The 57,671-nt window shown below is 41.5% G+C and carries 58 protein-coding genes and 1 pseudogene (2 of these 59 cut by a window edge); 28 read left to right on the top strand and 31 right to left on the bottom strand.

The genetic code is table 11. From position 1 onward, the window contains the following. Together C7B70_RS03865 and C7B70_RS03860 are read right to left on the bottom strand one after the other, a co-directional pair. A protein-coding gene (locus C7B70_RS03865) for an SDR family oxidoreductase (protein WP_106367753.1) crosses the window boundary here: on the bottom strand, window positions 1-80 show its start. It extends 658 nt beyond the left edge of the window; the window shows 80 of its 738 coding nt (coding positions 1-80); it begins with the start codon at window positions 78-80; the stop codon falls past the left edge of the window. Window positions 81-304: 224 nt separating this feature from the next. Beyond that, entirely contained in the window at window positions 305-1,294 is a 990-nt protein-coding gene (locus tag C7B70_RS03860; protein ID WP_106367752.1) for a hypothetical protein, read from the bottom strand. A 62-nt stretch (window positions 1,295-1,356) separates the two neighbouring features. On the opposite strand from C7B70_RS03860, the gene C7B70_RS03855 reads away from it, so the two are divergent. The 6 genes from C7B70_RS03855 to larB all read left to right on the top strand — a co-directional run bounded on the left by C7B70_RS03855 (window position 1,357) and on the right by larB (window position 7,895). Next, entirely contained in the window at window positions 1,357-1,911 is a 555-nt protein-coding gene (locus C7B70_RS03855) for a YIP1 family protein (protein ID WP_106367751.1), read from the top strand. A gap of 345 nt (window positions 1,912-2,256) precedes the next feature. Beyond that, window positions 2,257-2,739: a 2-C-methyl-D-erythritol 2,4-cyclodiphosphate synthase gene (ispF, locus tag C7B70_RS03845; RefSeq protein WP_106367750.1), complete on the top strand. Its 483-nt coding sequence runs from the start codon at window positions 2,257-2,259 to the stop codon at window positions 2,737-2,739. Window positions 2,740-2,745: 6 nt separating this feature from the next. After that, a complete protein-coding gene (locus C7B70_RS03840) occupies window positions 2,746-3,177 on the top strand; it encodes a peptide chain release factor 1 (RefSeq protein ID WP_106367749.1) in 432 nt (143 codons plus the stop codon). Between the two features lie 285 nt (window positions 3,178-3,462). Then, window positions 3,463-5,235 (top strand): ABC transporter substrate-binding protein, encoded by a 1,773-nt coding sequence (locus C7B70_RS03835; RefSeq protein WP_106367748.1) that lies wholly within the window; start codon window positions 3,463-3,465, stop codon window positions 5,233-5,235. Window position 5,236: 1 nt separating this feature from the next. Then, the gene (locus C7B70_RS03830) at window positions 5,237-7,021 is read left to right on the top strand and encodes an ABC transporter substrate-binding protein (protein ID WP_106367747.1); all 1,785 of its coding nucleotides are present in this window, start codon (window positions 5,237-5,239) and stop codon (window positions 7,019-7,021) included. Between the two features lie 97 nt (window positions 7,022-7,118). After that, window positions 7,119-7,895, top strand: coding sequence for a nickel pincer cofactor biosynthesis protein LarB (larB, locus tag C7B70_RS03825; protein ID WP_106367798.1), 777 nt, complete (start codon window positions 7,119-7,121; stop codon window positions 7,893-7,895). Here the strand turns inward: larB and C7B70_RS03820 are convergent. Beyond that, entirely contained in the window at window positions 7,892-8,185 is a 294-nt protein-coding gene (locus C7B70_RS03820) for a hypothetical protein (protein ID WP_106367746.1), read from the bottom strand. The two genes, larB and C7B70_RS03820, sit on opposite strands and share 4 nt — an antisense overlap. Before the next feature lie 311 nt (window positions 8,186-8,496). On the opposite strand from C7B70_RS03820, the gene C7B70_RS03815 reads away from it, so the two are divergent. Further along, complete coding sequence (locus C7B70_RS03815) at window positions 8,497-9,141, top strand: Uma2 family endonuclease (protein ID WP_106367745.1); 645 nt, start codon at window positions 8,497-8,499, stop codon at window positions 9,139-9,141. 172 nt (window positions 9,142-9,313) lie between these two features. Here the strand turns inward: C7B70_RS03815 and C7B70_RS03810 are convergent, their stop codons facing one another. Further along, window positions 9,314-10,903: a glycoside hydrolase family 57 protein gene (locus C7B70_RS03810; protein ID WP_106367744.1), complete on the bottom strand. Its 1,590-nt coding sequence runs from the start codon at window positions 10,901-10,903 to the stop codon at window positions 9,314-9,316. 199 nt (window positions 10,904-11,102) lie between these two features. On the opposite strand from C7B70_RS03810, the gene C7B70_RS03805 reads away from it, so the two are divergent. The 6 genes from C7B70_RS03805 (at window position 11,103) to C7B70_RS03785 (ending at window position 18,309) form a co-directional block, all read left to right on the top strand. Continuing rightward, on the top strand, window positions 11,103-12,242 hold the full coding sequence (locus tag C7B70_RS03805; RefSeq protein ID WP_106367743.1) for an EcsC family protein: 1,140 nt from the start codon (window positions 11,103-11,105) through the stop codon (window positions 12,240-12,242). Between the two features lie 347 nt (window positions 12,243-12,589). Continuing rightward, window positions 12,590-14,191, top strand: a complete 1,602-nt coding sequence (locus C7B70_RS03800; RefSeq protein WP_106367742.1) for an alkaline phosphatase — start codon at window positions 12,590-12,592, stop codon at window positions 14,189-14,191. 174 nt (window positions 14,192-14,365) lie between these two features. After that, the gene (locus tag C7B70_RS27545) at window positions 14,366-14,548 is read left to right on the top strand and encodes a winged helix-turn-helix domain-containing protein (protein ID WP_233220818.1); all 183 of its coding nucleotides are present in this window, start codon (window positions 14,366-14,368) and stop codon (window positions 14,546-14,548) included. A gap of 12 nt (window positions 14,549-14,560) precedes the next feature. Beyond that, window positions 14,561-15,280, top strand: coding sequence for a restriction endonuclease (locus tag C7B70_RS28670; RefSeq protein ID WP_339376738.1), 720 nt, complete (start codon window positions 14,561-14,563; stop codon window positions 15,278-15,280). A 351-nt stretch (window positions 15,281-15,631) separates the two neighbouring features. Then, complete coding sequence (locus tag C7B70_RS03790; RefSeq protein WP_106367741.1) at window positions 15,632-17,806, top strand: cation:proton antiporter; 2,175 nt, start codon at window positions 15,632-15,634, stop codon at window positions 17,804-17,806. Then, on the top strand, window positions 17,803-18,309 hold the full coding sequence (locus C7B70_RS03785; RefSeq protein WP_106367740.1) for a hypothetical protein: 507 nt from the start codon (window positions 17,803-17,805) through the stop codon (window positions 18,307-18,309). The genes C7B70_RS03790 and C7B70_RS03785 overlap by 4 nt, the downstream gene beginning before the upstream one ends. Here C7B70_RS03785 and C7B70_RS03780 read toward each other — a convergent pair. Further along, window positions 18,306-18,842 carry a DUF3172 domain-containing protein gene (locus C7B70_RS03780; protein ID WP_106367739.1) on the bottom strand — a complete coding sequence of 179 codons (537 nt, stop codon included), beginning with the start codon at window positions 18,840-18,842 and terminating at the stop codon, window positions 18,306-18,308. The genes C7B70_RS03785 and C7B70_RS03780 overlap by 4 nt on opposite strands. 121 nt (window positions 18,843-18,963) lie before the next feature. Here C7B70_RS03780 and C7B70_RS03775 point away from each other — a divergent pair, with 121 nt between their 5' ends. Further along, window positions 18,964-19,773: an ABC transporter permease gene (locus C7B70_RS03775; RefSeq protein WP_106367738.1), complete on the top strand. Its 810-nt coding sequence runs from the start codon at window positions 18,964-18,966 to the stop codon at window positions 19,771-19,773. 3 nt (window positions 19,774-19,776) lie between these two features. On the opposite strand, the gene C7B70_RS03770 is transcribed toward C7B70_RS03775, so the two are convergent. From C7B70_RS03770 to ffh, 3 genes are all read right to left on the bottom strand, one after another. Then, complete coding sequence (locus C7B70_RS03770; RefSeq protein ID WP_106367737.1) at window positions 19,777-20,562, bottom strand: Uma2 family endonuclease; 786 nt, start codon at window positions 20,560-20,562, stop codon at window positions 19,777-19,779. A gap of 91 nt (window positions 20,563-20,653) precedes the next feature. Beyond that, entirely contained in the window at window positions 20,654-20,827 is a 174-nt protein-coding gene (locus C7B70_RS27535) for a hypothetical protein (RefSeq protein ID WP_233220817.1), read from the bottom strand. A gap of 125 nt (window positions 20,828-20,952) precedes the next feature. Continuing rightward, entirely contained in the window at window positions 20,953-22,392 is a 1,440-nt protein-coding gene (ffh, locus tag C7B70_RS03760; RefSeq protein ID WP_106367736.1) for a signal recognition particle protein, read from the bottom strand. A 232-nt stretch (window positions 22,393-22,624) separates the two neighbouring features. Here ffh and C7B70_RS03755 point away from each other — a divergent pair, with 232 nt between their 5' ends. The 3 genes from C7B70_RS03755 to C7B70_RS03745 all read left to right on the top strand — a co-directional run bounded on the left by C7B70_RS03755 (window position 22,625) and on the right by C7B70_RS03745 (window position 24,802). Further along, entirely contained in the window at window positions 22,625-22,810 is a 186-nt protein-coding gene (locus tag C7B70_RS03755; RefSeq protein WP_106367735.1) for a hypothetical protein, read from the top strand. A gap of 594 nt (window positions 22,811-23,404) precedes the next feature. Then, on the top strand, window positions 23,405-23,716 hold the full coding sequence (locus C7B70_RS03750) for a hypothetical protein (RefSeq protein WP_106367734.1): 312 nt from the start codon (window positions 23,405-23,407) through the stop codon (window positions 23,714-23,716). A gap of 561 nt (window positions 23,717-24,277) precedes the next feature. After that, entirely contained in the window at window positions 24,278-24,802 is a 525-nt protein-coding gene (locus C7B70_RS03745; protein WP_106367733.1) for a universal stress protein, read from the top strand. 91 nt (window positions 24,803-24,893) lie between these two features. On the opposite strand, the gene C7B70_RS03740 is transcribed toward C7B70_RS03745, so the two are convergent. From C7B70_RS03740 to C7B70_RS03705, 8 genes are all read right to left on the bottom strand, one after another. Then, window positions 24,894-25,340, bottom strand: coding sequence for a PIN domain-containing protein (locus tag C7B70_RS03740; RefSeq protein WP_106367732.1), 447 nt, complete (start codon window positions 25,338-25,340; stop codon window positions 24,894-24,896). Continuing rightward, window positions 25,328-25,561 carry an AbrB/MazE/SpoVT family DNA-binding domain-containing protein gene (locus C7B70_RS03735; protein ID WP_106367731.1) on the bottom strand — a complete coding sequence of 78 codons (234 nt, stop codon included), beginning with the start codon at window positions 25,559-25,561 and terminating at the stop codon, window positions 25,328-25,330. The genes C7B70_RS03740 and C7B70_RS03735 overlap by 13 nt, the downstream gene beginning before the upstream one ends. A 132-nt stretch (window positions 25,562-25,693) precedes the next feature. Then, window positions 25,694-26,680, bottom strand: coding sequence for a diacylglycerol kinase family protein (locus tag C7B70_RS03730; protein ID WP_106367730.1), 987 nt, complete (start codon window positions 26,678-26,680; stop codon window positions 25,694-25,696). Between the two features lie 68 nt (window positions 26,681-26,748). Further along, window positions 26,749-27,477, bottom strand: a complete 729-nt coding sequence (locus C7B70_RS03725) for a TIGR04283 family arsenosugar biosynthesis glycosyltransferase (RefSeq protein ID WP_106367729.1) — start codon at window positions 27,475-27,477, stop codon at window positions 26,749-26,751. Window positions 27,478-27,569: 92 nt separating this feature from the next. Beyond that, window positions 27,570-27,917 carry a carbon dioxide-concentrating mechanism protein CcmK gene (locus tag C7B70_RS03720; protein WP_106367728.1) on the bottom strand — a complete coding sequence of 116 codons (348 nt, stop codon included), beginning with the start codon at window positions 27,915-27,917 and terminating at the stop codon, window positions 27,570-27,572. A 91-nt stretch (window positions 27,918-28,008) separates the two neighbouring features. Beyond that, window positions 28,009-28,317: a carbon dioxide-concentrating mechanism protein CcmK gene (locus tag C7B70_RS03715; protein ID WP_106367727.1), complete on the bottom strand. Its 309-nt coding sequence runs from the start codon at window positions 28,315-28,317 to the stop codon at window positions 28,009-28,011. A 76-nt stretch (window positions 28,318-28,393) separates the two neighbouring features. Continuing rightward, window positions 28,394-29,296 (bottom strand): sulfurtransferase, encoded by a 903-nt coding sequence (locus tag C7B70_RS03710; RefSeq protein WP_199192032.1) that lies wholly within the window; start codon window positions 29,294-29,296, stop codon window positions 28,394-28,396. Between the two features lie 13 nt (window positions 29,297-29,309). Further along, on the bottom strand, window positions 29,310-29,933 hold the full coding sequence (locus C7B70_RS03705) for an FMN-dependent NADH-azoreductase (protein WP_106367725.1): 624 nt from the start codon (window positions 29,931-29,933) through the stop codon (window positions 29,310-29,312). Window positions 29,934-30,090: 157 nt separating this feature from the next. On the opposite strand from C7B70_RS03705, the gene C7B70_RS03700 reads away from it, so the two are divergent. Beyond that, window positions 30,091-31,020, top strand: coding sequence for a ParA family protein (locus C7B70_RS03700; protein WP_106367724.1), 930 nt, complete (start codon window positions 30,091-30,093; stop codon window positions 31,018-31,020). A 34-nt stretch (window positions 31,021-31,054) separates the two neighbouring features. On the opposite strand, the gene C7B70_RS03695 is transcribed toward C7B70_RS03700, so the two are convergent. Genes C7B70_RS03695 through ileS form a run of 3 tightly spaced genes read right to left on the bottom strand, consistent with a single transcriptional unit; the run spans window position 31,055 to window position 35,713 of the window. Next, a complete protein-coding gene (locus C7B70_RS03695) occupies window positions 31,055-31,474 on the bottom strand; it encodes a hypothetical protein (RefSeq protein ID WP_106367723.1) in 420 nt (139 codons plus the stop codon). A gap of 43 nt (window positions 31,475-31,517) precedes the next feature. Beyond that, on the bottom strand, window positions 31,518-32,804 hold the full coding sequence (locus tag C7B70_RS03690; protein ID WP_106367722.1) for a M28 family metallopeptidase: 1,287 nt from the start codon (window positions 32,802-32,804) through the stop codon (window positions 31,518-31,520). A 44-nt stretch (window positions 32,805-32,848) separates the two neighbouring features. Continuing rightward, complete coding sequence (gene ileS, locus C7B70_RS03685; RefSeq protein WP_106367721.1) at window positions 32,849-35,713, bottom strand: isoleucine--tRNA ligase; 2,865 nt, start codon at window positions 35,711-35,713, stop codon at window positions 32,849-32,851. Window positions 35,714-35,980: 267 nt separating this feature from the next. Here ileS and C7B70_RS03680 point away from each other — a divergent pair, with 267 nt between their 5' ends. Together C7B70_RS03680 and C7B70_RS03675 are read left to right on the top strand one after the other, a co-directional pair. Continuing rightward, window positions 35,981-36,895 carry a Shedu anti-phage system protein SduA domain-containing protein gene (locus C7B70_RS03680; RefSeq protein WP_199192031.1) on the top strand — a complete coding sequence of 305 codons (915 nt, stop codon included), beginning with the start codon at window positions 35,981-35,983 and terminating at the stop codon, window positions 36,893-36,895. Further along, window positions 36,895-37,092 carry a hypothetical protein gene (locus C7B70_RS03675; protein ID WP_106367719.1) on the top strand — a complete coding sequence of 66 codons (198 nt, stop codon included), beginning with the start codon at window positions 36,895-36,897 and terminating at the stop codon, window positions 37,090-37,092. Before C7B70_RS03680 ends, C7B70_RS03675 begins: the two co-directional genes overlap by 1 nt. 152 nt (window positions 37,093-37,244) lie before the next feature. On the opposite strand, the gene C7B70_RS03670 is transcribed toward C7B70_RS03675, so the two are convergent. From C7B70_RS03670 to nagA, 4 genes are all read right to left on the bottom strand, one after another. Further along, window positions 37,245-37,880, bottom strand: a complete 636-nt coding sequence (locus tag C7B70_RS03670; RefSeq protein WP_339376737.1) for a type I restriction enzyme HsdR N-terminal domain-containing protein — start codon at window positions 37,878-37,880, stop codon at window positions 37,245-37,247. Window positions 37,881-38,051: 171 nt separating this feature from the next. Continuing rightward, on the bottom strand, window positions 38,052-38,687 hold the full coding sequence (locus C7B70_RS03665) for a Vat family streptogramin A O-acetyltransferase (protein WP_369831805.1): 636 nt from the start codon (window positions 38,685-38,687) through the stop codon (window positions 38,052-38,054). A gap of 219 nt (window positions 38,688-38,906) precedes the next feature. Continuing rightward, window positions 38,907-39,590 (bottom strand): magnesium protoporphyrin IX methyltransferase, encoded by a 684-nt coding sequence (gene bchM / locus C7B70_RS03660; RefSeq protein ID WP_106367716.1) that lies wholly within the window; start codon window positions 39,588-39,590, stop codon window positions 38,907-38,909. Window positions 39,591-39,600: 10 nt separating this feature from the next. Continuing rightward, a complete protein-coding gene (gene nagA, locus C7B70_RS03655; RefSeq protein WP_106367715.1) occupies window positions 39,601-40,872 on the bottom strand; it encodes an N-acetylglucosamine-6-phosphate deacetylase in 1,272 nt (423 codons plus the stop codon). 33 nt (window positions 40,873-40,905) lie between these two features. Here nagA and purE point away from each other — a divergent pair, with 33 nt between their 5' ends. Further along, window positions 40,906-41,427 (top strand): 5-(carboxyamino)imidazole ribonucleotide mutase, encoded by a 522-nt coding sequence (gene purE, locus C7B70_RS03650; protein ID WP_106367714.1) that lies wholly within the window; start codon window positions 40,906-40,908, stop codon window positions 41,425-41,427. On the opposite strand, the gene C7B70_RS03645 is transcribed toward purE, so the two are convergent. Both C7B70_RS03645 and C7B70_RS03640 read right to left on the bottom strand, forming a co-directional pair. Further along, window positions 41,417-43,690: a DUF3769 domain-containing protein gene (locus tag C7B70_RS03645; RefSeq protein ID WP_106367713.1), complete on the bottom strand. Its 2,274-nt coding sequence runs from the start codon at window positions 43,688-43,690 to the stop codon at window positions 41,417-41,419. The genes purE and C7B70_RS03645 overlap by 11 nt on opposite strands. Window positions 43,691-43,797: 107 nt before the next feature. Continuing rightward, the gene (locus tag C7B70_RS03640; RefSeq protein ID WP_106367712.1) at window positions 43,798-43,914 is read right to left on the bottom strand and encodes a photosystem II reaction center protein I; all 117 of its coding nucleotides are present in this window, start codon (window positions 43,912-43,914) and stop codon (window positions 43,798-43,800) included. A 233-nt stretch (window positions 43,915-44,147) separates the two neighbouring features. On the opposite strand from C7B70_RS03640, the gene glgP reads away from it, so the two are divergent. From glgP to C7B70_RS03630, 3 genes are all read left to right on the top strand, one after another. Then, window positions 44,148-46,733, top strand: a complete 2,586-nt coding sequence (gene glgP, locus C7B70_RS03635) for an alpha-glucan family phosphorylase (RefSeq protein WP_106367711.1) — start codon at window positions 44,148-44,150, stop codon at window positions 46,731-46,733. Window positions 46,734-46,761: 28 nt separating this feature from the next. Then, window positions 46,762-46,893 (top strand): hypothetical protein, encoded by a 132-nt coding sequence (locus tag C7B70_RS28235; RefSeq protein WP_255409305.1) that lies wholly within the window; start codon window positions 46,762-46,764, stop codon window positions 46,891-46,893. Window positions 46,894-46,976: 83 nt separating this feature from the next. Continuing rightward, the gene (locus C7B70_RS03630) at window positions 46,977-47,807 is read left to right on the top strand and encodes a TlyA family RNA methyltransferase (protein WP_106367710.1); all 831 of its coding nucleotides are present in this window, start codon (window positions 46,977-46,979) and stop codon (window positions 47,805-47,807) included. Window positions 47,808-47,818: 11 nt separating this feature from the next. On the opposite strand, the gene rlmD is transcribed toward C7B70_RS03630, so the two are convergent. Continuing rightward, window positions 47,819-49,222: a 23S rRNA (uracil(1939)-C(5))-methyltransferase RlmD gene (rlmD, locus tag C7B70_RS03625; protein ID WP_106367709.1), complete on the bottom strand. Its 1,404-nt coding sequence runs from the start codon at window positions 49,220-49,222 to the stop codon at window positions 47,819-47,821. 74 nt (window positions 49,223-49,296) lie between these two features. Here rlmD and C7B70_RS03620 point away from each other — a divergent pair, with 74 nt between their 5' ends. Further along, complete coding sequence (locus tag C7B70_RS03620) at window positions 49,297-49,782, top strand: allophycocyanin subunit alpha-B (protein ID WP_106367708.1); 486 nt, start codon at window positions 49,297-49,299, stop codon at window positions 49,780-49,782. Between the two features lie 136 nt (window positions 49,783-49,918). Here C7B70_RS03620 and C7B70_RS03615 read toward each other — a convergent pair whose 3' ends face one another. Together C7B70_RS03615 and C7B70_RS03610 are read right to left on the bottom strand one after the other, a co-directional pair. After that, a complete protein-coding gene (locus tag C7B70_RS03615) occupies window positions 49,919-50,995 on the bottom strand; it encodes a glycosyltransferase family 4 protein (protein ID WP_106367707.1) in 1,077 nt (358 codons plus the stop codon). Between the two features lie 7 nt (window positions 50,996-51,002). Then, window positions 51,003-52,040: a DMT family transporter gene (locus C7B70_RS03610; RefSeq protein ID WP_106367706.1), complete on the bottom strand. Its 1,038-nt coding sequence runs from the start codon at window positions 52,038-52,040 to the stop codon at window positions 51,003-51,005. Between the two features lie 250 nt (window positions 52,041-52,290). On the opposite strand from C7B70_RS03610, the gene C7B70_RS03605 reads away from it, so the two are divergent. After that, on the top strand, window positions 52,291-52,962 hold the full coding sequence (locus C7B70_RS03605) for an HAD family hydrolase (RefSeq protein ID WP_106367705.1): 672 nt from the start codon (window positions 52,291-52,293) through the stop codon (window positions 52,960-52,962). Between the two features lie 40 nt (window positions 52,963-53,002). Here C7B70_RS03605 and C7B70_RS28665 read toward each other — a convergent pair. Then, window positions 53,003-53,282, bottom strand: a pseudogene (locus tag C7B70_RS28665) (IS1 family transposase); the annotation flags it as partial. A 301-nt stretch (window positions 53,283-53,583) separates the two neighbouring features. Here C7B70_RS28665 and C7B70_RS03600 point away from each other — a divergent pair. Beyond that, the gene (locus C7B70_RS03600) at window positions 53,584-54,153 is read left to right on the top strand and encodes an ester cyclase (protein ID WP_106367704.1); all 570 of its coding nucleotides are present in this window, start codon (window positions 53,584-53,586) and stop codon (window positions 54,151-54,153) included. Between the two features lie 355 nt (window positions 54,154-54,508). On the opposite strand, the gene C7B70_RS03595 is transcribed toward C7B70_RS03600, so the two are convergent. Further along, entirely contained in the window at window positions 54,509-55,678 is a 1,170-nt protein-coding gene (locus C7B70_RS03595) for a PP2C family protein-serine/threonine phosphatase (protein WP_106367703.1), read from the bottom strand. Window positions 55,679-55,712: 34 nt separating this feature from the next. Continuing rightward, the gene (locus C7B70_RS03590; RefSeq protein WP_106367702.1) at window positions 55,713-56,480 is read right to left on the bottom strand and encodes a DUF1350 family protein; all 768 of its coding nucleotides are present in this window, start codon (window positions 56,478-56,480) and stop codon (window positions 55,713-55,715) included. A 170-nt stretch (window positions 56,481-56,650) separates the two neighbouring features. Here C7B70_RS03590 and C7B70_RS03585 point away from each other — a divergent pair, with 170 nt between their 5' ends. Then, on the top strand, window positions 56,651-57,671 hold the 5' portion of the coding sequence (locus C7B70_RS03585; protein ID WP_106367701.1) for a HAMP domain-containing sensor histidine kinase. Its footprint extends 167 nt past the window's final position; the window shows 1,021 of its 1,188 coding nt (coding positions 1-1,021); its start codon is at window positions 56,651-56,653; the stop codon falls past the right edge of the window.

The following is a 57,671-nucleotide window of genomic DNA, read 5'->3' as shown; positions in this document are numbered from 1 at the left end:
GCTAACATTTTAGCTGTAGCCTCTCCAATACCACTACTTGCACCCGTGATAATGATGCTTTTTCCTGAAATTTGACTCATGCTATTTTCCTATACTTGTCTCTTTAGTTTGATAGCATTTTTTGATTTGCTGTTACGTCTTCCAAAGGCTATGAAGAAAGATTTTTTAGGCGATCGCTAATTAGGAGGCAAAACCGCCAGTATTCTTCCAGCCTAGGTTTGAGATATTTAAGTTATTATGCTACTTAAAAAAATATATTGTACTAAGTTTAAGTGTAAATATTTATACAAAAATAATCCTACTCTTACTTTTTTGCTAACCAGATCGGTAATTGATTTACTTGTTGCAAGGTCAAATCTACATAAGTAACGCCTTTGTTATGCAAATTTTCACCAAAATAACCTTCCGCTCCGTCGTGAGCGTGAGCGCCGGAACTTGCTACCGTATAACGATTTTGCAACCGAGCTTGATTAAAAGGCGATGCTACACTCCAACGCCACCTAGAAGGAAATACAACCGCGCCAATATTTTCTACCCAATCAAATTTGCCGTGCAGATGATAAACGCGATCGCTTACTTTAAACCCATTGGTTCCCGCAAATACACCGCCTAAAGAAACTACAACAATGTTAGCCTCTAATCTGCGCTTAAGATAATCTGCCGCACCTAGAGCCACCTGTACGCCGCCGCTAGTCCCTAAAAGAATAATTTGCGGTTTTTCTGGTATAGGCTGCTGGGCAGTCATGCGCTCAATAATAGCTGTAGCAATACCTTGATTGTAAATTGGGCCGTAACGGGGATCGGCAGAAATTGCAAATCGCCACAAATTACGAATTTTAATGACTACATTTGATATTGCCAACCATCCTTGAGCGCGATCAGCAAAATTCCATAATGGAGCAAGTACCCGCTTTCCGCCCAAGCTTTCATTGGCGGCAGAGTAAGGAAAAACATCGCTGACGGCGATACAATTAGGATGAGCAGCAACTAAACTATCTAAAAATAATTCTTCGCCGGACGTGAGTTGATTTGCGGAAAAATCTCCTACTCCTGGGAGAAAGACAATATAACAATTTAACTGAGAAGATTTAGAAATTGAAGTATTAGGGCTTATAGGCATAACTTTAGGATTGGTTTTTAATCCCAGCAGTTGTACGCCTTCATCAGCCCACCAAATTAAGGTTCCAACTGGCGAAAGTGTTCCCCAAACCAATAAAATTATTAGGGCTATAGTTAAGAGTTTTAAACTTCCACCCCGCAACCAAAAAATTAATTTAACTAATAGTCGCCACATTTAATTATAGTTAATCAATTAAATAGTATTTTACACTTAGCTATTAATATTAGGAACCAATAGTGAGGAACAAAGAGACAAGAAAGGGTTTAGGAAAAACTTTAGCTAGTGCTTTGTCCCTAGACGCTAATTTCTACGAAAATGCCCCGAATGATGCTATAACTCATCGCGTCGCTCAAACCATCGTAATTTTAGCCGCAATTTCCCATGCTATAGGTACTTGGGTTGTTTTTATCATTAATTGGACAGCAATCTCTATTTTGCCTTTAGCACTTTTGGTTGATGCGCTGAGTATTGTTGCTGGCTATTACTTTTGGACGTTGACTATTTGGCTAATTGGTAGACGGTTAAGGAGAAATTCGCCAAGTTTTAGAGAATTGTTAATTCCTATTGGTTTTGCTTATGCTCCTCAAGTATTAAACTTTTTAACGCTGATTCCACTACTCGGACAACCAATTGAGCTTGTTTTGTCTGTTTGGAGTTTACTTGCTGTAATTGTTGCTGTCCGTCAAGGGTTAGATATTAATACTACTTGGGCATCATTAATTTGTTTGCTGGGATGGCCATTAATTCAAATCGCTATCAGTTTTATCCAAGAGTCGTGGAGTAGAGTTTAATTTAATAAATAAATCAGTAAATCTCTTTTTTAATCATCCAAAAAACAAAAACAATACTACTCATATAGTGGCTACATTGTCCAATGCTATTTTATAAGTTAGCGTCTTATGGCTATAATTAGAACCAAAAAAGGCGAATAAGCGATCGCGCTCCTTGCAAGTTAAACTTAAATTTTCCAAACCTCCTTATGCAGCTTATCCAATTTTGAACCGATTAGGATTAATGGTATTGGTGGTAACAGGGATAAGTATGTCAGGGGTGTTTGGTCAAAAAAGCGAGAAGGACAGTAGTAAGTTACTTAGATCAAAAAGTTTAATAAAAATATATATTTTCAAATTTCAACTATGGTTAATATTCGGATTGGTAATGGCTACGATATCCACCAACTAAGCACTAATCGCCGCTTAATTTTGGGCGGGGTAGAAATTCCTCATGAGTTGGGTTTGCTAGGACACAGCGATGCGGACGTACTCACTCATGCAATTATGGATGCAATGTTGGGCGCTTTGTCGTTGGGAGATATTGGGCTATATTTTCCCCCTAGCGACTCTCAGTGGGCGGGGGCAGATAGTTTAGTATTACTAAGTAAGGTAAATCAATTAATTAGCGATCGCGGTTGGAAAATTGGCAATATTGATTCAGTAGTTGTCGCCGAACGTCCGAAATTAAAACCATATATTTCTAGTATGCGCGATCGCCTAGCAAAAGTTTTGCAAATACCCGCCGATTGTATCGGTGTTAAAGCCACCACAAACGAACAATTAGATGCTGTAGGGAGAGAAGAAGGAATCGCCGCTTATGCAGTAGTTTTATTAGTATCTAGTTAATTAATTATGGCTAACCCCTTACGTCAACTTAAATATTTACCCTGGACTTCGCTAATAATCGTCAGTAGTATGACGCTGATAATCGTCACTACTCTAGAGTTGGTACTGGGATTAACTTATGACCAATTAAATGAAGTGACGCAGTTTATAATCGTCAGAATATTAGCTGCGACGTTATACTCACCTTTATTATCTTTATTTACCATTAGTGCGATCGGTGTTGGTATTGGTGCATTAGCTGTATTTTTACTAGAAACCTTAAAAAAACAAGTTTTTATTAATGCTGGGGTGCTTTGGTCTTTAATTTTATGTTTAATTGTTGGCTTAATAATTAGAAGTTACATCCCTATACCAGCCTTTTTAACGGACGTTAATCAACTACAGTTAGTGGGGGTGATTTTAGGCGTTTTTTGGAAAGGTAAGCGTTACTGGCGATAAAGATTTCTAATAGAAAACTGATAATCTCGCTATAGTTGAAAATAAATTTGCAAGTGCGATCGCCAAAATCCGCAAATCAATATAAATATGTTAAATAAGTTATGACTTTTTACAATTGGGGCGTAAATCGATAGCTTTTATACTAACGTTAGTAGTTGCGATCGCATTCAAAACTTCAAATTCTCCGCTTTAGGCGCATTTTAGAATATCTACGAACTTAAGGTAGACAATTAGATGCTGTTTGGGGAAACCTTGTAAACTATAGAGATTTAGTAACTTTGCCAGATGTTTGCGATTTTTCCCTCGATGCGGCGGTGGTTGGTAGGACTATTAACGGTTGTAATTGCGATCGCTCTTAGTAGCTGTAATCCTAATGATTTTAAATCTCAAGCGGCGCAAGTAACGCAGCTAGTAGATACTATAGTCGGCGAACCAAAAACCTTTAACTATGCTCTCAGTAGTGAGTCTCCTAACGTTTTTTCTCTAATCTACGAAGGTTTGATTACTGAAAATGGCGTAACAGCCGAAATTGAGCCAGCCTTAGCCGAGACTTGGCAAATCTCCGACGACAAAAAGCAAATAGTTTTTACCTTGCGTCAAGGGTTGAAATGGTCAGACGGCATACCTTTAACGGCTGATGACGTAGTTTTTAGCTTTAATGATATTTATTTAAACCCAGATATCCCCACATCTACAAGAGACGGCTTGCAAATTGGCGAAAGCAAGGCTTTACCTAAAGTGCGTAAAATTAGCGATCGCCAAGTAGAATTTATAGTACCCGAACCTTTTGCACCTTTACTCCGCAGTGCGGGAGGAACGCCAATTCTTCCCAAACACATTTTAGCTAAAACGATTACTACCAAAGACGGGGAAGGGAAGCCGCAATTTTTATCTACTTGGGGAACAGATACTGATCCCAAAAAAGTTATTAGCAATGGCCCCTACAAGCTAGACGCTTACAATACCAGCCAACGAGTAATATTTGGTCGCAACCCCTATTACTGGCGCAAAGACAAGCAAGGAAACCCTCAACCTTATATTGAGCGGATAGTTTGGCAATTAGTAGAAAACGTTGATACTGCTGTATTACAGTTTCGTTCGGGAGGGTTAGATATTCTCGAAATTGGGCCGAGAACTTTTAGATTACTCAAGCGTGAAGAAAAGCGGGGAAGTTTCACTATTTATAATGGTGGCCCTTCATCAAGTACGATGTTTATTACTTTTAATCAAAATAAAGGCAAAAGAAACGGTAAACCTTTAATCGATCCTATTAAATCGCGCTGGTTCAACACTGTAGAATTTAGACAAGCGGTAGCCTACGGTATCAATCGCCAAGCGATGATTAATAATATCTTTCAAGGAGTAGGGGAGCCGCAAAACTCTCCAATTGCCGTCCAAAGCCCTTATTATCTTTCGCGCGATGAAGGTTTAAAATCCTACGATTACAATCCTCAAAAAGCAAAGGAACTGTTACAGCAAGCAGGTTTTAAATACAACGATAAGGGCGAGTTATCCGACGCACAAGGTAACAGAGTCCGTTTTACTCTGACAGCTAATACTGGTGGTACAGGCTTTATTCAGGCACAAATCAAGCAAGATTTAAGCAAAATTGGGATGCGCGTTGATATCCAAAATATTGCTTTCAATTCTTTAGTAGAAAAGCTAGACAATACCCTTGATTGGGATTGTGTGTATCTTGGTTTTACAGGTGGTGTAGAGCCAAATAATGCCGCAAACCTTTGGCTACCTGATGGTTCATCTCATATGTTCAACCAAAAACCTCAAACTGGGCAAACGCCGATTGCAGGTCGAGAAATTGCCTCCTGGGAAGCCGAAATTGGTCGCTTATATGTTCAAGGCGCAAAAGAAGTTGATGAAGCTAAACGTAAAGCAATCTACGCTGAGACTCAACGTCTCACTCAAGAATACTTACCTTTTATTTACTTAGTTAATCCTATTGGTTTATTGGCAGTACGCGATCGCATTCAAAATATCAAATATTCAGCTTATGGCGGCCCAATTTGGAATATTTACGAATTGAAAGCTGTAGAAAAATAAAATGATCCTCTTATTCTGGCGATTTTGGCTGACAGTTTTACTCATTTTTAGCCTGACTAGCTGCAACCCAACAGAGTTAAAAACCGAAGCGGCGCAAGTATCGCAGTTAGTTACTAGCACTATTGGCGACCCAAAAACTTTTAACTACGCTTTTAACCAAGAGTTTCCCCATATTTTTTTGTTTACCAGCGAAGGATTAACCACGCTTAACGGGATTACAGCAAAAATTGAGCCAGCGTTAGCCGAATCTTGGCAAGTTTCAGACGATAAAAAACGCATAACTTTTACTTTAAGAGCGGGTTTGCAATGGTCAGATGGCGAACCGCTAACCGCCGATGACGTTGTTTTTACTTATCAAGACATCATTTTCAATCCAGCGATACCGACCGATTGGAAAGACTTTTTAAAAGTAGGTGCGGGGGGGGTTTTTCCCGAAATTAGGAAAAAGAGCGATCGCCAAGTCGAATTTATCTTTCCCGAACCTTTTGCACCTTTTCTTAGCACAACTACCGGAGCATCAACAAATTCTGTCGGTATTTTGCCAAAACACATTTTAGCAAAGTCGATTACAACTAAGGATGCTAAAGGAAAACCTCAATTTCTCTCTACTTGGGGAACAGATACAGATCCGCGCAAAGTTATTGTTAATGGTGCTTATAAAATAGCAAGTTACGCCCCCGGTCAGCGAGTCATATTTGAACGTAACCCTTACTACTGGCGTAAAGATGCTCAAGGAAATCGACAGCCTTATATTGAGCGGATTGTCTGGCAAATCATTGAATCTACCGATACAATCGTCTTGCAATTTCGCTCTAAAGGTTTGGATGTTGTAGAAATTTCTCCCGAAAACTTTTCGTTGCTCAAACGGGAAGAAAAACGAGGTAAATTTACGGTTTATAACGGTGGTGCTAAGTTTCAAAAGGTTTTTATCGCCTTTAACTTAAATAAAGGGAAAAGAAATAATCGTCCCCTAATCGATCCAATTAAATCCCGTTGGTTTAATACCTTAGAATTTAGACAGGCGGTAGCCTACGCCATTGATCGCCAAACCATGCTAAATAACGTCTTTCGCGGTCTGGGTGCTGTGCAAGATTCGCCGATAGACATTCAAAGCCCTTTTTACATTTCCCCCGCACAAGGCTTGAGAACGTATAACTATAACCCCCAAAAAGCAAAGGAATTATTGTTGCAAGCAGGTTTTAAATACAACAATAAAAAGCAATTATTAGACGCAGAGGGCAATAGAGTCAGGTTTTCATTAATTACTAATAGCGAAAATAAAACTCGCGTTGCAATGGGAGCGCAAGTTAAACAAGATTTGAGTAAAATTGGCATTCAAGTAGATTACAACCCCATTGCCTTTAATACACTTACAGATAAGCTGTCAAATTCTTTAGATTGGGAATGCTACTTACTCGGTTTTACAGGTGGTATAGAACCTCACGATGGCGCTAATGTATGGTTGACTAATGGTGGTTTGCACAGCTTCAACCAAAAAGAACCACCAGGAGAAAAACCGCTTATAGGAAGGGAAATAGCCCCATGGGAAGCAGAAATTGGACGTTTGTACATTAAAGGTTCTCAAGAATTAGATGAAGCAAAGCGTAAAGCTATTTATGCCGAAACTCAAAAATTGACTCAGGAATATTTACCCTTTATTCACCTAGTAAGCCCGTTGTCTTTAGTTGCAGTACGCGATCGCATCCAAGGATTAGAATACTCTGCTCTCGGCTCTCAAGGCGGAACAATGTGGGATAAATATAAACTCAAGGTAGTACCAGAGTAACTAAAAGGGTAATCGGGAATTGGTCATTGGGAATTTGAACTATTACCCATTACCCATTACCCATTACTCATTACCCATCACCCCTAAAAAATTAACTGTGACTCAAGCTAACAATCTGCAAAGTCTGCTCGAATCTGTAGCTACAGGCGAAGTAAATCCCACCGTTGCTTTAGAAAAGCTCAAACACCTTGGTTATGAAAATGTCGGCGATTTTGCTCGGATAGATAGCGATCGCACTCGTAGAACTGGCTTCCCAGAAGTGATATGGGGTCAAGACAAGACTCCTGACCAAATTGCTCAAATTATCGAAGCAATGCGTCTGCGTAACCCTGTAGTGATGGCTACGCGCATTGAAAGCAGTGTCTATGCTCAGTTAGAAACTCTAGTTACAGGATTGCAATATTACCCCGCCGCGAGAATTTGCGCCCTTACTCCTGAAGTAGTCGCCCCTCAATATCCTGGGATTATCAGTATTTTATCGGCGGGAACAGCAGATTTACCTGTCGCCGAAGAAGCGGCGGTTACAGCGACTCTTTGCGGCTTCCAAGTACAGCGTTTGTGGGATGTAGGTGTCGCTGGGATTCATCGCTTACTCAATAATCGTCATGTTATAGATTCCGCTTCCGTGCTAATCGTGGTGGCTGGAATGGAAGGGGCTTTACCGAGTGTAGTTGCAGGTTTAGCCGATTGTCCGGTGATTGCTGTGCCTACTAGCATTGGCTACGGAGCTAGTTTTGGTGGGCTTGCACCTTTATTAACAATGCTCAATTCTTGTGCGGCGGGTGTGGGCGTTGTCAATATTGATAATGGCTTTGGCGCGGCAATTTTAGCAGGGCAGATTTTACGAACGGCAGCGAAGTTGAATAAACTTTAACTTGCCGATCCTACACCAGTAACCAAGGCATTGATTAAGGGAGAAATTGCACTTAAAGCTGATGGTAGTACCGCCACTGTCGCCGCCGCTACAATTATCGTAGTTGCCAGCCGTACCATTGAGTCGGACGCTTTTTGATAAGTGTCAAACTTGTAATCGACTTTTTCTAACTTGAGTTGAAGATTACTCACGTTAGTCTCTAAATGGTCTAACCTCTGGTTAATTTGACGCAATTCAGATAAAACTGTTGTCTCAAAGTCATTCGGTACATTTGGTTGATTTATTGTCATTTTTTTTGCTGCAAAGCCTGTACTTTTATTGTGACAAAGTGATTTTAAATTGAGAGAGTGTAAATACTTTTGGCAATTGTATTACTTTAAATTACAATGATTTTCAATAATTAGCGATCGCTCTTTTGCCTAATTCCGTTATGCGATCACACTTATCACAACTTAAATTTTTGGGATTGGCGGCAATAAATAGGTATCGCGCATTAAAAAACGTTGGCTTTTGAATTGAGATGATTTTAGAGCGACTTCTCAACTTGAAATAAGCAGCTTATACTTGTATTTAATAGTTAGACAAATTTGTAAGTAAATTTATGCTATTAGAATTAAATCAGTTAGTTGTCCAACCTGGGCAACAGTTTTTACTAAAAAATGTTTCTTGGCAAATGTATGAAAACATTTTAGAAGAACTGGGAGAAAGGCGTGCAGCTAAAATTAATTATAGTCAGGGGCTATTGGAAATAATGACCCCACTGCCAGAACATGAAGATGATAAAGTAATAATTGGCGATTTAGTAAAAGCGCTGCTTGAAGAACTAGAGATTGAAGCTAGAAGCCTTGCTTCTACAACCTTTAAAAGTGAAAGCATGAAAACTGGAGTAGAAGCAGATGACTGTTTTTACATTCAAAATGAAGCAGCAATTAGAGGCAAAAAACGCATAGACCTTAGCACCGATCCTCCGCCAGACCTGGCACTTGAAATTGATATCACTTCTCGCACCCGTCTTAGTAATTACGAAGCTTTGGGAGTGCCAGAATTATGGCGATACGACGGTCAAAGTTTAGAAATAAATGTGTTAGAAAGTGGCAAGTATATCAAATCAAATATTAGCCGCAACTTTCCCAACTTGCCTTTATTTGATGTTATTCCTCAATATGTTGAGCAAAGTAAGATTAAAGGTAGAAATGCAACCATTAAAGCTTTTAGAAGTTGGGTAAAATCCCAAACACAAAATTAAGTTTTCAGTTGAAAAGGCGTCATCCTAGGTTAAAAAATCCGCCGAGATCGCCCCTAGCGCTACCCCTTGGGTAATCGCACTTTATTACCCTGTAAAATTATCCAAGGTGCGATAGCGCAAGCGCGCCCGGTAACGGGCTTCGCATTAGTTTTGTGCTAATTAACTCTAAAACCTACACCGGACGATAAACGCGGTAATTAATTTGGGGGAAAATGTTATCTATTTCCTCAACTTTTTCGAGCCAACCGCTATCGATTTTGCCGATTTTGATGTCTTCGTAGAGCTTATTAAAACGCATCAGGTGCGATCGCGTTCTTCGTACCGCGTAAGGAACCATTGTCCCTGTACGCATAATAAACGCCCAATCCGATGATTGCGCTAATAGCACTTCTCTAGCAGCCTGATTTAAAGCTTTCCACTCCAACTCATCGGCGGGTTCTCTGCTTCCTAATTCAATCATTCTTTCGGCGGCTTTGTGCAAATGAGGATAAACCCAAGCATTAGTCTCATTTAACCAATACTCATGAAAGCCTTTAAAGCCCCAGCTAGACTGTGAAGGACGGCAAACTTGTTGATTGGGATTTTCTCGCAAGTAGTCCGCTAAGTGGGTCATTTTATAAGTTCCTTGATCGTACCAAGACTTGCGGTACAAATAATCGATAAACCAAGGGCCTTCATACCACCAATGACCAAATAGTTCCGCATCGTATGGAGAAACAATTATGGGGGGGCGCTGCATAATCCCATGCAAATTACTAACTTGCTGCTCCCGATTGTACATATAATTCGCGGCGTGTTCGGCAGCTTTTTGTTTTGCCCAGTAGGGATCGTAAAGAGCCTTATCTGATAATCCCAAACCGCGCCCAGTGATTTTATGGTATTTGACCCCAGTATTTTTGCGCTGACCGTTGGGCATGATAAAAGGCTTGATATACTCGTATTCTGCCTCCCAGCCTAAATCTTTGTAAAATTCGCGGTATTCTGCCGCGCCTGGATAGCCGACTTCTGAAGACCATACTTGTTGAGACGATTCGTGGTCGCGCCCAAAAACTGCTACTCCAGTTTCGGTAAAAATCGGTGCGTAGCTACCAAAACGCGGACGGGGACGGGCGTAGAGAATGCCATGCCCATCGGTGAGGAAATATCGTAAGCCTGCATCGGCTAACATCCTTTCTAGCCCTTCGTAGTAGGCGCATTCGGGCAACCAAATACCTTTAGGTGGGCGACCAAAAGTTTGCTCGTAGTGTTCGCAAGCCACTTGAATTTGCGCCCAAACTGCTTCGGGGTACATTTTCATCAGTGGCAAATAGCCGTGAGTAGCGCCGCAGGTAATAATTTCTAGGTTATTAGAGTCTTGAAATTGCTTAAAAGCAGTGACCAGATCGCCCTTGTAGTGTTCCCAGAGTTTGCGCGCGTTGGCAAATTCTTTAACGTAATATTCAGCTAAGTAGCGGAGGTGACCGTTATTGTTGTTGCGATCGCTTTCTAAAGCAACTAATTTTTCTAATTGGGCTAAATGCAGGTCGTAGCGCTCTTGTAGCAGATTGTCGCGGAGCATTGAAACCAAGGGCGGTGTCATGCTCATCGTAATTTTGAAATCGATGCCGTCTTGCTTTAATCCTTCAAATACTTGCAGCAATGGAATGTAAGTTTCGGTAATAGCTTCATAAAGCCATTCTTCTTCTAAAACATAATCGCTTCCAGGGTGACGGACGAAAGGTAAATGAGCGTGGAGGACAAGAGCGACATAGCCAATAGTCATAGTAATTTCAATGATTGGGTGTAATAGTCCGGTGCAATCGCGTTTTAGAAACTAGATATTTTATGAATTTTATGCCGAAAGAGGTAGCAGGAGAAACCGTAAGTTGCGATCGTCTCAATTTATTACTTTTGACGTGGAGTAATTAGGCAAAGTACAAGCATTAGATAGATGTTTTTCAGCTTACTTTTTTATTACAACTATGGCTAGAGACATATTTAAAGGCGATCGCCCCATCATGAGCAATTTGCAAAAACAACCCAAGAACCCGCCCTCTACAGTAGATTACGTAACTAAAAGCGTTGCAGAAATTGCACGCATTGCTCTCGATGCTGGACAAGAGGCGGCGGATCGAACCCATGATTTGCTCTCCCAAGTAACTAAAGGTGCGGGAGAAACTATCGATAATGTGGGTAGTAATTGGCTTGTGCGGCGGCTGACTCGCTTTCTCAATCTTGATTGGCTACTAGGTGCTGCCGATAGTGTAGATGTTGCCAAAGCTCAAAGCGCTGTTAAAAAGCTCCAGCAAGATTATCCTCACGAATCACCTAGCCAACTTGCTCATCGGATCATGGTAGAAAAAGCTACCCAAGCAGGGGGTATTGGGCTTGCCAGCAGTCTTTTACCAGGAATAGCTATAGCTCTATTGGCGGTAGATTTGGCGGCGACAACGCGCTTACAAGCAGAGATGATTTATCAAATTGCGGCGGTGTACGGACTTGACTTGAAAGATCCAGAGCGTCGCGGCGAAGTTTTAGGAATTTTTGGTTTAGGTCTGGGTGGTAGTCGCGTACTAAAAGCTGTAGGTTTAGGTTTGCTACGAAATGTACCTTTTGCGGGGGCAACAATTGGGGCAAGCACTAACGCTGCAATGTTGTACTCTTTGGGTTATGCTGCCTGTAGATTTTATGAAACAAAACTAAGGTCGCCGGAAGATGTGAAATCGAAAGCAATGGACGATTTGCAGCAACAAAGCGCGAAATATTTAGAAACTGCGATCGCTCAACAAGTTGTAATGGATCGAATTTTAGTCCATACAATTTTAGCTAGTCATCCCGCGAAGTCTTGGGATGAAATTTTACCCCAACTGCAAGCAATAAATATTAGTCCAGCTTCACTTAAAGTCATTGCTGAGGATTTTAAGTCGCCGCAGCCTTTAAATACATTACTTGTGCAACTTAATAGAGACTTTGCAATTCCTCTATTAGCTCAATGCTACCGAATTGTTGAAGCCGATGGCGTGCAAACTCCCGCCGAAACTGAAGTTATAGATGCGATCGCGCGTCAATTTAATCTTGACTTAAATTCTATTAAATCAATGGTTGATAATCCAGCAAGTTAATTATGAATTTTTGGTGCAGAGACGTTGCAATGCAACGTCTCTGCATTGGTTTTAAAATTCAACGCTAGGTAGTTTACACATATAACTATTTGTAGATTAAGTTAATGTTAACAATACGTTGACCGTTAGTTAATTTTGGGTTGGTAATTTTAGGTTAGGCTTCGCAATTAAATCGAGTAATACTAACGATCTTTTTGGTTAAAAATAAGTCAGCCACTTATTAGAAAAACTACTGAAAAGTAGTCTCGTTCACTCCAAAACTATCCCAAGAAAATAAAGTAAGTGTTGGCTTGGTTTGATTTGAGTTGCCCACAGTTAAATAAGTTAACCCCAAAAAGCCACCCAAGATGGATAACTTTAATTTTGAGCGCCTGCTATCAAGTAAGGTAAAACGTCGTAGTTTGCTAATAGGAGCCGGAGCCTTAACAGGAATTGCGATAGCGCAAGCGCGCCCGGTAACGGGCTTCGCAAGTCAGCATTCAACTAAAGTAGTTGCCCGACCAATATTATCAGGATATCCCTTTAGTCTAGGTGTAGCTTCAGGCGATCCACTGCCAAATAGTGTAATACTATGGACGCGCTTGGCTCCTAGTCCCCTTGACGGTGGTGGAATGCCTCCTGATCAAGTGCCTGTACAGTGGCAAGTATCAGCTAACGAACGCATGAGCCAAATTGTCAAAAGTGGGACGGTAATTGCCAAACCAGAATTGGCACATTCAGTCCGGGTAGATGTACGCGGACTTAGACCTGGACGATGGTATTGGTATCAATTTAAAGTAGGTAATGAATTAAGCCGAGTTGGGCGTACTCGCACTGCTCCTGCTAGAGGAGATTTCCCCAATCAGTTACGCTTTGCCTTTGCTTCTTGTCAAGACTGGCAAAATGGTTACTTCACCGCCTACAAACATATGGCAGAGGAAGACCTAGACTTGGTTGTGCATCTGGGCGATTATATTTATGAGTACGGGCCTCAACCCGGCGGGCCGCGCCAGCATAATAGTGACGAAATTGTTACCCTCCAAGACTATCGCGATCGCTATGCTTTGTACAAAACTGACCCAGATTTACAAGCAGTTCATGCGGCTTTTCCTTGGATAGTTACTTGGGATGACCACGAAGTTGAGAACAACTACGCTGGTGCAATCTCAGAAGATAACCAAAGCCAGCAAGAGTTTTTGGCGCGACGGGCTAATGCTTATCAGGCATACTACGAACATATGCCCCTACGTCGCTCATCGTCGCCTGAAGGGGCAGATATGCAGTTGTATCGACGTTTTACCTTTGGTAATTTAGCCGAGTTCAACGTACTTGATACTCGCCAATACCGCAGCGATCAGCCTTGCGGCGATGGCATCAAACCCCGTTGTGAAGACGCTTTTGACCCAAATGCTACGATGACAGGACTTCAGCAAGAGCGCTGGTTGTTTCGAGGTTTGGATCGTTCCCCAGCCCGTTGGAATGTGATTGCGCAACAAACTATGTTAGGGGAGTATGACTTTGATGCTCGCCCTCAAGTAGACGTATTCAACATGGATCAATGGGATGGTTATGTTGCCGCCCGGAGTCGATTACTAGACTTTTTGGACAAGCAAAAACCATCAAATCCAATTGTGATTACTGGGGATATTCACTCTAGTTGGGTACATGACTTGAAAACAGACTTTAGCAAGACGGATTCGCCAATTGTAGGTACAGAGTTTGTCGGAACTTCTATTAGTTCGGACTTTCCTAGTGTATTTATTGCTCCAGTCACCGCAGCTTTAACTGATAATCCCCATACTAAGTTTTTTGATGGTGCTTTTCGGGGGTATGTCCGTTGTAATCTAACCCGCAAAAATTGGCAGAGCGATTACCGTGCAGTGTCTACAATCCTCGACCAAAATTCTACTATCAGCACCCTAGCATCCTTTGTTGTTGAAGATGGGCAACCAGGCGCTCAACGTGCTTAATCGCCAGCTTTCGCAAAATTCTGGTAAAAGCTAGTAAAGGGTGTAGCCCTCTTGTATGAATAAAAGATTTATCCTTATCCAGTTAGGCTAAGAAAAATCTAATTTCAATCGTCCCTCTCCCAAAGTTGGGAGAGGATTTGTGCAAGAGTAGGCTAGGTTAACAAGAGTTATTAAATGCCTATCCCCGATTTCCAAAGCATCATGTTACCTCTACTTAAATATCTAGCTGACCAGCAAGAACATTCTTTACGTGATCTGATAGATGGTTTAACTATAAATTTTGAGCTTTGTGAGGTGGAGAGACAAAAACTTTTACCTAGTGGTAAACAAGCAATTTTTGATAATAGAGTTGGTTGAGCTAGAACATACCTGAAGAAAGCAGTTCTTCTTGAATTTACAAAAAGAGGCTTTTTTCAAATAACTGTTAGAGGAAGTGAAGTTTTAGAACAAAATCCTCAATTAATTGATATTAAATACTTAAATCAGTTTCCTGAATTTATTGCCTTTAAAAATAAAACAACTCTTGAAATTACTCCTGGAATAATTGATAACGGGATAGAAGTTAAACAAAAAACCCCTCAAGAGTATTTAGAAGCTGCTTATTTAGAGATTAAGCAAGGTGTAGCTGAGGAAGTTATTACTCGCATTAAAGCTTGTTCTCCTAGCTTTTTTGAAAGATTAGTAGTAAAACTCCTTGTGAAAATGGGCTATGGCGGTTCTATCAAGGATGCTGGACAAGCTGTTGGTAGAAGGGGCGACGGTGGTATTGATGGAATTATTAAGGAGGATAAGCTTGGTTTAGATGTTATTTATATCCAAGCTAAAAGATGGGAAGGAACTGTAGGTCGTCCTGATATTCAAAGATTTGTGGGAGCATTACATGGCTTCCAATCTAGAAAAGGAGTTTTTATTACAACTTCAAACTTTTCTACTGAAGCCATAGATTATATATCAAAAATTGATAACAAAATTGCATTAATTGATGGCGATCGCCTAGCTCAACTAATGCTAGAGTACGGCGTTGGTGTATCCACTGTTGAAGTATATGAAGTCAAGAAAATTGATGAAGATTTTTTTATTGATGAATAAGACAATACCTTGTTTCGCAAATAATTATTTTGCATTTTATAGGTTTAAGTTGTACCTAAGTGTAGAGCATAAATATTAATGAAAGTCAAAAATTAACAACCAAAATACTTAGGGGAATTTTCAGTAAATACTTAAATCATAACCGGAATCTACTACCTAAGCTTTGAAGTAAGTATATAACGTTATTTGAATATATTGATTACTTGTAGGGCTGAAAGCTTGTTGACGGCTATTGTGATTTTAGACGTTAAAATTACTAAGTTTCTCCCCAAAATCTGCAACTACCTTGACAGATTGAAGTTATTGAAGGAATCATCATAGGACACATCAGATTATCCCATTGAGGAAACTATGAACGCAGTTGCTATTGTTCTAGTTGAGGTGCTAATTGTAATTGGACTTTCGCGGCTAGTGGGGCTAGGATGTCGATCAATCAAGCAGCCGCTAGTAATTGGCGAAATTATCGCCGGGATTATGCTAGGCCCTTCTTTATTAGGCTTAGTTGCGCCTAATTTGGCTACAACTTTATTTCCTGCCGAAACAATCCCTTATTTATTTGTCCTCTCTCAAATTGGACTGATATTTTTCATGTTTCTCATTGGGTTAGAACTAAATCCCAAATATTTGAGCGGTCAGCTTGAAATTGCAATTTTAGTATCTCACGTCAGTATTTTAGCCCCTTTTTCTTTGGGAACTCTGCTGGCTGTATTACTTTATCCACAGCTTTCTAACGGAGATGTATCTTTCACCGCCTTTGCTTTATTTTTGGGGGCGGCGATGTCAATTACCGCTTTTCCGGTACTCGCTAGGATTATTACTGAAAATAACTTGCAGGGTACGCGCCTAGGAACATTGGCGTTGACTTGTGCGGCGGTAGATGATGTAACGGCATGGTGCGTACTGGCTTTAGCGATCGCTGTAGCTAGAACTGGGACAATTAACGGAGCTATCCCCACAATTATCTATTCGTTGATTTATATCGGCTTGATGGTGACGGTAGGGCGGTGGTTTTTAAAGCGCGTTGCTAGGTATTATCAGCGCGTTGGTAAAATGAATCAATTACTTTTAGCAGGTATTTATGCTGGGGTAGTTGCGAGTGCTTTAATTACAGAATTAATCGGTATTCACTTCATTTTCGGGGCGTTTTTGTTAGGCGCAGTTATGCCTAAAGATGAAGGTTTGGTAAGAGAAATAGCCGAAAAAACCGAAGACTTTGTATTAATTTTTCTGTTACCAATATTTTTCGCTTATAGCGGTCTGCGGACGCAAATAGGATTGCTTAATCGTCCCGAATTGTGGTGGCTGTGCGCCGCCGTCATCGGAGTAGCAATTAGTGGTAAATATTTTGGTACTTACATAGCTGCAAGAGTGAGTGGAATTGAAAATCGTGAAGCTTCAGCCCTCGGTTGGTTGATGAATACACGCGGCTTGACAGAACTTATCGTTCTAAATATTGGCTTGAACTTGGGGGTAATATCGCCGCTTTTGTTCACGATGTTAGTAATTATGGCGTTAGTTACTACCTTTATGACTTCGCCCTTATTAGAGTGGACTTATCCTAAACGGCTAATTAGATTAGATACCGTTGAACCAGAAACCGAATTAGGAGCAGTACCGAAAGCCGAAGTTACTTACCGGATTCTCGTCCCTGTAGCTAACGTAGATACCCAAAAAGGACTAATTCAATTAGCAACGGCGATCGCTCTTAACAATTTCCAAAGCGCTGTAGTTCATCCCCTGAGCTTAGTAGAACTTGAGGAAGATTACGCTTTTCAAAGTATGCCTGCTGAAGCTGACAGGTTGATGGATAAACGCCGCCAACAGTTAGAGCAATTGATTGGAACTTTAGAACCTCCAGATATCCGCGCCCTTGTGCAGCCTTTAGTTCGCGTTACTAATGATGTCGCCCGATCTACAGAAGAAATTACCAGCCAAAATAAAATTGACTTAATGTTAGTAGGTTGGCATCGTCCGGCTTTTAGTACCAACCGTTTAGGTGGGCGTGTCGGGCAAATTTTGAGTATGGCTCCGGTGGATGTGGGAGTTTACATTGATCGCGGGCAAACAGCAATGGAAAAATTGTTAGTGGCTTATTCGGGCAATATTCACGACGATTTGGCGCTAGAACTGGCGTTAAGAATGCTCGCCAGTTCCCAAACCCGCACTTTATCAATTTTGCGAGTAGTGCAAGCGGGAGAAACTAATAGCGAATTGAGCTATGAATTGAGCGGAGTAATGGAGAACTTGTCTCGGACAGTGCGCGATCGCATTGATATTCAAGTTCAGCAATCCGCCGAACCTATCATTGTAGCCGTTGAAGCTTCTGAGCGCGTCGATCTAACTATTGCTGGAACTAGCCGCGCTTGGGGAATTGAGCGGCAAACTTTGGGGCGATATACCGACCAATTGGCAATTCAATGCAAATCTTCATTGCTCATAACTCGTCGCTACAGCCAAGTTACATCTCATTTAGCGGCGATAGTTGCCCCCAGCCTGGATACAGATAAATTAGGAGGAGAAGTATGAGCAGCCACTTTAATACTAAATCTTTGACTTTTTACGCGATCGCTATTGGCTCTGTACTATTACTATTTAATGTCGTTACAGCCTATGGAGAAAGCAATCTCAAAGCGCCTAAAACTATTGGTGGTAGGTATCAACTGGCTTTGACCAATAGCTTGCCTGGTTGCTCCCAAGTAGCGCCTCTAATGCTCCAACTCGATCAGTCTGGAACCTATGTTAATGCCGCCATTTTAAAAAAAGAAGTGCAAAACTCAATGTCCGCCGAAGAAAAACTAACGTTGACGGGGTTATTTAAAGAGCAGCAGTTAAGTCTTACTGGTAATGTTGATAAGTCCGTTTTGTGCGGATTCCCCCAAGAATCAGGCGAAAGGGTGATCGCCATTAATAGTAAAATTGACGGCGATAAGTTAGTAGGGGAAATTGCAATTAATGGGGAAGCAACAAAAACCCCTTTTACTGCCCAAAAAGCCGCGATTCCCAGCGCCTCCCCATCCTCAAGTCACTAGAATTGATCGGTATTAGTGGGGGCGTTAACCGCTCCTGGTTGATTAATAAAGAAGTTCTGCGCGTCTTCACTTTGGTAGATACAGCTAATTGCTGGAGAACTACCCAAATCCCCGGTATACCCAAAAGTATTTAACTTTTGCCTGCAATCGCGTACTTGATCGCCTGTGACTAAGTTACGTTGCTCCAAAATTACCCAGTTCGCTTGGCGCAGTACGCAGCCTGGACGCATAGTTGGTTGGGAGACATAAACTTTAAATGGTCGCAAGGTGACAAATAACCGCGCATCCATCACCATAGCACTAGCACCGTTATTGATACACACCTCAGGGTTGGGAGCCGCTTGGTCGATCTGAATACTGGAACTAACGTTATTTGGTGTTGCTCCCGTATCTGAAGTAAAAACTGTCCCGATACCGATTCCTAAGATTAACACCGCCGCCAAAATTGCGATGGTGGCGTAGTTAACGCTTGCGGGTAGAAATGCGAAAGGTTTTTTGTCTGTCACTGTAGACCTACCAGATTTACGTCTCATCTTGCTTAATCAATTTCACCTAGTTTTTTAGGGAGGGTTAGTGACTCTCCTTATTTTATTATTGCTCGATGTCGCAACAGCAATGGTTATTATGTAGTCAAGTAAACTATTTTTCAATTAAATGCGATCGCCTTCTCTAACCAAAACCAACAATTCTTCCCAATGGCGAACGCTGTTTGCTGATAGTTTGACGATATTTTGGGGTGATTGGCTAGATTTGCGCGTCCGTATTACTCAAGTAGCGGCTTCGGGGTTAATTTCTCCGCTCATATACATTTTTGCTTTTGGTTTGGGTTTGGGTAGTTCTTTGCCTAAACCCGCCGTTGGTGATAGCTATTTAGAATTTATTTTGCCGGGAATGGTAGCGCTGTCGTCGATGACAATTAGTTTTGGGGGGACAACATTTTCTATTTGTGGCGATCGCTTGTTTACTAAAAGTTTTGAAGAATTACTCTTAGTCCCCATTCATCCCTTGGCGTTGCAAGTGGGTAAAATGCTGGCAGGAATTGTTAGAGGATTAATGACATCGGGGTCTGTAATTTTAGTTGCGGTACTATTTACAGGGAAAATTTGGAGCTTTATTAACCCGTTGTTTTTGCTGCTATTGGTGCTAAATTGTGCGGTGTTTTCAGCTTTAGGGGTCATTGTCGGGTTAAACGTGCAAAGTCTTGAAAGTGTAGGTTTGTACAACAACTTTGTCATTGTCCCGATGTCATTTTTGGGAGCTACATTTTTCGATCCAGCTACCTTACCGATTGCGTTAAAAGCCATAGTGTATCTATTACCGCTAACTTATACCGCAATTGGACTCCGAGCGGCGGCTTACTTACCTATATCTGAGTTTCCTTGGTATAGTATCCCGATATTGCTTGTAAGTGCGATCGCTCTTTCGGTTATAGGTGCGCGTCAGTTTGCAAGTCAACAAGACTAATCGTTATTCTTCTGGTTCTATCCCCAACGCTCTTAATTGCGCGGCTAGTTTTTCCGCCCTTTGAGCTTCAGCATTTGCTCTATTAGTTTCAGTATTTGCTCTATTAGTTTCAGTATTTGCCCTTTGTAACTCTATTTCTGCTCGTTCTGCGCCAGTTAGCAATAAATTACCTTGAGCGTCCCACCATCGCAGCCAGGGCAATTCGGTGTTGGAATAATGTCCTTGCCAAATGCCTAATTCTGCGCCTAACTGAGGGATAAAGTAATGTCCGCGATCATTTGCTTCTAAGCGGTGGTAGGAATTTTCAATCAAATGATAGACTTCCACCGCAGCCTTTGCAACTTCATAAATGCCGTAAAAAGGTACTCTAATCCCTTGCTCGTATACCCAAAACTTGCCTGTACCTGGGGTGCGATCGCGTTCTGCTGCACCATTACCACTCACAAACTCTAAAACAATTAAGGGTGCAACGTATTCTTGCCACAATACATAAGAGCGCCGCAGTTGACCTTTAAGGGTTGGGGGTACAAAAGGTACATAAAACCAGTCTGGGGCTAAAACACCTCTTTCTAAGGGCTGCGTCAAACGCCAGTAGATGCCAGAATCTTGACCGATACAATATTGGTCATCGGGATGGATTTGTTTCAGTATTGGCTCGATTGAATCTGTCAGCAGTACACTTTGAGGATGTTCTTGAAAGTTCTTCACAAATGTACCGTCAGATTCTGGTAGCTGCGTATGGTCAGGTAAAGTAGCTGGAAAGGTTTGTGATTGGAAGAGTCCTGTCATAATTGGCATCCTCAAGCAGTGAACTTAAGTTTATTTTAGCGATCGCGATCGCTTGAGTGCTAATTAAGGAAAATTAATACCTAGGTTTTTACTATTTGTCTAAACAAAGGTTGATATTTGTGTATTTGAGCGGATTCAGGGTGAGATAGCCTTTGTCTTTAACAGAAGTATCACCACCCCAATAGGCAACTATGGCATGGTCAAATTCATGCAGACATACTGATAAAATCCAGCCAACACAAACAAATATTGAAACCTGCAACACTTTTTTACCCTAAAACGAGCTTGTTCAACTGTGTTGCCGCAGTTTGGGAATGACTAGGTAGAATTTACTTAGATATTTTTTAGGAATAGGCGATCGCATCTAGTAATGCGATCGCCGACTCTACCCTACAAAGTACCAAAGCCTTTTTTCTTTTTCTCTTTTTTCTTCTTTTTGCCCCCAGGATCGTTATAGCCACGCCAACCTGCTTGAGCCGGACGATTGCCTGCGGCGGCTGGATTGCCCATCCCCCCAAACATTCCTGGAAAGCCGCCCTGAGTCATTTGCTGCATCATCGTCCGCATTTTTTGAAAATCACTGACTAACTTCGCTACATCGCTTTCTTTATAACCCGACCCGCCAGCAATTCGCCGCCGCCGACTTGGTGAACTTGCTAAAATATCTGGATCTTTGCGCTCTTGAGTTGTCATTGATTTAATCATCGCTTCACAGCGTTTTAGCTGGGTTTCGCCCTGCTTTAGCTGGTCAGAGTTGAGCTTATTCATACCGGGAATCATTTTCATAATCCCCCCCAGCGAACCCATATTTTTCAACAACCGCATTTGCTTCAGAAAATCGGTAAAGTCAAACTTTGCCGAGAGCATTTTCTGCTGCATTTGCTCCGCATCGGCAAGATCGATTTCTTCTTGGGCTTTTTCTACCAGGGTTAGCACGTCTCCCATACCCAAAATCCGCGATGCCATGCGATCGGGATAAAATGGTTGCAATGCCTCTACTTTTTCCCCTACCCCTACAAACTTAATCGGCTGACCGGAAATTTGACGCACTGAAAGCGCCGCCCCGCCTCGACTATCGCCGTCTAATTTGGTTAAAATTGCCCCCGTAATTCCGATTTGCTCGTGAAACGTGCGCGTCAAATTTGCCGCCTCCTGACCCGTCATCGCATCTACTACTAGCAGCGTTTCTTGGGGCTGTACGGCAGCTTTAATCCGGGCTAGTTCTCCCATCATGTCTACATCAATTTGCAAGCGCCCCGCCGTATCGATAATTACGGTGTCAACTCCTTGAGCTTTAGCTTGTTCTACACCGCGTTTAGCAATTTCTACGGGGTCAGCGCCCGTACCCATTTCAAAGACAGGTACTTGAATTTGCTTACCCAAAGTTACCAATTGATCGATCGCTGCGGGGCGATAAATATCTGTAGCTACTAATAAGCAGCTACGATTAATTTTTTTGAGATGAAGCGCTAACTTAGCTGTGGCGGTAGTTTTACCTGTTCCTTGCAATCCAGCCATTAAAACGATTGTTGGGGCTGTATCGGCTTTTGCTAACGGGACGTTAGTTTCTCCCATGACTGCTAGCAGTTCGTCGTAGACAATTTTGATAAACTGCTGATCGGGTCTAACCCCCGATACAACTTCTGCTCCTTGGGCTTTTGTTTCCACCCCAACAATAAAGTCTTTAACTACTTGCAAGTTAACGTCTGCTTCCAAAAGCGCGCGGCGGACTTCCTTCAGCGCCTCTTGAATATTTGCAGAGGTAATTTTGTCTTGACCTCGTAACTTTTTCCAAGCAGATTCTAAACGGTCAGATAGTGCATCAAACATAGTTCGTCAAATACGTTTATTAATAGATGTTTGGCAGACATCAAACTCTTGTCTGCTATATACCAGGTTAAATCTTTTGTTTATCTAATTGTTGACTGCTCTGAGAATCTGTAGATATTGTAAAGTTATGTTAAATTTTTAATTCGGTAGTTTATGCTACAGAATTTATTTGATATAGTAAGAACATAAGCAAAAAACACCATCACACTTCTAGAAAAAGAGGAATCCGATTATGTCTACCCAAGAACAAGCCCGCGCTTTGATGATGCGTCACCATCACATCGTTAAGAATCGTCAGCAATCAATGCTCAATCGTACCGCCGCTGAAGTAGGTCTTGATGGGATAGAAAACTCGATTGATGATCGCAATTATTCTAGCCGTAACAATAGCGATCGCCCGGGCATTGCCCTAAACTAAGCCTATTACTTGGTAAGTTGCTAAATATCAGCAATAACAACTTATCTCAATTACTCATTTAAAAAGCTTGTCGTCATTCCTTACCATTGACGACAAGCTTTTTAATTAAAAATTGCCAAAGCGTGCAGTTATAAATTTAGTGAGTATATCTATAGGAATACTCCTAGCTATTATCTATTTACCCCCTCCGTAAAGTTACTGATTCTTTAATTCTAAAGCTTTAAGTTTTCCCTAAGTGCAACCCAGAAAACACGGAAAAACAGCGATTTTATGGACTTATTTTGATTAGATATTCGCTTAATTTTACGTTTTCTTAATATATGGTTTTAGCAAATTGCACTTAACTTTACACTAACTAGCAATTGTTTAGCGTTGATCCCCGCTTTATTTAGTTTACATTTCTAATTAGAAAGATACTTTGTAGAGAAATATTACTAAAAATCTGTGTAATCTCACAAGAATCTAAAGAAAGTATGAAGTAAATTATGCCTAGGGATCGCTACAAACAGTATCTCGTAATGCTTTGATCGAGAAAAGACTGTTTACTTATAGAGGCAAAATACAAGGTATAGATAGTTCGTCAGTAAATCTTTTATGAAAACCTCAAACAGCCTTGTATCTACTTGCCGTTATTGTCGTTATTACAAGTCAGAAGGACGACGTGGTGGTACGTGCCAATTGCTGGATGGAGCAGTTCACGCAGGTTGGAAAGCTTGTCATTTAGCGATCGCCGCTTTTGCTCCTTCGTGGGAAAATCTAGAGGATATGATGAATCTGCCTGATGCAATGCCTGTAGTAACGGTACGACCTCTAACTTGTGAAATAAGTCAGTCTTCCGTAGAATCTAATCAAGCCATTAACTATAGAGCAAATACGCAGTTAGATAGATGTAGCGCCAGCGTATAGGATAATGGCAACACAAAATGTATTTTACTCCGATTAAAGTTTCAGATTTACCGCCTTTACTCACTGATTTAATATCTAAAATAAAATCGCACCTGTAATTACTATGGGGGCGATTTTTTAGAAAGATAATGGCTGTAAGTTTAAAAAGCCGCTTTTAGATAAAAATTATATAAATTTAAAATTTCATTACTGGTTGGGTTTAATTTTCATTACAAATAACGTCTTGGTTAGCTCCTTTAGGTTAAATTAAAAATTAAGAATGTATAGATATGGAGGAAGACAAATGGCTATCCTCAAAAAGGTGAGTGAGAATACACAGCCCCCGTGGTTAGGTCAGTCTGTTAGCTGGGGTTCGTTAATAATTTGGGTTTGTATGTTAGTAGGATTAGTATTAATGATGGTTAGATTTTCCTACATTTACTAAGCGAATATTACAAAATCATCAGCTTTTTGTAGCCTTGAGTAAAGCAACATACTTTTAAGCAAAAAATAGAAAGTTGCAAGATTACAAAACAATAAGAAAAGAAAACCTCACTTAAAATAATTGGGAGAAACTTTATTATGTTTGCAAAAGTTTTAGTGGCTATTGACTCCTCTCCAACGGGTAAGACTATTTTCGATAAAGCTCTTGATTTAGCTAAAAGTACAGGGGCGAGTATGATGTTGCTGCACGTTTTATCTTATGAAGAGGGAATGCCAATGCCTACAAGTTTCGGGAGAGAGTACTATACAGGACTAAGTAGTAAAGCGCTGGAAATTTATCAACAACAATATAAGGAATTTGAAAATCAAGGTTTAAAACTCTTACAAATCCTTGCTTCTCAAGCAATTAGTGCCGGAGTTAGTACAGAATTTAGTCAAAATCACGGCAGCCCAGGTCAAACTATCTGTGATTTAGCTCTTAACTGGTCAGCCGATCTTATAGTTATGGGGCGTAGAGGGAGATCGGGTATAAATGAGTTGATTTTAGGAAGTGTAAGCAATTATGTTCTTCATCATGCTTGTTGTTCAGTTTTAGTTGTGCAGCATTTGGTTGATAAGGAATCTGATGCTGAAACAAAACAAGCGATAGTTAGTTCAACTTAAGATGAACCTACAGATTGATGGCGGAAAGTTCGGCGGTTGTGCGATCGCGTAAGCAATTCAATTCAACGTGATCGTACCTAGCAAACAACGCTTACACCTGAAGATCGGACAACAAAAGAATTGTCAATTTTGAATCTGGATGCTGAATTACTGTGTCGTTAGTAATAAAGACTGTGCAACCATCGGCACTTGTAGCGGCGAGATGAAGCGCATTGATTAAACCCAATTTACTGCTACCTCGTAGCCGTACTGCCGCAATCACGATCGCTTGAGTTATGGCACAAAAATTTAAGTTAGGAAACTGAGGTAAGTCTTTAGCGTACTCCTGCGCGATCGCTTGTTGACCCAATCGTAGAGGCTTAACCATCAACTCCGCCAGCCCTAGATCGCAAGCGGAGGCTTTAATTGCTCCTTGCTCAATTTGTTCAAATAGCTTAATAGCGAGAGTTCTAAAAGTAACATGACCTTCCAAAGCATAGATAAACACGGCGGTATCTAAACCAACCTTACACCCATGCAAGTCTGTTAATCGCGCCATGATTCTCGTTCGCGCCGTACATAGGTTACTGCATCTTCTTGTTGCCAAATTTCTCGATGTTTGCCAAAAAGCCGCGAAGTATAAGAGGCTTGAGGAATCATTACTACTGTCCCGTCTACAACTTTGACTTCTAGATAGTCTCCAGGTTTTAGGTTAAGCGCTTCTCGAATTTCTTTAGGTACAACAACTTGGTAACGCCCCCCAACTTTTGTTTTAGACATTGGTTTTTCATCATACGTTAGTTGAAGTATGACCTACGCTCAATAGCTTTTGGGTTGCGATCGCACGAATAATCGTAATTTATGTAAGATGCGTTTTTAATAACTTACTAAAGAGCAATCGCTTTTAAACCCCTAAGTCCCAGAAATGGGTAAAATTACAGTAGTTTTTGGCACAATAACTTTAAGCATATCTTTAACTGCTTTCAGGGTTACAGGTAATTCTCCAATGGGATGACCATCAATGTGAACTGGTATATTGACATCAGAAGTAAAGCTGACTTCCGCAACCCGATACGTTTCTATTTTGGGGCTGTAATGACGCTGACCTTTGCTAATTGCCCAAAAGTGACGCATCAGTTCCCATTTGCTAAAGTTGCGGAAAATACTAATTGTGAGCAACCCATCATCAATTGCCGCATCGGGAGCAACAGTAAAACCAGTACCGTAATAAGCTCCATTGGCAACTACAACTAATAGCGCTGACAGCCTCAATTCGCGCCTAGCAAGGGGCTTTTGTCTCCCAAACCGTCGTTTTAGAGGCGGTACACGAGCCGCCGCTATGGGGCGGTCAAATTCAATTCTTAGCCGTTGTGGTTTGTAACCTATTGCTAATCTAGCCGCTTGCAACAGTTGTCCCCACCGACCGCCTTTGATTTCTTCGCCCAAGGGAAAAAGGGCAGCATCTAGCCCAACTCCCGCCGCTTCAAAAAAGTAATGTTCGTTATTAGCTTGACCTACATCGATACTTTTAATTTGACCCTGGGCAATTACCTGACAAGCTGCAACTAAATCGGTCGGAATGCTCAAACTACGAGCAATATTATTGTACGTGCCGATAGGGATAATTCCGAGCGGAATAGGCGATCGCAGCAACCCCTTGGCAACTTCGCCTACCGTACCATCTCCACCCGCAACTACAACTAACTCGTAATTTTCCTCAATGGCTTTAAGAGCAATCAAAGCCGGGGAATTATCGGGGTCTGTAAAAGCTATATCGGCTCTAATTCCTTCTGCCTCCATCGCCGCAATAATGTCTGGCAATTTCATCAAATTAGGCTCGTCATTGCCAGAAACCGGATTAATAATTAGTCGTATGCGTTTGAGAGTTTGTGTTTGCAAAGCTTTTAACTCACCCAGAAAAATAACTCGCGCCTACACATTCTAACCTGTCCTTTTTCAATCTTAAATCAACGAATATCCTCGTAAAACTTTTTCAGATAGGTAGGTGAAACACCCAGACCCCACAATATTCCAATATAAAGATATATACCTGTAGCTTTTAGCGTACCCCAATGGGCTACTCGGCGATCGCTTGAAGTGACTATTCGATTCACTTGACAAATACGTCCTAGCCGCACCAGCTTTAAACACAAGTCTGCTTCTTCTAATATAGGTACATCATTAAAGCCGCCACAATCCCAGAAATCAGCGCGACGACAAAACATTACCTGATCGCCAAACAACAAGCGTAGTCCTTTAAAGAATAGGAGAGGGCGAAATATTAACGGCGCGTAGTAAGTTTTTAAATAGTTATGCAAAGATACTCCCCAACGGGTAGTTTGGAACCCTGTCATTAACGAAATAAATCCGCCTCCAGCAATACTTTTATCTTCTAAGGTAGCAACGATGACAGCAATTAAATCGTCAGGGACGCAAGTATCAGCGTGGAGAAAACACAAAATATCCCCAGTAGCGGCTTTTGCGCCATAGTTCATCTGAAGACTTCGCCCGGATGGTTGGCAACTTAAAACTTTAATGCTTGCTTTAGTTGCAATTGCTACCGTTTCATCTTCGCTACCACCATCAATTACTAATATTTCCCCTGCTGGAGGATTTAGAATACTCAATTGGTGCAAAGTACGCTCTAAACAGCTTGCTTCGTTAAGAGTCGGAATAATAATTGAGACACAAGACATTTAATATTAGTGATAGTAGAGACGTTGTAAGCATCTCTACAGTGTTAGCAATTTATTATGTTTTTAGCTTAAACATTTAATAAATATATTTTTTAGTGAGATCCTCTAATAGCTGGTCTATCCAGGGATTCTCTAAACATTTCTACATCATCACCATAGCCAATAGGTAAAACTGCTTCAACGTTTTCATGGGGACGAGGGATAATAACCCAAGATTCCAACGTGCCGCCGTAAACCTTTTCTACTACGGCAATACCCGCCTCCATAGCTGCCTTAACTTCCGAAACGTCACCCCTAATATTCACAGTAAAACGTGCGCTTCCGGCTCTTAAATAGCCAACTAAGGTGACTCGACCAGCTTTTACCATCGCGTCTGATGCTGCCAAGACTGCCGGAAAACCCTTTGTTTCAATTGACCCAACTGCCTGTGCTGACGACATGGGAAATCTCCTAAGTGTAATAGAGTATGTACCAGACAATTATTGTACGAATATTTGGTAGCGCGATCACGTCTTAGCTTTGTGAAAGCTACTAAACTCTGTATTCTTCTACTTTTGCGGTGTAGTGAATTGGCAAAACACTTTCAACATTTTCTGGCGGATTAGCCACAATGTAGTAAGTCATTGCTTTTTCTCCACAAACTTTCGCCCCTGCTTCAATTCCCGCAGCTAAAGCAATTTGTACTTCAGAAACTTTACCCCGAATGCTAACTACAAACCGTCCACTTTCTGCTAAATTGTAATCAACTAAGGTTACTGCACCAGCCTTCACCATCGCATCTGCGGCTGCAAGCACTGCCGGAAATCCCAAAGCTTCAATCGATCCTACTGCTGCTGGCATGATTAAATTCCTAAGTCCACAGAATACGTGCAATTAATTTTACGCGGCTTTGTTGTTCGTTGGGGAAAATAACTGTTTAATTTACAAGCGGATGGCTAGAAGATTCCGCTTGCGACCATTCCCACATTGAACCAGCGTAGTTTTTGACGTTGGTATAGCCTAAATTGACTAGCACTGCAACAAAAAAAGCGGAACGAATGCCGCCTGTACAGTAAGTAATAATTTCCTGATCACTGCCCTTTTCAATTCCTACAAGTTTAAGCTTGTAGTCTATTTGCTCAGAGGATAGTAAACAACCATTAGGTTGCAATAGTTCTTTAAAGTAAAAGTGTACTGCCCCAGGGATATGTCCGCCCCGCTTTTCTCCATAAGGAGTAGCCCCAAAGTATTCTCTTGCTTCGCGGTTATCGACGATAATTAGGTCTGGGGAATTGTTCAGTTTACATTGCAATTGATCGGCTTGAATTTCCCAAGTAGTTGTACGATTAATTCTAAAATCGCCTACTTGTTGCGGTTGACTACCCCACATTTCCAGCGCTACACCTGCTGTAACTAGCGCCTGTTGTCCGCCATCAACAAAGGTTGCTTGGCAATACCCTAAAGTGCGTAACATCCAAACAATCCGCCCTTCTTCTCCAAAATGTAGAGGGCTTGTTGGATTGCCAACTACAATTACAGGATTGTTGTTTGAGATGCCGATTTGACGCAAAAGTTGCTCTAAAACTTGAGAATTGTCTAATAATTTGCCCTTGTCTGGTAGAGTTTTTTGGGAAAAGTCTTGCCAATTTACGCAACGAGCATTTATTACGTGTCCAAATCCCCAAACAATTCTACTGCGAACATCAAGAATCGTCGCCCCTGCCTCAATTAGCTGTTGGGCAGCATTAACATCAACTATCCAAGGAGTTGTTTTTTCCATACTCTGAGTAGGAACGACGCTTTTAGTTGCTTGAACCCGCCGCAATGAGCAGATAGGCATTAATAATCAGGTTTTACCAGTTAGCTATAGCTTGGCTAATAGCATTACTAGCTTCTGTTAGAGACTCCTTGCGTCCTTCATCGCCACCGCTATCGAGGTTGTCTGCGTTAATAAAGGTGATGTCTGTAATCCCAATGAAGCCAAAAATTGCTTTTAAGAAAGGCTCTTGAAAATTATAGCCTCCCATTGGTGTACCAGGTCTAAAACTACCGCCGCTAGAAGTAATAACTAGCATTTTTTTGCCGCTAACCAAGCCTTGATAACCTTGCTCGTTTATGGCAAAAGTGCGCCCTACGCGGACAATTTGATCGATGTAGGCTTTAAATGTAGACGGTATATTTAAGTTGTACATTGGTATGCCAAAGACATAGCGATCGGCAGCTAATAGCTCATCTATCAAGGTGTTAGAAGTGCTAATAGCCTTCTGTAGTTCGGGAGTATGGGTTTCGGGTGCGGAGTAAGCGGCGGCTATCCAAGGCTCATCTACGTGGGGTACGGGCTGATGTCCCAAATCTCTATAGGTAACTGTATCTTGAGGATGGGCATTTTTCCAGTCGGTGACAAATCTGTGAGTAAGACTGCGAGAATGCGACCTTTCAGCGCGTGGGCTAGAGTCTATATGTAAGATATGAGCCATCTGTTAGTTGTCCTCGTAATGATAGTTCAACATTAAACTAACTTAAGATAACATTGTTTAGCAATTTTAGGTATCTATGTCTGAAGACAGGAAATTGCTTAAATAGTCGTTGACAGGTAAAGTCTAATTGGTTGTTTGGCGTAGGTGGGATGGATGAATGGGGTATATTATTGCAACGGCAAATATGAAGGGAGGAGTTGGTAAAACAACTTTGTCGGTCAATTTGGCTACAGCTTTGGTAAAAGAGCATGGTAAGCGAGTTTTGGTAGTAGATTTAGATACTCAAATCAGCGCTACATTAAGTTTGATGCCGCCTGCGGAGTTTGCTAAGTTTAGGAAGCGCAAGCAGACTTTGAGATATTTAGTTGAACAAATTATTAGTCCTGTCGATAACCCAAAGTTTTCTAGTCATGATGTGGTACAACACGATGTTTGTAACTTGACAGGATTAGATTTGTTACCGGGAGATATTGATCTTTACGACGAATTTTTAGTATCGCAAATGCTTTATCAAGAAGCAATCGATTTAGGTAAGTGCGAGTTTGAATTTGTCTGGAATCGCTTTGAAAGGTTTTTAATCAAAAATATATTACAACCGCTAGTTGCAGAATACGACTTTATAATTTTAGATTGCGCTCCGGGGTATACGCTTTTGACTCGAAGTGCTTTGGTGGCTAGTAACTTTTATATATTGCCTGCAAAGCCAGAGCCTTTGTCAGTAATTGGGATTCAGCTATTAGAGCGGAGAATTGCAAGTTTAAAGGAAAGTCATCAAAAAGACCAGATTTTTAACGTTTCGATGTTGGGGATAGTTTTTACAATGTCAGGTAATTTGCTGACTGGGAGATATTACCGTCAAGTTATTGCGCGAGTTAATCAAGACTTTGGTGCAAGCAAACTTTTTAGCACTAATATACCTATTGATGTCAATGTGGCGAAAGCTGTGGATAGTTTTAAGCCTGTAGTTTTGAATAATCCTGGTACGGCTGGAGCAAAAGCTTTTACTCTATTAACTCAAGAGTTTTTAGAGAAGGTAAGGGTAGTGACTGATAGCCAAAATCAGCTTGGGGGTTTAACCTCAAACTGATTGCTAACAAGATGACTAGGAACTATTGTACTTTTTAAGCGCGATCGCGTTCTAAATCATAAATTACTTTTTCCATTGCCCAATTAACGGATTTTTGGGGATTACTCTGCTTAGTATGAGCTAATAAACGGTTAGCGGTTGTGCGATCGTTGTGCAAGAGAATTAGCAGTTTTTTCTGTAACTTAGAACTAGCTTGGTCGATAGGACTATCAGTATTAGATTTAGCGGTGTTGGCTTTTGTGGTGGCTAAATAGCCTCCCGCCGCAATGCCACCAACTACTAGCGCTGTAGTTAGAATTCCACCTTCTGGGTCGTTTTCTGGAGAAGTAGAGTTGTAAGGCTCGGCAAGTAGTGGTGACTGAGCTAGTTGTAAGCGTTGGTTAGAAGTGAAACCGGGTAGTTGAGTGCTGACAATGGTAGCTAATACCGCACCTATTGGTAAAAGTTTTAGCATGGTTGTTGTAGATTTAAAAATTGGTTTGGTTGGGATTAAACAATTACTTTTGAATTTTGTTTGCTAAATCGAAGCCTAATTGAGCCGTTTCATCAAGTAGTTTAGAATCTACTTGTTTATCGCCGGGACTATGATAATTAGGATCTTCGCCTCGATAGAAAAAGAGTACAGGTACGCCAGCATTAGCAAAAGAAGCATGATCGCTACCGCCTCGACTGCCAAAAGTATCAATTTTTGGGTTTGTAGATTTGGCTAGTTTGGTTAAAGATTGCGTTCCACCGACAAGCAGGCGATCGTTTACGCCGACCATATCAAAGTTAAACATACCTTTAAGACCTTGTAATAATTCTGGTTTAGCGCTCTTTACAAAGGCTTTGGAGCCATGCAAACCATCTTCTTCGCCGTCAAAAGCCATAAACCAAGCTTGACGAGCTAGAGGAGTTTTTGCAGCCTTACGCGCGATCGCCAGCACAACGGCTGTACCAGAAGCATTATCATTTGCGCCGGGAGAACCTACCACGGAGTCATAATGACCGCCTAAAATTACTTTTGGTTGGGTTACGCCAGGTAAACGAGCGATCACATTGCGTCCGGTAATATTGCCTTGGCGGGTATTTACAACTAGGTTGACTTGACGAGGAGATTGATTTTCATTCAGTAAGGATTTACCCGCTTCATCGGTTAGCGCCAATACGGGAATTTTGACATCTCCCCCTAGCGTACCGAATAAATTACCAGGCTTAGTATTAACGATAACTAAGCCAACCGCTCCAGCATTGGCAGCATTTTGAGCCTTTTCTAGAAAGCGAATTTCACCGCGCTTGACAATAGCAACTTTACCAGTGACATTCACGTTTGCATAGTCAGCTTTGCGCCCAAAATCAGGCACAACAACGAGTGGTGCAGTAACTTTTCCCGATTGAGATCCGTTTAAAGCTTTCCCGGCAATTACCTTACCGTCGATAGTTAGATTTGAGCCTAAATCGACAAATTTGGGATAACTAAACGTTTGAATTTCTGCTACGTATCCAGCCTTGCGATATTCTTGGAGCAAGTAGTTACTCGCTTTTTCTGTAGCTGGTGTTCCGGCGACTCTAGCACCGAAATTAACCAAAGCTTGGACATCCGCATTACTAGAATTTTTTGTAACAGGACTTTGAGTTTGTTTAAGAGGTTGGGCATCTATTGCTTGGCTGCACCCAGCAACAGTAAAGCTGAAAATACTTACGCCTGCAACCAGCAACTTCTTCCTGAGCAATCGCTGAAATTGCACTGACTTTGCTCCTTCTAAATATTCTGTACTTTCTATTGTGCTTGGCAAATATGACATAGGTATGTTGCTTGTATGTAGCTTTTGACCTTTAATTTTTTGGGTTAAAACTCGTAAGCTAAGGCAGCAATACAGCGATCGCACAGCAAGGGATGTTCCGTAGACGTGCCTACATAGGTAGAATAATTCCAACAGCGATCGCATTTATGCCCATCGGCAGCAACTACGCCAATACCCAAACTATCAGATTGGAAGCTGTACTTGGCTTGCTGCAAAGCTTCAGGCGTTTCTAATAGTTCTACACCAGAGACGATAAACATATAACGCAGTTCATCTACTCTATTGGTTAGAGAATTAGAATCAAGGGCGTGTAACTGTTGGCGCAACTGGGGATCGGCAATATAAAGCAATACCTTTGCTTCTAACGCCGAACCGATTGCTTTTTGTACCCGCGCTTGCTCCAAAACCTTGTTAACTTCAGTGCGAATTGTTCTTAATTGCTGCCAAAATTCTAATAATTCTGGTTTATGCCATTTTTCCTCTAACTGTACCCAACCCGCTTCAAATACTGATTTATAGGGTGTGGGATAGGGGAGAAATTGCCAGATATCTTCGGCAGTGTGAGATAGTACAGGTGCGATCGCACGGGTTAAATTTTCCAATGCTACGTGCAACACTGTTTGACAACTGCGACGACGCAAAGTAGAAGCCGCACTAATATACAGCCGATCTTTGCCAATATCTAAGTAGAAGTTGGACAAATCGATCGTACAGAAATTTTGTACAGTTTGGAAAAAGCGGAAAAATTGAAAGCGATCAAAAGCTTGAGTTACATCGGTAAATACTTCAGTAATCCGGTGCAGCATATAGCGATCAAGTTCGGGCAATTGCTCGTAAGGTACAGCATCCTTGCTGGGATCAAAATCATGTAAATTGCCTAGTAAAAACCTCGCTGTATTGCGAATTTTACTCCTCACATCTCCCATTTGCTTGAGGATGTTTTTACTAATAGATACATCGGTTGCATAATCTACCGACGACACCCACAAGCGCAGTACATCCGCTCCGTAGGGTGGCTCCTCTTTTTGATTTTTGCCGCCCTCAATGACAACATTGGGATCGATCACATTACCCAAAGATTTGCTCATCTTGCTGCCTTTTTCGTCTAAAGTAAAGCCGTGAGTCAATACAGTTTTAAAAGGTGCAATACCGTTATTAGCGACGCTAGTTAATAAACTAGATTGAAACCAACCACGATGTTGATCGGAGCCTTCTAAGTAGATATCGGCAGGATAATGTAATTCTGGTCTTTGTTTGGCTACCGCCGCCCAAGAAGATCCAGAATCAAACCAAACATCCATCGTATCTGTACCTTTGCGGTAAGTTTTGCCACTATTTCGGTAGTTTTCGGGCAATAATTCATCTATTGGCATCTCCCACCACGCATCAGAACCTTTTTCTGCAAAGATTTTCTGCACGTAGGCGATCGTTTCTTCGTTCATCAACGGTTCGTTTGTTTCTTCGTCATAAAATACTGGGATTGGTACGCCCCAGCTACGTTGACGAGAAATACACCAATCTGCGCGATCGCTTACCATTGGGGTAATGCGATTTTCTCCTTGGGGTGGAATCCATTGTACAGATGCGATCGCCTTTAAAGCTTCTTCTCTAAACCCAGCTACAGAAGCAAACCATTGTTCTGTTGCTCTAAAAATAGTCGGTTTTTTTGTCCGCCAGTCGTAAGGATACTTGTGGGCGTAAGGTTCCATCTTTAGCAAAGCACCAGCATCAGTTAAAGCTTCAATAACGGCGGTATTTCCTTCACCCAATACATTCAAACCGACAAATTTTCCGGCTTCTTCTGTAAAATTGCCGTTTTCATCTACTGGCGCAAGGATAGGCAAGCCGTAGCGCTGACCAACGATATAATCTTCTTGTCCGTGACCTGGCGCAGTATGCACTAATCCTGTACCCGATTCTGTCGTCACGTATTCGCCACCGATTAAAATCGGACTTTCGCGGTCAAATAAAGGATGTCGATAAGTAGAATGTTCTAAATCCTTACCTTTAACCGTTGCTTTTACCGTTAACGGAGTTTCTAATTTAGCGGACAAAGTAGCAACCAATTCAGCAGCTACGATTAGATATTTGGATGTCGAACCAATCTCTACTACTACATAATCAAGCCGAGGGTTAACGCTAACAGCTAAGTTTGCGGGAATTGTCCAAGGGGTAGTTGTCCAGATAGCAACAGCTAAATTAGGTAAATAAGGTTCTAACGCAGACTTCGCCAACTCCGAGAGGTTAGTCATTGCAAAAGCTGCGTAGATACTTAAGGAAGTGTGACCTTCAGGATACTCAAGTTCGGCTTCAGCGAGGGCAGTTTTAGAGCTAGGACTCCAGTGTACGGGTTTAAAACCGCGATAAATATAGCCTTTCAATACCATCTGCCCAAAAACTTCAATCTGCGCCGCCTCGTAGTCTGGAGTCATAGTCAAATAAGGATGCTCCCAATCGCCCCAAATGCCGAAACGTTGGAAACCTTTGCTTTGTTCGCTGACAGCTTTTAAAGCAAAATCTCTAGCTTTGTGGCGCAAGTCTAGGGGAGTTAGGTTTAGGCGATCGCTTTGCTTCATATTTTGCAAAACTTTAAGTTCAATCGGCAAACCGTGACAATCCCAACCAGGGACATAACGAGCTTTGCGCCCCTTAAGTAACTGGTAGCGGTTGATGATATCCTTGAGGATTTTATTTAAAGCGTGACCGATATGTAACGCACCATTGGCGTAGGGTGGCCCATCGTGAAGCACAAATATTTCGCCAGGATTAGTTTGCGACAGGCGATCGTAAATTTGATTGTCTGCCCAAAACTTTTGAATTTCTGGTTCGCGCTTGGTAGCGTTTGCGCGCATATCAAATTTTGTTTGAGGCAGATTAACAGTATCTTTGTAACGACCTTGTTCTGTCACGAGTGAAATCCCGAAATAGTATTTAAACTATTATCAATCACAAACACCTATAGCTTCAAGTGCGATCGCACTTGCTAGAGCTAGAGACGTTGAAGTGGGCGAGCGCGCTTTGACACTTAGAGTTAACTTATTTAACTGCGGTACTACTTTTAATAGTTCTCTGTAGCATGGTTAATTTTGCTTCTCTTCACAAGACCAAATTGTATTAATACATTTGTACTGCTATAATGCAGTGCATCACTTGAACTCAAGATTGTGAGGCACATCGTGTTTGCTAACGCTAATAAAGGTGATTTTCCTCCTAAAGAATATAGAGTTGACCCTCACGATATGACGGGAGATGATATTGAAAAACTTATTACACTGATTCGCAAAAATGCTAGTGAAACTGAAATTGACTTGTTTCTAAGAAATAGGCTTCCCTTACTATCATTAACTTCTAGTTTTTTCAGCACAGGTCATCATGGAAGTTGGATTATTCCACAAGCCGAGATTAAGCCGGGCGGTTTTGCTAATGGTTCAGGGCTAAAACCAGATTATTTATTTGCTGGCGATAACTCAGATGGGGTAACGTGGTGGGTTGTAGATTTAAAATCACCCAAAGATACTTTATACAAGGAAAATGGTGATGGTCGGATTGTAGAAACGGACAAATTGCGCAATGCAATTAGTCAGGTGGATGATTACATTACATACTGCACAAAACACCAAGGCTTTCTTAGAGGCACTTTGGAATTAACATCATTCTCCTCTCCGTACGGAGTTATAATTATGGGGAGAGAAGCAGAATTACAAAAAGATCCAAGAAAAAAAGATCGAAAAGCACAGTTTAATAGAAGGACTCACACTATTCAAATAAGAACCTTCGACGCATTTATTCGAGAAGTTGAGTTCCATTCAAAATGTTCTTACAAATTGCCTTTTCTAACAAGGCTTTATAAGTCTCTTTTCGTTATTGATGAACTCACTCACCATGACAGGTGGTTTATAGATGAGGATAGGCAAATACCAACATCAGCACAGCTTCATGGATTGTATCGTATAAGCTGTCAAATAACGTACATGATGGTTCAACCTATTCATTTAATTTGCATCAATAATCAAACTCAAAATTTGTATATTTTGGCAGGGAAGAGTGAGGATATTGAATTTCAAATTACTCCAACTGGTGAGGTGCTTTGATGAATCAAGTGAATTATGCAGCTATGTCAGACCAGGAATTAAGACAGTATTTTCTTAAACATCCACAAGATTCGGCTGCCCTTCAAGCTTATTTGGAACGCCGTTGGAAAAGACCAGTTCAAGTTATTACAACAGTAGACGATCCTGACTTTGATATCAAAATCCAAGCAGCTATATGTAAAAAGATAAGTAAATAACAAAGTTAATGCGATAGCCTAATAAGTCGCTACATCAGAACAGAGTATAAGCTGTCCATTCTATTAAGTTACAAATATGACAATTATTCTTCTGTAAGTGCAGTTGCCTTGATAGAGTAAGGTGAGAATGTATCAGTAGTGATATGCGATCGCTAACCATTTACAGCGACCACCTCTTTTCCCAACCGTTTCAACACCTGCAACACTATATAAAGTTCATTTTTTGGATTTACCAGCGAAAACAGCCTAGAGTTGGCATATTCCGCCGCAGGTTGGCGCGTACTTTTCAAAAATAAAAACTCATTCCCGTTCGTAATCATACCAAAAGTTGGTTGCGCCGTCTCTAGATTGCCCAACATATAAGCAAGAGCTTGAGGAATTGCCCGCGTTACTGCAAAATCACTCCGCTTTGACTCAATTACTAACAACCACAGACGATTTTTCAACACCAGTACGTCAATACGCCCCCGAATGACTATTCCCTCATCCTCCATTTCTACATCTACGCTAGTTTCTGTCTCAATCCGAAATGGCTTGTAATAAAAGTCAGCTAAATCTAGTAACGGAGCAAGCACTACCATCTTGACGCTGTTTTCCAGCATTGGTGGATCTTCCATCAATTCCCCAAAATTAGCTTTAACTCTATCTAACAAACGTTGCTCCTCTTGGCTCAAATTTGCGTAAGCTTCCAGCCATTCGGGAAAAAAGTTTGGATCTTGAGCCTGTTGTAACCCAAATATCTGTTTGAGTTCGCGCAGTGTAATTTTAGTGGCTGGGATCGTTTGCACTATCTTGGTTTTCCTATTTACAATACTGCGCTTAGTATTTCTCTAATTGCGTCTACGAGCGATCGCCGTCACTGATAATCTGCCTAAAATTGCTCTTTCTCATCTTGCTATAGGCTTTAATCTTTTGATAATTTAACCAGTCGGCTCTAACAGAATTGTTTTGCTGCACTTCTACTTACAATCAATTAAAGCTTCAATATCTGCCGATACGATCTTCTCCAAATTGCGTGTAATCTTTTCACTCTCCCAATTCCACCAAGCTATCTCAAGTAAAGATTGGATAGTTTTATCACTAAATCGCTGACGAATACATTTGGCTGGGTTGCCCCCAAAAATTGTATAGGGTGGGATATCACTGACTACTACGGATTTTGCGGCAATGATCGCTCCATCTCCTACCTGCACCCCTGGCATAATTACTGTCTCATAGCCAATCCACACATCGTTACCAATTACTGTGTTGCCTTTAGATGGTAGTTCTTTAGGTTGAGGATCAATTTTTTCCCAACCATTGCTGAAAATCCCAAACGGATATGTTGAAAACCCATCTAACTTGTGATTTGCACCATTCATGATGAACTTTACGCCTCTAGCCAAAGCACAAAATTTTCCGATAATTAGGCGATCGCCGATAAAGGGAAAGTGGTATAGAACGTTACGCTCAAAGTCTTCCGAGTTTTCTGGATCGTCGTAATAGGTATAATCTCCAATAATGATATTGGGATTCGATACAGTGTTTTGAATGAAGCAGATTTGTGGAAATCCCTTCATCGGATGCTTATCTTTAGGATCGGCTCCGTACAAAATAGTCTCCAGCTTCTAAAAATGCTTAATCTTCAGGAAACAGTGAGAACGATAAGTTGGTAGCAATGTCCGAACGACTTGGTTATAGAGTTCTTACGCGGTAGTAATCGGTGTTAGAAAAATTCTCTCAACCCTTATCTAGCAAGCGTAACATTTCCATAACAAAGCTTTCAGCAAATTGTTAGTAGTACAAAAATATATACATTTTGCACTACTTCAACTTTATTTACGTGTAGCTTCTAAAATGCGGGAAAAGTAAAAGCTAGTCTTAGTCATTGCTTGTCTTTGGACTGCAAAACCGTTAGTTTCCAGAATTTTTATAATATCTGCTTCGCGGTGTAAGTAGGCGCGAGTTGCTTTGCTTGCACCAGGGAAAAAACTACCAATCTTTTTTAGCAAGCTCAAAACCACAGTTTTAGGAGCAAAACTCAGAATTAACCTCGATTGTGCCATAGAAGCGAGGTGAGAAATCATTTTATCTGCCTCGTTTTGAGGATAATGAATTAAAACATCTAAGCAAGTTACTGTGTGATAGTTGCCGCTAAGGGCTTCTAAGTCAAGGGCGGCAAACTTAAGCTTACTTGTACTCCCTAACTGAGCTTCGGCTCTTTCGGTTGCTTCAGCAACCATTTTCTCAGAGATATCGCTGCCATAAACTGTTGCTCCAGCCTCAGCTAGAGGGATGCTCAAGCTGCCTACACCGCATCCCGCATCGCAGATAGTCAATTGGGTTAAATCGTCGGTTTTGAGCCAATCTAGGACGGTATTTACTGTTTGCTGGTGTCCGGTACGAATGTCTAACTGTACTTTGTTAACTTCGCCGTCGCCGTAAATTCGCAAGAAGCGATCGAATCCGGTGGAGTTAAAATATTCTTTAACAATGGTTTTATCGTCGGTTGGATTCATGAATTTAGTTTTATACTTTCTCAGGGTTTAACTTAGCATCTATCTGGGGTGGCGCAGAGGCAAAAGAATCTGTTAGTCTTGCCCAGGTTAGGTTTTTAGTTGCTGAGTCGAAATGCCAACGGATTAGTTGACTAGCGATCGCGTTTTCAATGCTACTAGAGATATTAATTGCTTGTCTTGGTGAATTGGTGGCGAGGGCGATCGCACTTTCTACTTCACATATACCCCATTTAACTAAATTTTGAACCCCAGTAAATAGGGGTAAAGTTGTTCCAGATAAGGTATTGTCAGGTAGTCTAGCTGTACCATTGGTTACAGTTATTTGCCTTGTATCCCAAGGATAAATGCCATCAGGTAATCCTAGTGGTGCTAAAGCATCGCTAACTAGAAATAGTCCTTGTTCATAATTGCTTGCTTGAAGTAACACTTGAATCATAGTCGGACAAATGTGTTGTCCATCGGCAATTAAACCGCATTTTACAATTGGATTTATTAAAGCTGCTCCGAGTAATCCGGGTTCTCGATGATGTAATGAGGGCATAGCATTGAAGGCATGAGTTACCATTGATGCCCCTAATTCAAAAGCTCGTTCTGCTTGGGCTGCGGTAGCTTGGGAGTGACCTAAGCTAACTGTAATACCGATGTCTTTTAAGTAAGGGATTGCTTGCTTCGTAGTGTCTATTTCCGGCGCTAAGGTAACGATCTTAACGATGTGGCTATGTTCTCCCAAAATGTGCTTTAAGTTGTCAATAGTCAGTGGTAATAAGTATTCTACTGGGTGTGCGCCGCGTTTTTCGGGGTTTAAAAAGGGCCCTTCTAAATGCACTCCGAGAATTTGGGCTGTTGATTGAGTAGGTTTTTGACTATCGATAAAGTTAGCAAGGATAGCAAGAACTCGTTTAATATTTTCAACGGAAGTTGTGACTAAAGTAGGGACAAAACTATTTATTCCTTGTTGCCAAAGAAATTGACAAATTTTTGACAATAATTCGCTATCTTGGGCTTGGAGGTCTGTAAATGCTAATCCTAGCGCTCCATTAATCTGTAAATCTACTCCACCCAAGGAAATGCAATCGCCACATACATCTAATACTTGCCTCTCTACTAACAGTTTTTTTTTAGCTTTTGGTAGTCTTTGTGTAGCTTTTGATTCTCCTGCAAGTTCATGCATATACAAAATTTGAGAAACTTTGCCTTGAGGATCGACCCTAATTGCCCGTGAACTTTCATAGCCAGGTACACGAGCATTGATAATATCTAAGTTGGCGATCGCACTATTCATTAATTTAGTCCCATATCAGCAATATTTTATTTTATGACTCAACCACTAATCGGCATTATTATGGGTAGCGATTCAGATTTACAGGTTATGTCCGATGCGATCGCAATTTGCCATGAATTTAATGTATCCACGGAAGTTGCGATCGTTTCTGCTCATCGTACCCCCGCAAAAATGGTAGAGTATGCAACTGAAGCTCACAAACGGGGAATCAAAGTTATTATCGCCGGGGCTGGCGGTGCGGCGCATTTGCCTGGTATGGTAGCGGCTTTGACTCCTTTGCCTGTAATTGGCGTTCCTGTACCTAGCAAGTATTTGCAGGGGATTGATTCTTTATACTCTATTGTCCAAATGCCTGCGGGTATTCCTGTGGCTACGGTAGCTATAGGTAATGCTAAAAATGCTGGTTTATTGGCAATTCAAATTCTGGCAACTTCAAGCCCAGAGTTATTACAAAAAGTGCTTGAGTATCGCCAAACTCTAGCGCAATCTGTGTACGACAAACAGGCACAACTAGCAGAAATCGGCTATCAAAAGTATTTAGCTCTTAATCATTAGTTTGGCGCACGCCATTTAATACGGGCTTTACCTCAGAATCGGAAAATAAACTGCTTCCACCATTCCAGTTAAAATCGCTGATGCGTAAGTTTAAAGAACCTAAAGCCAATACTGGGTTGTAACGAAAAGCAACGCCATAGGTGCGGCGGCTGTATTCTAAAATGTAGTCGGTGCTAATATTTTCTCCGGTATCTACGTTGAGAGAAGCTTGGATACCAAGGCGAAAAGGGCCATAGACTTGCTGAACAAGACCAAGTTCGAGAACTTTATTATCTACCGCGCGATCAAATAAAAATGGCGATAGTCCCCCCCGAATATCTTGAGAAAAACTAACGTTAAAGCCCGTATAGTCGAAAAATTCTCTAGAAAAATGCCCAAACTGTCCTTGAACGCCAATTGTTCCAGTAATGGTATTTTGACTATCTCCACTACTGTAGAGACTGCTAACTCCCTTCAATCCAGTAAACAAGCTGACATAAGGCACTACTGGGGCGGGGGTGTATCTCAATCCTTCAGTGGGAGTAGCTGCTAAAGAAGTTCCTTCCCAAATAGCAAAACCACGATTGAGAGCGATGCTTGCTTGCAGACGACTTAAAGAAATGCGATCGCTTTCTCGTTGTACTTCTAACAAATCAGCGCGATCGCTTTCAGCATTAATCAACTGAGCGCCTGCTTGATAGCTTAAAGCAATACCTGTAGTTCCTAAAGCACTGACTGGCGAAGTTACAACACCGCCTAGGCTGCTTTGCACGGTTTGATAGCCCAAACTACCATTAAATAAGCGATCGCGGTAGCTGTATTCTACGGTCAATTGATGGGGCGCTTCAACGCTACCTATAGTTTGGTTAAGGCGCAAACTTGCCCGGAAATTGTCTTCTAGTTGGCTCAAATCCAGGCTAGTAATAGAGGCTCTACCTCTAACTTGAGTGCGTTCTCCTAGATTTGCTTGCAATTTTGACCTTAAGCCATACAAATCGGGATCAAGGACGTTTCCGCCGCTTTCTAGCAGTGCTTCTTGAGCAAAAAACTGTGGAGTTAAAGTTAGTTGTACTTGTTCGTTACTAATGGGGCTAAAGTTGCGCTCGATAAATACTCCACCCCGCTCATTATCGTCTAAGCCAATTTGAAATAATCCTGGGGTAACTTCTCTTTCGGTGCGATCAATTACGGTTTCATTTCTAGGAATGGGGATTGATAGCCCTTGGTCGAATACTAAACGCTGGCGAGTAGTAACAATGCGATCGCGCTGGGGTGTTTCCCTGGTTAAGGTGACTGTATCGGCTTTTAATTCTAGTTCTGGTGGCGTAAAAGGATCGTTTGTAATTGTGACATCTTGGGCTTGCCAACCTTGGGGGTAAAACTGTACTTGCTGGGCTTTAAAGCTCAAGCGGCGAACTTCACCACCTTGTTGGGGTAAAGCAACGTTGTTTATATCATTGCCTGCACCGACATTAATTCCAATTCCCCCACTCGTTGTTACATTTTGTCTGGGTTGATTGGCAGTAATGCGATCGCTTGGTGGATTTGCGCTTACTCCTCCAGCACTGACATCGGTTGCCAAATTCAGCGAAAGGTCTTGGCTGGCGCTAGGAATAAAAATCTCTCCACTAGCATTAAGTAACTCTCCAGTATTTTGCACAAAATTGTAGGTAAATCTCTCACCTCGCAAGACTTGTTCGCCTCGCGTTACGGCTACATCTCCTTGTCCTACAGCGATCCGGTTAGATAAATTAACTTGTAAACTATCTGCGTCTATCACCCCGCCATTTAGTCTTACTACTACATTCCCTTCGGCTGTAACAATTTGTCTTTGCTGATCGTACTCTTGGCGATCAGCATTTAATTCGACAATTCGGCTACTTACTGGAGCAACATTACTCGGTTGGGTTGTGTTAGGCGCGGTTTCTACAGGTATCTCTATACTTTGGGCTGGTGGAGTAGATGGCGTTTCTATATTGGGTGTGGATTGCGTTTTGGGGGGTGTATTTTGAACTTCCTCAGAGATTGGAGGTGCTACAGACTCTACTTGAGCCGCCCTTATCGCTTCTCTAGGGCGATCGCTGACTAAATCTGGGGTAGCTAGTAGTTCTGCCTTTTTAGCTGCTTGTAAGGGAGCAGGTAGAGGTGAATCAGGGGTATTTAAAGTTACTACTGGACTAAGATGAGGGTTTTGTTCGGAAATTAATGGCTTGAAGTCAATCGAGGGATTACTTTCTACTTGAACTATAGGAGGCGGTGTAGGTAATGGTATTGGGTAGGGCATATTCCTTCAAAACATTAGTAACGAATTATCAGCCCGAAAGCATGAATTTAACCACACTGGCAACCGCCTCTTAAAGTTAATTGTTAATAATAGACGCAACGTCAAGCTTATTCAGAATCACGACGGCTAGGATTACGCGAAGGATCGTTTGACAAAAAGCCAAAGAAGAACATCGCTACAAATATACCAACCACAATATACACAGCTATTTTGAGAGTGACCACAGAATTTATCTCCGCAATAAAAATAGTAAGCAGATAGCTTCTTTATAATACCGAAAGATTAGACGATTTTTCGGCAAGGCGATCGCATGAGAGTTAATTATTAGATAATAAAGCGCTATAAAAAACTACCCGAATAAATCTTTTTTGCCCAAAAAAGTATCAACCGTTGCCAATTCAAGGTAGAACCAGGTAAACAATAGCCATAACCACCTCTTTTAAATTCTTATCAACTCATGCAGCCAATTCGGACATTTAATGTTTCTCCTTCTTTGCCATCTCGCCTAGAAAGCTTGCGCCCGTTAGCTTACAATTTACATTGGGATTGGAACGCCGAGAGCAAAGATTTATTTCGCCGCTTAGATCCCGACCTATGGGAAGTCAGCCACCACAATCCGGTTTATATGCTGGGCAATATTAGCCAAGTACGTTTGCAGGAAGTTGTAGAAGACGAAGGCTTTTTAGCCCAAATGGATAGAGCCGCCCGTCAGTTAGAAGACTATTTGCAAGAGCGTAGCTGGTACGATAAACATCGGGCGCAGGAAACAGCAAATAAAACAGATAAATATTCCCAAGAATGTTTTGCGTATTTTTCCGCAGAATTTGGTTTAGTTGATTGCTTACCGATTTATTCGGGCGGTTTAGGGGTTTTAGCGGGAGATCATCTAAAATCGGCTAGTGATTTAGGCTTACCTCTAGTAGGAGTCGGCTTACTCTACCAGCAAGGATACTTTGCTCAGTATCTCAACGCCGATGGTTGGCAGCAAGAGCGCTACCTCAGCAATGATTTTTACAATATGCCCTTGCATTTAGAGCGTAACGCCGATGGTTCGGAGTTACGCATTGAGGTAGATTATCCAGGGCGCACCGTTTACGCTAGAGTTTGGCGGGTGCAGGTGGGTACTGTACCTTTGTACCTAATGGATACAAATATTGAACCAAATAACCCCTACGATCATGACATCACCGATCAATTGTACGGTGGCGACATTGATATGCGTATCCACCAGGAAATTATGCTAGGAGTTGGTGGGGTACGAATGCTCAAAGCTTTAGGCTTGCGCGTTACAGCCTATCACATGAACGAGGGACACGCTGCTTTTTCGGGTTTAGAACGGACGAGAATGTTGATGCAAGAAGAAGGCTTGAAGTACGAGCAAGCAAGTCAATTAGTTGCCTCAAGTAATATCTTTACAACACATACGCCTGTACCTGCGGGAATTGACTTATTTGCACCAGATAAAACTTTGTATTATTTGGGGCGTTATGCGGAAGTATTTGGCTTATCTAAAGATCAATTTTTGGGTTTAGGGCGGGAAAATACTGGGGATCTTACTTCGCCTTTTAGTATGGCAGTGTTAGCCCTAAAAACCTCGACCTTTGCTAATGGTGTTGCTCAATTGCACGGAGTGGTATCGCGGGGAATGTTTAAAGCTTTATGGCAGAATTTGCCCGTCCAAGAAGTTCCAATTACAGCAATTACTAATGGGGTTCACGCCCGTAGTTGTGTTGCTAGTGCGACTCAAACTCTGTACGATCGCTACCTTGGCCCAAATTGGTCTTCAGCCCCGGTGAATAGCCCATTGTGGGAACGCATAAATACAATTCCCGATGAGGAGTTATGGCGCAATCACGAACGTTGCCGTTTAGATATGGTTGTGTTTGTCCGCGAACATTTAGTAAACCATTTACGCGATCGCGGGGCAAGTGCGGCGGAAATTACCCAAGCCCAAGAAGTGTTAGATCCTTCGGTATTAACGATTGGTTTTGCCCGTCGTTTTGCTACTTACAAACGCGCTACATTGTGGATGCGGGATTTGGAAAGATGCAAGCGGATTTTGGCGGGAAATAAAGACCGTCGGGTGCAATTTGTAATTTCTGGGAAGGCTCACCCTAAAGACATTCCGGGGAAAGAGTTAATCCGCGAGATTAATCACTTTATCCGCGAGCAGGGGTTGTCGAAGCAAGTGGTATTCGTGCCTAATTACGATATCCATGTAGCACGATTATTGGTTGCTGGGTGCGATATTTGGCTCAATACTCCTCGTCGTCCCCGCGAAGCTTCTGGTACTAGCGGCATGAAAGCATCAATGAATGGTTTGCCAAACTTGAGTGTTTTAGATGGCTGGTGGGATGAAGCTGATTATGTCCGCACGGGTTGGGCGATTGGACACGGGGAAAATTACGAAGACCCGATGTATCAAGATGAAATAGAGGCAAATGCTTTGTACGATTTAATTGAGCAAGATGTCGTGCCTTTGTTTTACAACCGCGATAGTGATAGTTTACCGCGCCCTTGGATAGCAAAGATGAAAGACGCAATTCGGCTCAATTGTCCGTTTTTTAATACTGAGCGGATGGTGAGCGAGTATGCAATGAGGGCTTATTTCCCAGCAAGCGATCGCTATCATAGTTTAAGTGTTGATCACTACGCGCCAGCCCATGAATTAGCAAAGTGGAAAGCAAATTTATCTGATCATTGGTATAACATCAAAATCGCTAGTATCGATATTTCTGATACGGCGGATGTGAAAGTAGACCAAACTATTACGGTGAAAGCAAAAATCGATCTTGCAACTTTAACTCCTAATGATATTCAAGTTCAACTCTATCAGGGTGCTATTGATGCTAATGGTGAGATTGTTGATGGCATTCCGGTAGTTATGGCGTGTCAAGAGCAAGATTCTAATGGTAGTAGTGTTTATACCGCAGAGCTTGTTTATACTCACTCTGGTTTACAGGGTTTGTCTTTGCGCGTGTTGCCGCAGCACGAATACTTGTCTAGTCCTTACGAACCTCGATTGATTCTTTGGGCTTCTTAAATATAGCTTCTCTAGGAAAAACCAGGAATTGGGGGGTCTGCCCCCCAAACCCAACGGCAACAAAGCGGGAAGCAAAGCTACACCGCTTTTTGCCTCCCCATCAGGGGACGAGTTGCCTCCCCCAAACCCCCTGCAAAATGTCTGTCAATATATCCGCTAGATCCTTCTCAGATTTGCATTGCGAAAATTTTAACCAAGCTCGTTTAAATAAAATATTAATATCTTCATTCTTAATAAAATTCCTTGTTTAAACAACGATTAGACACTCTATTGGTAGAGCTTGACTTATGCTCCTCTCGTACTTTAGCTCAAAGGTTAATCCAAGCTGGCGAAGTTAGAGTAAACGGGCAAATTGTCGATAAAGTAGGCACAGAAGTTGACTCAAAAGCCCAAATTCAAGTTAAAGCAAAGTTGCCTTACGTCTCTAGAGGTGGCGAAAAACTTGCTAAGGCTTTGTCTGTCTTTGCGATCGCTGTTACAGATAGAATTTGTCTCGATGGTGGCATCTCTACAGGCGGCTTTACTGACTGCTTGCTACAAAATGGCGCAAAAAAAGTTTATGGCGTTGATGTTGGCTACGGACAAGTAGACTGGGGCTTGCGTAACGATGATCGCGTAGTTTTGTCTGAACGTACCAATTTGCGCTATCTCAAGCCTCAAGAATTGTATCAGGGTGCGGAAATAGCTGATTTGACAGTGGTAGATGTATCATTTATTTCTTTAACTAAGGTTATGCCTGCTTTGTGGCAATTGCTCATACCGCCACGAGAGGCGGTATTGCTAGTTAAGCCACAATTTGAGGTTGGCAAGTCCCGCGTGGGTAAAAAAGGCGTTGTCCGCGACCCCAAAGACCAAGCAGAGGCTATTTTTCATGTCCTACAAGCTGCTTTAGAAACTGGCTGGCAATATCGCGGTTTAACTTGGTCGCCTCTGCAAGGACCCGCCGGAAATATTGAGTATCTTTTGTGGCTGGGAATGTCTAGCCAAACTCCCCCAATAGACCAAATAGCAATTACTAAACTAGCAACAATGGCTCATCAAGATTTGACAAGTAGCGATCGCCCAGAGTTTTGATCGCAATCGATCTAACTTCCAGCATATTCTAAAAATGCCGCACACTCTACGTGAGAAGTTTGAGGAAAGAAATCGGCGGGTTGGACTCTAACTAATTTGTAGTTGCCTTCAAGGCAAAGTAATTTTAAATCCCGTGCTAGGGTTGCAGGTTTGCAGCTAATATAAACGATTTTTTGGGGCTTAGTTGCAATTAAAGCATCGATTACGGTGCGATCGCATCCTTGGCGGGGTGGGTCAAGCAATACAATATCTGGCTTAACTGTCAATGCTGGGAGCGCCTTTTCTACTGAACCTAATTGAAAGCTGGCATTTTCAATGTTATTTCGCCAAGCATTAAATCTAGCTTGTTCTACGGCGGCGGCTTGTACTTCAAGACCAATTACTTGTTTAACTTGAGCCGCTAGGGGCAAACTTAACGTCCCAATGCCACAATAAGCATCCACTAACACCTCTTGTCCTTGTAAATTAGTTTGCAGCCTAATTACCTCTAACAACGCCTCTGCCGCCTCTGTATTCACCTGAAAAAATGTAGTTGGCAACATCTGAAACTCTAAGCCAGCAAATTGTTCTACTAAATAGGCTTCCCCAGCAATACAGCGAGTTTTTTCACCAAAAATAGTATTAGTAACTTTGGCGTTGAGGTTAAGAGATACTCCGACTAATTTTGGGTAGCGGTTTAACCATTCTTGCGCTTGGGCTTCAAGTTCTTGTAAAGTCCAATCTGTAACAACCAATGTCAGCAACATTTCTCCGGTACGGCGACCAATTCTTAACCCCAAATGCCTTAATCTACCTTGATGGCGGGTTTCGTTGTATATCGACCAACCGCGATTGTAAATATCTTGCTTGATGTCCTTGAGTAACGGATTTAAGCGCTCATCTTGCACGGGACATTGATTGAGATTAATCAGTTGATGAGTACCTTTTTGATAATATCCTGCCTGTACTTGCCCTTCGGCGGATCTATTCAAGGGATATGTAACTTTATTGCGGTAGCCTAAAGCTGACGGTGCTGCTAAAACTGGATCTACAGGTGGATTTGTAAAGCCCCCAATTCTTTCTAAAGCTTGCACAACTTGATTAAATTTGGCTTGTAGCTGATACTCGTAAGCTACGCTCTGCCACTGACAACCACCGCATTTATCAGCAACAATGCAGCTAGGTCGCCTACGGTGGGGCGATCGCTCTAAGATTTCGTATAGTTTACCGTAGCCGTATTTGGGTTTTACTCGAATCAAACGCGCTAAAATGCGATCGCCTGGTACGGTATCCGGGACAAATACAACCCGCTCCTCAAAACGCCCTACTCCGTCCCCTGTATCGCTTAAGTCGTCGATAACGATTTCAACTAAGCTACCCTGCTGCCATTGCTGGGAGGGATTTTCTGTCTCTGTAGATAATTGATTTAAAGACATAGTGTAAATTTCTCTTTATTTGTGTACATAGACTTAGTTAAACTACTAAGTGATAATTAGCGATCGCAATCATCATGAGTGTAGTTAGTCAACTAATTTTGCAAGCCGACGACGATCTTCGCTACCCCAGCACTGGCGAACTCAATACCATTAAAGAGTTTTTGGAAACTGGAGAACAGCGCATGAGAATCGCTGCAACTCTAGCCGAGAACGAAAAAAAGATTGTCACTGAATCTAGCAAGCAGCTTTGGCAAAAACGCCCCGACTTTATCTCACCGGGCGGTAATGCTTACGGCGAACGTCAACGAGCTTTATGTCTGCGCGATTATGGCTGGTATTTGCGCCTAATTACTTACGGCGTACTTGCTGGCGATAAAGAACCGATTGAAAAAATTGGTTTAATTGGCGTGCGCGAAATGTACAATTCTTTGGGCGTTCCCGTTCCAGGAATGGTTGAATCTATCCGTTGCTTAAAAACGGCGGCTCTTAACTTAATGAGCGCCGAAGATGCGGCAGAAGCAGCACCTTACTTTGACTATATCATTCAGTCAATGTCCTAAATACGTGTTAAAAAGCTTTTGTCAACATAAAATGCTTACTCTGCTAAATTTTAGCGGTGTTACTCTAACATTCTAAACTTTTAACTTTGTTCCTCACTGGTGGCGGCAACTTTAGCTTTTTGTTAAATCTCCGCTCTCAGTGAGGAAATTTTAGGATGAATCTAAACCAATTTTCAAAGCGATCGCCCAAAGCCTCTAAAGAATAGTCTGTTTCCGCACTCTGGCGGCAGTTAGAGCGGTCAATTTCGGGTAAACGAGCGATCGCACTCACTAAACCTTTTACGCTATCTGGTTCCACCAGAAACCCCGTCTTACCATCAATTACAATTTCTGCTGGGCCGCCGCGACGATAAGCAATTACTGGCACTCCACAAGCTAAAGCCTCAATTGCCACATTCCCAAAAGCTTCTATCCAACGCGGTGTCATAAGTAAGGCTTTGCACGAGCGTAATTGCTGCTGCATATCGGTAGTAGACAAAAAACCTAAGTATTCTATCGGTGCATTGGGGTAAGATTGACAAATTTTTTGCCAGTAGTCTTCGTCTTGGATTTTACCCATAATTTTCAGGGGAATATTAGCAATTTGCGCCGCTTCTACCGCATCCTCTAAGGCTTTTTCGGGGGCAATTCTCCCTAACCAAGCTAAATAATTATCGGGATTAGGGCAAAACTCGTATAAAGATAAATCTACACCGCTACTCAAACAAGTACATTGCGAATTGAGCGCAAAAGTTGCCGCTTGAGAAGGAGTATAAAAACCAATCGTACCGGGATTTGTTGCTACTTGGGTGACAATTTCATCCATCGCTACCGATAGCGAACCCATACTAACAAAATGAGCGATCACTTTACTAAAAAATGGCGTTAGGTAAAAAGGCAGCCAATCGTAGGCAAAATTAACAATTAAATCGTACTCCCCTTGTACTTGGCGCGCGTACTCCCACATATTCGCCAGTACACCATTATCAGGCATCATAATCGGCGTATTTCGTTCTTGAATTTGGGCGATAATCTGCACATTGCCAGGAATTTCTATTATGGGTAACTGGGCAAGTTTTGAACCAATCGGCGCAAGGATTTGTAAGCTATGTCCGCGCCGTAGCATTTCTTGAGCGATATTGTATAAACTTAACTCCACTCCACCACCTACACCCGTACCTAAAGCACCGACAGGAGTAGAGACAAATAATAATTTGAGAGCATTATTAGGCAAAATAACTTTAAAGTAAGGTTTCTGGTTCTTTTAAACTGACGATTGCCTGCTTCAATTGGCTTTCTGTCTGAGATTGGCTAGTAATTTCTGCTAAAGAAGTATTAGCGGCGGCTAGTTTCTCTCTTTGATTTACCAAGTAAATGCTGACTAAAGTTAAGCCAACTCCCGCCCACTGCAAAGGACTAAGAAATTCTCCCAAAAAAAGATTACCAAAAAACAAGGCAAATATCGGAGTCAAAAAGGTTAAAGAACTAAGACTTGTCAAACTACCGCTAGAAGCAAAGTAAAAAAATAATCCGTAAGCTACCGCGCTACCGAATATCGTTGCATATCCTAGCGCCATCCACCCAGCTAAATCGATATTTACCCATTGCTGAGATTCAACGCCACTAGACAGCGCCAACAATGGTAAACCGCCCAAAATCATGTGCCAGCCTGTAGCAACTACCGGATCTGTGTAACGGCATACATAACGGATTAATATCGTCCCTACAGCCATTGACAGCGCTGCTAACAGCATCAACCATTCACCACTAGCAAATAATTGTTCCCAGCTACCTGCAAGAGTAATTGCATCTTTTTGGAGAAAATTTAAAATCAATTGGTCAGGTAAGCCAATTAAACTAATCCCCAGTACCCCAATAACTAAGCCTATAAAGCCCCATAACCCAATGCGATCGCCAAATAGCCAAAGCGCCAGTATTGCAACTGCCAAGGGCTGAGAATCAATCATTACCGATCCTAACCCCGCCCCTGTTTTGTTTAACCCTTCTGCTAAAAAGCCTTGAAACATCGTCCCATCTACCAAGGCAAATAAAGCAATCCATAGCCACGCTACCCAACCTTTAGGCTGAGGTTTGCCCAAAATTGCCGCAACTATCAAAACCAATACCCCCGCCGGAACTAAACGCACTCCTGCCATAAATAACGGCGTAGTATTGGGTATTACTGCTTTCATTGCTACCATTGCCGTACCCCAGAAGAAAAAGGGCGAAATTAGTAATAAATTAGCAAGCCATTTTGAATCAGTAAGTTTTAGCTGCATGGAGTCGCTGGGGGCGTTTTATTTTATTTTACTCAAATATGTATTTTTGTTAAGGTAGCGGCTAATTATCTGGCTTTTTTGCATTACTGCTAGAAAGATGCGATCGCCTACTTTTAAACTTAGCTAATCTCCTCGTCAAGAGAATTATTTGTGAAAAGCTTTTACTCACCCTGTTTCTGAAGATGGATGTAATAGCTTTACGACTTTGTTTACTTGGAAAAGTTGATTGAGAAAACGGCGGAGATTAAATATGGCGATTCAAGGCGTGCTATTAGATATTGATGGGACTTTAGTATTAAGTAATGATGCTCATGCCCAAGCTTGGGTAGAGGCTTTTGCAGAATACGGATACGAAATAAAGTTTGCAGATGTCCGTCCCTTAATTGGCATGGGAGGCGATCAACTTATCCCGCGAATCCTACCGGAACTTTCAGCAAAAGAGGGAGTGGGTAAAAAAGCCGCCGACCGACGTAAGGAGTTAATTATTGAGAAGTTTAGTGCAAAATTAGCGCCTGCTCCGGGGTCGCGGGAGTTGGTGCAACGACTCAAGCAAGAAGGCTTTAAGTTAGTAGTTGCAAGTTCCGCCAGCAGTGAAGAATTGTCGAGCTTACTAAAAGCGGCGGAGGTGGAAGATTTGCTAAGTGAAGAACCGAAAACAACTTCTAGCGATGCTGAAGCCACTAAGCCTGAGCCAGACTTGGTGCAAGTGGCATTAAGCAAGGGGCAACTGCAACCAGAGCAAGCGATTATGCTAGGGGATACACCTTACGATATTCAAGCTGCTTCTAAAGCAGGTGTGGGCGTAATTGCGTTTCGCTGTGGCGATTTTGATGACACGCAACTTGCTGATGCACTGGCAATTTACGACGACCCCGCAGACTTGCTAGACCACTACGACTTGTCTCCACTTGCAAAGCATTAAATAGCTCAAAAAATCGGCGTTGCATATTTAATAGGGAGGGTCAACAGGAAACAGGCACGGTCTTGAACTTCAAATAATGAAGGAGTAAGCGAATGGAATAGCCTAACATCTCTTTAGACGCGCGAGTAACAAAACGTTCTGCGATGTAATCGTGCCAGGTAATGCCGTAAACGACTATTCTCACCAACAAACTTGTGTCGTCGCTAATTTGCTCACCTGATGATCTAATTATCAATAAAATATTTGTAAACTGGATAGCCGTCAGTGATGTAAAGAAAGCATTTCCAGCAACGTAAAACTAACCATAACTGCCAGAAGGTAGTGCCACCTTAGCGTAGCCCAAAACCCAGGCGCTTGGTTCCTTTAGAGTGTCCGTTGACCGCAGCTTTGGCAATGATAGTTTTGTTCGCCGAGCGGGATAACCATTTTTAATAATGTGACTTGAGTTGCATTTTAAACATTCATTCTCTTAATTATGCAACGCCTTAATTACTAATACTTATTGCAAAGGTGAGATGCTCCCGATTTACTTTTTGTCTTCCTTGGCATTATGTAAAATTTTGTTTAGTTTGAACAACCGCGTGGAAATAACATAATACACTTCCTACGTAATTAAAAAAAATGTATCAAATGCTAGTAAATAAATTTTCAAGACGCAATACACTAAGTTGGATTGGAGCAAGTGGGTTAGGTACAGCTTTCCTTATTGGCACTCAAACAAAAGCTAAAGCTGACGATGACGATAACAATAAATATAACAAGCCAGAAATTGTTAACGCATGGCTTAATGCTTTTTATTTTGATAAAGATCCAGCTACTTTTGCTGCACTTTATACTAAAGACGGCATTTTTGAAGATGTTCCTACCGGATTCAAAATTCAATCACCAAGTAATATTAAGTGCTTTGTTCAAGGTACTTTAAAGCTTTTTACTAACTTCGATATTAAAATACTATACACTTTTACTAATAAGAGTAAGGCAGTAGTTGAATACTTATTCACTGCAACAAATACTGGTCTTACTCCAGTACCTTCTACCCTTGGCAAGTCTTTTACAGTCCGTGCAGTAACGGTTTTGGACTTAAAGGGGAATAAGATTGAGCGCAGTGCTGATTACTATGACAATGCGGCAATTCTAGGGCAGTTAGGTTTAATTCCGCCTCTCCCAGCCCCTCAACCGCCTTCATGTTAATAGCTTAATAGCTCGAAAGGAGAGGACACCTGTTTACGTTACTGTTTAGCATACCTCTATTGTAGAACATTGGGTTATCCTAAGTCTTGAGATATATTAACTTGTTCAATTTAGTTGTTAATTTATTAACTCAAGATTGGTGATATGCTTGTCCCTCATTGTCTTTAATCATCTATCTCTCAAGTGGGCAACGCTAAAAATTCACTAAGTAATCCTAAATCTATTGCTCAAACTGGCAAAGTTAGTAATTAAACAATTTTTGCCAGGTTTAAGTTTGCGATCCCATAATATACTTTTGCTAGATTTGAGCTAATTTTGGGGTTGGTCGTTCCCCAGTTGTAAAGAAGTTTAAAAATTACCAATTAATAGAATTAGGTTTATTTGTATAACCAGCAAACATGATTTCTAAAATAGATAAATCGTCATCGAAAATAGTTTTTGAATTTAATGTTAGTAAATCGTTTAATATTTCATCAAGATTGACATTTTTATTGCTGTATCGTTCTTGAAGGAGATTTACAAAAGCGTCAAAATCCCAATGTCTACCGCTTGCTGAATTAATCTCATACACTCCATCGCTAAATATATAAAGGCTGCTAAATTCTTCAATTTGACAAAATCCATTTGTATATTTAGAATCGGGAAACATCCCAACAGGTACGCCCGTAGTTTCGAGTAATTTTATTTGACTATTATTTTGAGCATCTTTAGATAGTAATACTGCGGGAGGATGTCCGGCGCTGGCATAAATTAGTTGCCGATTGACACGGTTATAAACTCCGTACCAAATTGTGAAATATTTATTATTGTGATAGTTCATTTGAAAAGTATCATTAAGCGCACTTAAAACCTGATTTGGTTGATAGTAATTAAGGCGCGCGATCGCACGAGAACGAAGTATATTTAATACAGAGATAGAAGGCAAAGTAGCCCCTAATCCATGACCCGCCGTATCTAATAAATAAATAGCCAAATAATCAGCATCTAACCAGTAATAATCAAAACAATCGCCACCTAGTTTTTTGCAAGGTATAAAGCGCGAATTGATAGTTAGAGGCTGAAACATAGGAGTAGGTAAAAGACTTCGTACATAGTCCACAGCTTCGCCTAACTCTGTCTCTAAAAGCTGTTTTTGGTTTCGCAAGTCGCGGCTCATTTGATGCCACCTTAAACCCGCTCTTACCCTCGCTTTTAATTCATTTTGCTCAATGGGTTTAGCAATAAAATCATCCGCCCCAGAGTCTAAACCTTTAACTACATCTGCGACCGAATCTAAAGAAGTTAAGACAATAAAAAAGGTAGTAGATAAATTAGGATTAGCTTTCACTTGACGGCAAACTTCTATACCGTCCATTCCTGGCATTAGCCAATCGCAAATTATTAACGCTGGTTGTAATTGTTGTGCCTTTTCTAACCCGGCTACTCCCTCGGTCGCCGTAGCTATTTGATAACCTTGATTTTCTAAGATTTTTCTTAGTGTCAACTGTACTATTGGATCGTCATCAATAATTAAAATTGTATACATGAATAATTAAGTAAAATACAATTTAATCATTAATTTATAGAGATTTTAGAGGATTCAACCAGAAAGTAATTGCTTTTTTTAATTGATTTAGATCCCGATAAACTTCTTGTTTAAACCACTGTCCCATCGCATCAAAAGGTGTAAATGTTGTTCCCGATTGCCACTTGACATCTTGCCCCAATGGTGTAGTATGAGTGCCGTTAAGAGTCTGGGCTGTCACCATATTAGGGAAACGATTTTGCAATATTTGCGTCAAACCAGCAGATTGATCGAGGGTATCATTGCTAAACTTGATGAGCAAATTGCGGCGGACGCTATAACGTTCTTGGACAATGTTATTAGTTTCTAGAGGGGAAGGGGTAAATTCGATAGCAAAAGCCGGATTAAATTGCTGCACAAAAGGTATAGCATCACTGGCTGCATAGTTATTAAAAGAAATTAAAATGTTACCCGATCGCTCTACAGAAAATAAACTACCCGTTAAAAGATGCAGCTTGCAACCCATACTATGACCTAAACCATATATAGGTAAGTATTGCTTGCGGAGTATTGCTCGTTCTTGTAGTTCGTTTATAGTCCGCTCGAAGCTTTGTAAAACTTCCCGCGCGATCGCACTATGATCGAGGGTATTGATAAAAGGTGTAGCTACAACGATGTAACCTTGGGCAGCTATTTGTTCTAATAACCAACGATAAGTTACTTGAGGAGCCGCCGCTACAAAAGCTCCCCCTAAAAAATGTACAATCCCCACTGGGTGCGGGGGAACTAAAACCCAATTACCAGAAATTTCTTGCCAATCCATAACTAAATTGTGCCATTAGGCTAGGGTACTTGACAACGCACTTTAAAGCAATCAGGAAATTATGCCTTTTGGTAGTGGGCGATCGCGCTATTTACATTGGGTTCCAGAAAGCATTGCTCAACTAAAATGAGCATAGGGAACCCGTATATATGCCTCGTTGCGTCTTTATAATGAATGATTTTAGTCAATTGTTGAGCGATAAAATTAATGTAATTACAGACAATTGGGTAACTGCCGTTCGTCAAGATAGACAAATTGAAAGCGCTGATAATTTATCGCGTACAGCTATACAAGATCATATCCCGCTTTTGCTTGAAGCTATGGTGACAGTAATTTTTCGGTCACAAGAAAGTGAAATTCAGCCTATCTTAGAAGCAAGCTGGGAGCATGGCGGACTTCGCGCCACCCAAGGCTTCGATCCGACAGAAATTGTCCGCGAGTATTGTTTATTGCGTCAAGTAATCTTTTCAACTTTGGAAACAGAATTATTGCAGGCAAAACCGATAGAACTATTCCGGGTGCTTCGACTGATAGACGCGACCGTAGACGAAGCGATCTCCCAATGTTTTAAAAGCTATGTACATGAGCGTCTGCGAGAACTAGAGCAGTTGCACAGTCAATTGCAGTTAAATAATCAGGAATTGACGCGCCTAGTACGAGCTAATCAAGATAAGTTTTCCCACCTAGCCCACGAACTCAAAAATCCTCTAACTTCAATTATTGGCTACTCGGATCTATTTTTGCGTCAAGAACGCAAATCTTCGCAGGTAAAAGACAACTTTACTAATATTGAACATATTGAACGAGTGCTACGCAACGGTAGGCATTTACTGCACTTAGTCAATGATGCTTTGGACGTGTCTCGCTACCAAGAGGGGAAAATGAAGTTGCAAGTAGCACCAACTAGCGTTCGTTTTTTAGTCAATAGTGTAGTAGAAATGCTAGAGCCGTCAGTGCGAGAAAAACAACTAGAAATAATAGTGGATTGCGATCGCGCACCTGATGAAATCAGGACAGATTCCTTAAGATTGCAGCAAATTATCACGAATTTAGTCAGTAATGCTCTCCGATATACTCACCAAGGCAAAGTTAAACTCATTTGTGAAAGACAAGATAGCGATAAATGGGCGCTGATTGTTAGCGATACTGGAATTGGGATTAGCGCCGAAAACAAAGAATTAATTTTTAACC

Origin of the sequence: Chlorogloea sp. CCALA 695 (assembly GCF_003003885.1) — a bacterium.
Classification (GTDB): domain Bacteria; phylum Cyanobacteriota; class Cyanobacteriia; order Cyanobacteriales; family Chroococcidiopsidaceae; genus Aliterella.
The sequence above is the reverse complement of the archived record's forward strand: the minus strand, read 5'-3'. Positions and strand labels throughout refer to the sequence as shown.

Coding starts and splice junctions, on each gene's coding strand:
- C7B70_RS03810 (WP_106367744.1), bottom strand. CDS start 10,903: ATGACTATTGGCTATGTCGCTCTTGTCCTCCACGCTCATTTACCTTTC.
- C7B70_RS03860 (WP_106367752.1), bottom strand. CDS start 1,294: ATGTGGCGACTATTAGTTAAATTAATTTTTTGGTTGCGGGGTGGAAGT.
- C7B70_RS03840 (WP_106367749.1), top strand. CDS start 2,746: ATGGCTAACCCCTTACGTCAACTTAAATATTTACCCTGGACTTCGCTA.
- C7B70_RS03735 (WP_106367731.1), bottom strand. CDS start 25,561: ATGTCTAAAACAAAAGTTGGGGGGCGTTACCAAGTTGTTGTACCTAAA.
- C7B70_RS03770 (WP_106367737.1), bottom strand. CDS start 20,562: ATGACAGGACTCTTCCAATCACAAACCTTTCCAGCTACTTTACCTGAC.
- C7B70_RS03800 (WP_106367742.1), top strand. CDS start 12,590: ATGGATAACTTTAATTTTGAGCGCCTGCTATCAAGTAAGGTAAAACGT.
- C7B70_RS03790 (WP_106367741.1), top strand. CDS start 15,632: ATGAACGCAGTTGCTATTGTTCTAGTTGAGGTGCTAATTGTAATTGGA.
- nagA (WP_106367715.1), bottom strand. CDS start 40,872: ATGAATAGTGCGATCGCCAACTTAGATATTATCAATGCTCGTGTACCT.
- C7B70_RS03785 (WP_106367740.1), top strand. CDS start 17,803: ATGAGCAGCCACTTTAATACTAAATCTTTGACTTTTTACGCGATCGCT.
- C7B70_RS03590 (WP_106367702.1), bottom strand. CDS start 56,480: ATGGATTGGCAAGAAATTTCTGGTAATTGGGTTTTAGTTCCCCCGCAC.
- C7B70_RS03595 (WP_106367703.1), bottom strand. CDS start 55,678: ATGTATACAATTTTAATTATTGATGACGATCCAATAGTACAGTTGACA.
- ffh (WP_106367736.1), bottom strand. CDS start 22,392: ATGTTTGATGCACTATCTGACCGTTTAGAATCTGCTTGGAAAAAGTTA.
- C7B70_RS03600 (WP_106367704.1), top strand. CDS start 53,584: ATGTATCAAATGCTAGTAAATAAATTTTCAAGACGCAATACACTAAGT.
- C7B70_RS27545 (WP_233220818.1), top strand. CDS start 14,366: ATGCCTATCCCCGATTTCCAAAGCATCATGTTACCTCTACTTAAATAT.
- C7B70_RS03620 (WP_106367708.1), top strand. CDS start 49,297: ATGAGTGTAGTTAGTCAACTAATTTTGCAAGCCGACGACGATCTTCGC.
- C7B70_RS03835 (WP_106367748.1), top strand. CDS start 3,463: ATGTTTGCGATTTTTCCCTCGATGCGGCGGTGGTTGGTAGGACTATTA.
- C7B70_RS03740 (WP_106367732.1), bottom strand. CDS start 25,340: ATGGCGCGATTAACAGACTTGCATGGGTGTAAGGTTGGTTTAGATACC.
- C7B70_RS03820 (WP_106367746.1), bottom strand. CDS start 8,185: ATGACAATAAATCAACCAAATGTACCGAATGACTTTGAGACAACAGTT.
- C7B70_RS03700 (WP_106367724.1), top strand. CDS start 30,091: ATGGGGTATATTATTGCAACGGCAAATATGAAGGGAGGAGTTGGTAAA.
- C7B70_RS03830 (WP_106367747.1), top strand. CDS start 5,237: ATGATCCTCTTATTCTGGCGATTTTGGCTGACAGTTTTACTCATTTTT.
- glgP (WP_106367711.1), top strand. CDS start 44,148: ATGCAGCCAATTCGGACATTTAATGTTTCTCCTTCTTTGCCATCTCGC.
- C7B70_RS03805 (WP_106367743.1), top strand. CDS start 11,103: ATGGCTAGAGACATATTTAAAGGCGATCGCCCCATCATGAGCAATTTG.
- C7B70_RS03755 (WP_106367735.1), top strand. CDS start 22,625: ATGTCTACCCAAGAACAAGCCCGCGCTTTGATGATGCGTCACCATCAC.
- rlmD (WP_106367709.1), bottom strand. CDS start 49,222: ATGTCTTTAAATCAATTATCTACAGAGACAGAAAATCCCTCCCAGCAA.
- purE (WP_106367714.1), top strand. CDS start 40,906: ATGACTCAACCACTAATCGGCATTATTATGGGTAGCGATTCAGATTTA.
- C7B70_RS03690 (WP_106367722.1), bottom strand. CDS start 32,804: ATGTCATATTTGCCAAGCACAATAGAAAGTACAGAATATTTAGAAGGA.
- C7B70_RS03725 (WP_106367729.1), bottom strand. CDS start 27,477: ATGTCTTGTGTCTCAATTATTATTCCGACTCTTAACGAAGCAAGCTGT.
- C7B70_RS03645 (WP_106367713.1), bottom strand. CDS start 43,690: ATGCCCTACCCAATACCATTACCTACACCGCCTCCTATAGTTCAAGTA.
- C7B70_RS03775 (WP_106367738.1), top strand. CDS start 18,964: ATGCGATCGCCTTCTCTAACCAAAACCAACAATTCTTCCCAATGGCGA.
- C7B70_RS03675 (WP_106367719.1), top strand. CDS start 36,895: ATGAATCAAGTGAATTATGCAGCTATGTCAGACCAGGAATTAAGACAG.
- C7B70_RS03605 (WP_106367705.1), top strand. CDS start 52,291: ATGGCGATTCAAGGCGTGCTATTAGATATTGATGGGACTTTAGTATTA.
- C7B70_RS03695 (WP_106367723.1), bottom strand. CDS start 31,474: ATGCTAAAACTTTTACCAATAGGTGCGGTATTAGCTACCATTGTCAGC.
- C7B70_RS03815 (WP_106367745.1), top strand. CDS start 8,497: ATGCTATTAGAATTAAATCAGTTAGTTGTCCAACCTGGGCAACAGTTT.
- C7B70_RS03750 (WP_106367734.1), top strand. CDS start 23,405: ATGAAAACCTCAAACAGCCTTGTATCTACTTGCCGTTATTGTCGTTAT.
- C7B70_RS03720 (WP_106367728.1), bottom strand. CDS start 27,917: ATGTCGTCAGCACAGGCAGTTGGGTCAATTGAAACAAAGGGTTTTCCG.
- bchM (WP_106367716.1), bottom strand. CDS start 39,590: ATGAATCCAACCGACGATAAAACCATTGTTAAAGAATATTTTAACTCC.
- C7B70_RS03610 (WP_106367706.1), bottom strand. CDS start 52,040: ATGCAGCTAAAACTTACTGATTCAAAATGGCTTGCTAATTTATTACTA.
- C7B70_RS03745 (WP_106367733.1), top strand. CDS start 24,278: ATGTTTGCAAAAGTTTTAGTGGCTATTGACTCCTCTCCAACGGGTAAG.
- C7B70_RS03715 (WP_106367727.1), bottom strand. CDS start 28,317: ATGCCAGCAGCAGTAGGATCGATTGAAGCTTTGGGATTTCCGGCAGTG.
- C7B70_RS03710 (WP_199192032.1), bottom strand. CDS start 29,296: ATGCCTATCTGCTCATTGCGGCGGGTTCAAGCAACTAAAAGCGTCGTT.
- C7B70_RS03780 (WP_106367739.1), bottom strand. CDS start 18,842: ATGAGACGTAAATCTGGTAGGTCTACAGTGACAGACAAAAAACCTTTC.
- ispF (WP_106367750.1), top strand. CDS start 2,257: ATGGTTAATATTCGGATTGGTAATGGCTACGATATCCACCAACTAAGC.
- C7B70_RS03705 (WP_106367725.1), bottom strand. CDS start 29,933: ATGGCTCATATCTTACATATAGACTCTAGCCCACGCGCTGAAAGGTCG.